Source organism: Amycolatopsis sp. WAC 01376 (genome assembly GCF_003947415.1).
Taxonomy (GTDB): domain Bacteria; phylum Actinomycetota; class Actinomycetes; order Mycobacteriales; family Pseudonocardiaceae; genus Amycolatopsis.
Map to the genome: position 1 here is coordinate 1 of NZ_QHKL01000001.1, position 56,746 is coordinate 56,746.

Consider the following 56,746-nt stretch of genomic DNA (forward strand, 5'->3'; position numbering starts at 1 on the left):
GGTCCCTCGATGCCACCAAACCCGGTGACACCACCCCCCGGATCATGGGTTCGACTGGGGGACTAAGTCATGCCGGGCCTGGCGACCGCAGCTCCTCGATCAAGAGCCACGAAGAAGGTAACGGGGGACGGACCCCGACAACCAGCCACGCCCAGATGCTCCCGAACGGGCTTCCGAAGAGTCCACTTGACCTGGGAGGATGACTCCCAGAAGCACCCAACGACTCCCCAGTGCTCCGAACCATGTTTCCGGAGGTCGCGATATCGGGGGAACATCAGGGACGTTCCCGGATGTGGCGAGGGCCCGCCGGAGCGCATTCTTTGTGGCATGAGTGGGAGTGAGACACAGGTTCCGAAGCGCGGCCCCGCGGCCGGCTTCGAGGAGACCGTCAAGGATTTCTGGCGGAGCAGGCCGGTCCGCCCGGTGGCGGGCCGCAAGTTCGCCGGTGTGGCCGCCGGCATCGGCTACCGGTACGGAATCGACCCGACAGTGGTCCGCGTCGCGCTGGTCGCGGCGACCGTGTTCGGCGGTTTCGGCGTCTTCGTCTATCTGCTGGGCTGGCTTTTCCTGCCGCAGGAGGGCGACCCCGTTTCCGCGTTCGAGGGGATGATCGGCAGGGGACGCGCGTCGAGCTCGCCGGCGTTCGCGGTGATGCTGCTGCTCCTGCTTTTCCCCGGTCTCACCTGGACACTGAGCGGTGGCTGGATGACCGACGGCACCGGCCTGATCGGCTTGGCGCTGATGGCCGTCGCGCTGTACCTGCTGCACCGCAACCGCGGTCAGTTCAACCGGCCGACGATGCCCGCCCCGGCTTATCCGACGGCCGCGTTCTCGATGGCGTCGGCGTCGGCGACCTCCACCTCGACGGCGACCGAGGGCGGCTGGGACCCGCTCGCGGCCGACCCGTCGGCTTGGGACCTGCCGAACGCTTCGCCGTCCAGCGGGCTGCCGCCGCAGACTCCGCCGCCGCCTCCCGCGCCGCCGGCGCCTCGCGGCCGGAAGTCGAAGATCGGCGCCGCGACCTTCGGGCTCGCCGTGCTGGTGGCCGGGGTCGGCACCGTCCTGGGTCTGGACGGCGAAGCCTGGTTCACCCCGCAGCACGTCGTCGGGCTCACCCTCGGTGTGGTCGGTATCGGGCTGGTGGCCGGTTCGTTCGTCCGGGGCGGTCGCGGGCTGATCGGGCTCGCGGTGCCGCTGGCGATCGTCGGGATGGCGCTCACCACGGTCCCGTTCGAGAACTTCTCCGTGAAGGGCGGCGTCGGCGATCTGAAGGACACGCCGAGCCAGGTGTCCGAGGTGCTGCCTGAGTACCGCCGTTCGGCGGGGAACATCGACATCGACCTGACCAAGCTGCCCGCTGGGGCTTCGGTGAGCACGAAGGTCTCGAACGGAGCCGGTAACTCGACGGTGCTCGTGCCGATGGGTGCCGAAGTGAAGGTCTCCTGTGAGACGGGAGCGGGCGAGGTCGACTGCCTCGGCCAGTCCCGCTCGGGGGTCGGCGAGGACGTCGTCGACTTCACCGCGCCGGGGAGCAACGGACAGAAGATCACTGTGAAGGTCGAGAACGGTGTCGGGAACGTGGAGGTGCGTCGTGGCTGAGTACGACTACGACAACTACGACAGCACACAGACTCAGTCGGCTCGGCCCGCGAAGCGCGGGGTGGACGTCTTCACCCTGATCATCGGGATCGCGACGCTGCTGGTGTCGGGTTACGTCCTCTCGGACGGCGCCTCGTGGCTCCCGCAGTTCGACTTCCGGTGGGTCATGGCCGGTGGGGCGATCTTCGTCGGCGTCCTGCTTCTCGCCGCTTCGGTGCGCAAGAGCCGCCGCTAGCGGCCCCGCTCACGATCCACCCCACTCCGAAGGCCCCGGCCCCTCGCCGGGGCCTTCGCCTTGCCCGCACCCCGGAGCGGAGCGACTTTAGCCCCCTAATCGCGATCCGGCGGCCGCCGCACTCCGACCGCACCGGATCGCGTTTAGAGGGCTAAAGTCGCTCCGGCCAGCGCGGGGTGCCCAAGGGGGCCCAGAGCGCAGTTAGCGGGCTAAACGCGATCCGGTCGCCTGGGTGCCCAGGGCCTGACAGATCGCGGTTAGCCCGCTAAACGCATGTCGGAGCGGGTGCGGTCACTCCCACTCGATGGTGCCCGGCGGCTTGGACGTGACGTCCAGTACCACCCGGTTCACCTCGGCGACCTCGTTGGTGATGCGGGTCGAGATCCGCTCCAGCACCTCGTAGGGCAGCCGCGTCCAGTCCGCGGTCATCGCGTCCTCGGACGACACCGGCCGCAGCACGATCGGGTGCCCGTAGGTCCGCCCGTCGCCCTGGACGCCGACGCTGCGAACGTCGGCCAGCAGCACCACCGGGCACTGCCAGATCTCGCCGTCGAGCCCGGCCGCGGTGAGTTCCTCACGCGCGATCGCGTCGGCCGCGCGCAGCGTCTCGAGCCGCTCGGCGTCGACGGCGCCGATGATCCGGATGCCGAGCCCCGGGCCGGGGAACGGCTGCCGCTGCACGATCGTCTCGGGCAGCCCGAGCTCCAGCCCGACGCGGCGCACCTCGTCCTTGAACAGCAGGCGCAGCGGCTCGACGAGCTCGAACTGCAGGTCGTCGGGCAGTCCGCCGACGTTGTGGTGGCTCTTGATGTTCGCCGCGCCCTCGCCGCCGCCGGATTCGACGACGTCCGGGTACAGCGTGCCCTGGACGAGGAACTTGTAGTCGCCCTTGGCCTTGAGGTCGCGCTCGGCCTGCTCGAACACGCGGATGAACTCGCGGCCGATGATCTTGCGCTTCTCCTCGGGGTCGGTGACCCCGGCCAGCGCGTCGAGGAACCGGTCGCGCGCGTCGACGGTCACCAGGTTGACCCCGGTCGCGGCGACGAAATCACGCTCGACCTGGGTGCGCTCGCCGGAGCGGAGCAGACCGTGGTCGACGAACACGCAGGTCAGCCGGTCACCGATGGCGCGCTGGACCAGCGCCGCGGCCACGGCGGAGTCGACGCCGCCGGAGAGACCGCAGATCGCCCGGCCGTCGCCGACCTGCTCGGCGATGCGCTTGACCTGGTCGTCGACGATGGACGACGTCGTCCACTGCGGCTTGATGCCCGCGATGTCGTGCAGGAAGCGGCGGAGCACCTCTTGGCCGTGCGGCGAGTGGTGCACCTCGGGGTGGTACTGGACGCCGGCGAAGCGGCGCTCGACGTCTTCGAACCCGGCGACGGCGGCGCCGTCACTCGACGCGGTCACGGTGGCGCCCTCGGGGGCCTTGGTGACGCTGTCGTTGTGGCTCATCCAGGCGGGCTGGTTGCTCGGGAGGCCGGCGTGCAGCACGCCGCCTTCACCGGCGACGCGGACTTCGGTACGGCCGAACTCGCGGATCCCGGTCGGTTCGACCGTGCCGCCGAGGGCCTGCGCGAGCACCTGGTGGCCGTAGCAGATCCCGAGGATCGGCACGCCCGCGTCGACGAGGCCGGGCGCAAGGGCGGGGGCGTTCTCCGCGTACACGCTGGAAGGACCACCGGAAAGGATGATCGCGGCGGGGTCCTTGGCGAGGATGTCCTCGGCGGTGGCGGTGTGCGGGACGACCTCGGAGTAGACCTGCGCCTCGCGCACGCGGCGCGCGATCAGTTGCGCGTACTGCGCCCCGAAGTCCACGACGAGTACCGGACCGGTGGGACTGGGCACCTGAAACCTCCAGATCAGAGCAGTACGCTTCCCCACCATCGTCCCAGGTGGGCCGGGTCACCTCGCCGCCAACCCCCTCACGATTCAGGACAGCGGATGACCGCGAGGCGTCCTACCGTCCGGGACATGGACATCGACTGGAGCAAGGAACTCTCCGAACAGCTCGACTGGCATTGGACGCGGCATCTGCGGCCCCGGCTGGACACCCTCACCGACGACGAATACCTCTGGGAGCCCGTCGAGGACTGCTGGACGATACGGCCGGACGAGAACGGCGCTTTCACGATCGACTGGGCGTATCCGGAGCCGTCGCCACCTCCGGTGACGACGATCGCCTGGCGGCTCGCCCACATCGTCATCGGCGTCTTCGCGATGCGGAACGCGTCGCATTTCGGCGGCCCGCCCGCCGACTACCAGACCTTCCCCTACGCAGGCTCCGCCAAAGAAGCGCTGGAGCAGCTCGACGACGCCTACGCGCGCTGGCGCGACGGCGTCGGCGGCCTCACCGCCGAAGACCTCGCGCGCCCCTGCGGCGAGGCCGAAGGCCCGTACGCGGAGTACCCGCTCGCGACGCTCGTCCTGCACATCAACCGCGAGGCCATCCACCACGGCGCCGAGGTCCTCCTCCTGCGCGACCTCTACCGGTCCCGCCCGAACGGATCGCGTTTAGCGGGCTAAACGCGACGCGCCCATACTGGGGCCAGCCGAGGAAAGGACCCCGTCTTGCGAGCGACTCTCATCTACGGCGCCGGTGACGTACGCGTCGAGACCGTCCCGGACCCGAAGCTGAGCGAACCGACCGACGCCCTCCTCCGGGTGGTCCGGTCCTGCATCTGCGGCAGCGACCTCTGGCCGTACGGCAGCATGCCCGCACGCGACCGCGGCGTCCGGATCGGCCACGAGTTCCTCGGCGTCGTCGAGGCCGTCGGCTCCGACGTCACCACGCTCAAGCCGGGTGACCTGGCCGTCGCGCCCTTCGTCTACTCCGACAACACGTGCCAGTTCTGCCGCGAAGGCCTCCACACCTCGTGCCTGCACGGCGGCAACTGGGGCGCGAAGGGCGTCGACGCCGGTCAGGGCGAGGCCGTCCGCGTCCCGCAGGCCGACGGCACGCTGGTGAAACTGCCGCACACCGAGGACGACGACCTGCTCGCCTCGTTCCTCACGCTCTCCGACGTGTTCGCGACCGGCCACCACGCCGCGGTCAAGGCCGGCGTGAACGAGCGCACCACCGTCACCGTCATCGGTGACGGCGCCGTCGGCCTCTCCGCGGTCCTCGCGGCGAAGCGCCTCGGCGCCGAGCGCGTCATCCTGATGGGCCGTCACCGGACCCGCACGGACCTCGGCCGCGAATTCGGCGCGACAGACGTCGTAGCCGAGCGCGGCGACGAAGGCATCGAAAAGGTGCGAGAGCTGACAAGCGGTGAAGGCACGCACACTGTGCTCGAATGCGTCGGCACGAAGCCCGCCTTCGAGATGGGCGTCGGCGCGGTCCGCCCCGGCGGCACGGTCAGCCGCGTCGGCGTGCCGCAGTACGCCGAGGGTCCGATCGGCCCGTCGCTCTTCCGCCGCAACATCACCATCACCGGCGGTGTGGCGCCCGCGCGCCACTACATCCCCGAACTGCTCGACGACGTCGTCGAGGGCCGGTATCAGCCGGGCAAGGTCTTCGACCGGACCATCGGGCTCGAAGAGGTCCCCGACGGCTACCGCGCCATGGCGGACCGCGAAGCGCTCAAGGTGCTCGTCAAGCCCTGACTGCAATACCTTCTTACCCATGGACATGATCACCCCGGAGCCGCGCCCCGCCTGGATCGCCGGACGCCCCGAGCAGGGCGCTTCGACGATCACCGTGCATCACCCCTTCGACGGCAGCGAAGTCGCCACCGTCGCGGTGCCTGGACCGGAGCAGGTCGAACGAGCGGTGAGCGCGGCGGCGAGTGTCGCGAAGGAGTTCCGCCGTTCCTCTGCGCACAGCCGCGCCGCGGCACTCGACCACGTTTCGCGCGTCATCGCCGGCCGGGCCGAGGAGATCGCCGAGGTCATCACCGCCGAGAACGGCAAGCCGCTCAAGTGGGCCGACGCCGAGGTGCGGCGCGCGGTTTCGGTGTTCCGGATCGCGGCCGAGGAGGCCCGCCGGTTCAGCGGCGACCTGCAGCGCCTGGACACCGACCCCGCGGGCGAGGGCAGGCTGGCACTGACCCGGCGCCTCCCGCGCGGCCCGGTGCTGGGCATCGCGCCGTTCAACTTCCCGCTGAACCTGGTGGCGCACAAGGTCGCGCCGTCGCTCGCGGTCGGCGCGCCGATCATCGTCAAACCCGCGCCGCGCACGCCGTTGTCCGCGCTGATCCTCGGCGAGATCCTGGCGGAGACGGACCTGCCGGAAGGCGCGTTTTCGGTGCTGCCGCTCGGAAACGAGGAGACGTCGGCGCTCGTCGCGGATCCCCGGCTGCCGGTCGTGTCGTTCACCGGTTCGGGTCCGGTCGGCTGGTCGATCGCGGATGCCGCGCCGCGCAAGCACGTCGTGCTCGAACTCGGCGGCAACGCGGCCGCCGTCGTGCTCCGCGACTGGCCGGATCCGGAAGGTGCCGCGGAGCGCATCGCGACCTTCGGCAACTACCAGGCCGGGCAGTCCTGCATCGCCGTGCAGCGGGTCATCGTCGAACGCGAAGTCGCCGAAGAATTCGTGCCCGCCTTGGTGGAAGCCGTGCGGGGACAGCGAACCGGTGACCCGTACGACAAGAACACCGACGTGGGCCCGGTCGTCGACGAGCCCGCCGCGGAACGGATCGTCGCCTGGATCGACGAGGCCGTCGCCGCGGGCGCGAAGATCCTCACCGGCGGCAAGCGAGAGGGCGCGACGGTGGAGCCGACCGTGCTCACCGACGTGCCACCGTCCACAAAGGTCTGGGCGGAGGAGATCTTCGGCCCGGTACTCGCCGTGTCTATTGTGGATGGTGTCGACGAGGCTTTCGCGTCGGTCAACGAATCCGCCTACGGATTACAGGCCGGCGTGTTCACCCGCGACGTGCATCTCGCCTTCTACGCGTCGACAGAACTCGAAGTCGGCGGCGTGATCATCGGCGACGTCCCGAGCTACCGCGCGGACCAGATGCCGTACGGCGGCGTCAAGGGATCGGGTGTCGGCAGGGAAGGCGTCCTGGCCGCGATGCACGACCTCACCGAGGAACGGGTCACCGTCTTCACCGGCATCGACCTCTAGTCCGGGGTCACGGCCTGCGCGAACCCGAACACCTTGTCCGGGTCGTAGGTCTTCGCCACCTGCTTCAAGCGGGTGGCGTTTCCGCCGTAGTAGGCGGTCATCCAGTCGGGCAGGGCGGGGTCGATGTAGTTGACGTAACCCCCGCCCAGCCCGAGCCCCGTCACCACTTCCGCGACGGAATCCGTTGCTACGGAACGGTTGCGCGCGTCCGCCTGGCCGTAGATCTGCACACTGCCGATCGCCTTCCGATGCCAGAACGCGGTGGCGTCCGGGGCGATGTCGGCGACCGCGGCGACGACGCCGTCGACCAGCAGGTCCATTCCACGCCTGCCTTTGAGGACGGACGTCAGCTTCGCGGGATCCACCGGTTCTTCGAGTATCCGCGATGAGGCCACAAAGGACTGCCGGCTTTCACCGCCGGAGAAGTACTTCATCGCGCCGAGATAGTCGAGCTGCTTGACGGATCGCGTCGCGCCGGCGAAGCGGTCCAGGATCTTGCCCAAGGAAGCGGAATCACCTACGTAGCAACCGGAAACGCGCGCACCGACCGGGGATCCGCCGGACAGTACGACGTTCGCCCACAACTCCGGCGGCGTTTCGGGAAGCCAGCGCTGCCACTCGGCGAGGACGTCGTCCGCGCTGCCCGCCGGGAAACGCAAGGAGAACACCGAAACCGCCGACGGCGCCGGATCCGTGCGGAAGGTGAACGAAGTGACGACACCGAAGTTGCCGCCTCCCCCGCCGCGCAACGCCCAGAACAGTTCCGGTTCGGAATCCGCCGACGCGGTCCGGAGTTTCCCGTCCGCCGTGACGACCTGAGCGGACACCAGATGATCGCAAGTGAGTCCGTATTTTCGGGCGAGTACCCCGATTCCGCCGCCGAGTGTCAGCCCGGCGATCCCGACGCTGGGGCACGAACCCGCCGGCAGGCACCGGCCCGCGCCGCCGAGCGTGGCGTAGACGTTCTTCAACTTCGCGCCCGCACCGATCAAGACCCGGTCCCCCTGAACGTCCACTGAGGACATTCCGCCGAGGTCGATCATCAAGCCACCGTCAGGAACCGAGTAACCGGCGTAGCTGTGCCCACCACTGCGCGCGGCGATGGGAACTCGCCTCGCGGCAGCGGAAACAGCCACCTGCACATCTTCAGGCTTGGCACATTTGGCGATCGCGGCCGGTTTGCGACCGTCGAAGGCCGGATTGAACACACGCTTGACGCTGTCGTAACCGGAGTCCCCGGGCAGGAGCAGGGAGACCTTGTTCCGCAACGCCGCCCAGTCCGGCGGGCCCGACGGCGACGTGACGCTGGTGCTCGGCGGCAAGGACGTGCCGGGAGCCGAACTGGGCGCCTGCGCGGGAGGCGAGGCGGAACACGCCGTCGCGGCCGCCCCGGCCACGGTCGCCCCGGCGAGCTTGAGGAACGCCCTTCTCTCCATGCCCGTTAGACGCCCAGCGGGCGGGCAGGTTGCGGCGCTACCCCCGAAGGTGTGCGCTCACCGGCACGACCAGTGGCGTACCGGACACCGGATCGGTCATGACCTTCGCCGACAGGCCGAAGATCTCGTCGAGCAGCGGCTCGGTGAGGACCTCCGCGGGCGGCCCTTGCGCGACGATCCGGCCGTCCCGCATCGCGACCAGCTTGTCCGCGTACCTGGCGGCGAGATTGAGGTCGTGCAGCACCATCACCACGGTGGTCCCGCGTTCGTCGTGCAGCCGGTACACCAAGTCCAGCACGTCGATCTGATGCGCGAGGTCGAGGTAGGTGATCGGTTCGTCGAGCAGCAGCAGCCCGGTCTCCTGTGCCAGCGTCATCGAGATCCACGCCCGCTGCCGCTGCCCGCCGGAAAGCTGGTCGACGACCCGGCCGGCGTGCTCGTCCATCCCGGTCAGCCGCAGCGCCCGCTCGATCGCCTCGTCGTCGGAGGACGACCACTGCCGGTACCAGCTCTGATGCGGATGCCGCCCGCGGCGGACCAGATCGGAGACGGTCAGCCCTTCGGGTGCGGACGGCGTCTGCGGCAAGAGGCCGATGATCTTGGCGACCTCGCGGGTCGGCAGCTTTTCGATCCGCTCGCCGTCGAGCAGCACCGCGCCCTGCCGTGGTTTGAGCAACCTCGCCAGCGCGCGCAGCAGCGTCGATTTGCCGCAGCCGTTGGGGCCGATGATCGCGGTGACGGTCCCGTCGAGGACGTCGAGGTCGAGGCCGGTCACGACGGGCGTTTCGCCGTAGCCGAGTTCCAATTCCCGGGCACGCAGTCTGGCATTCACGCGCGCTCCTCCTTACGGCTGCGGACGAACAGGAAGATCAGGTAGGGCGCGCCGAGGATCGCCGTCAGCACCCCGACCGGCAGCCCGGACAGGCCCGGCGTCACCCGGACGGCGAAATCCGCGCCGACGGTCAGCAGGGCGCCGAGGACCATCGATCCGAACAGCGGCGGCTGCGCCGAGCGGACCAGCCGCAGGGCGATCTGCGGGGTGGCCAGCGCGACGAAGGTGATCGGGCCCGCGGCCGCGGTGGCGACGGCGGCCAAGGCCGCGCCGAGCAACAGCAGGGTCGCGCGGGCGGCGTCGACCCGGATACCGAGGCCGCGCGCGGTGTCGTCGCCGAACTGCAGACCGCCGATGGTGTGCCCGGCGACCAGCGTGATCGGCGCGAGCACGGCCAGCGCGAGCAGGACCGGCGCGACCGATTCCCAGCCGACGTCGGCGAGGCTGCCGACGATCCACGTCGTCGCCCGCGCGGCGTTGTCGACGTCTCCGATGGTCAGCATCCAGTAGACGAGGTTGTAGCCGACGGCCGACAGCGCGATGCCGATCAGGACGAGCCGGTAGCCGTCGATCCCGCGCCGCCACGAAAGCGCGTACAGCAGGATCCCCGCGATCACGCCGCCCGCCAGCCCGGCGAGCGGGACGCCCAGCGTGCTCGCCAGCCCGCTGACCTGGCCACCGGTGCCACCGGCGACGATCACGCCGACCGCGCCGACGCCCGCGCCCCAGGTGATGCCGAGGATGTCCGGGCTGGCCAGCGGATTCCTGGCGATGGTCTGGAACAGCGCGCCGGACAGGCCGAGGGCCGCGCCGACGCCGATCGCGGTCAGCGTGCGGGGCATCCGCAGGTCGAAGATGATCCCGCGTTCCCGCGCGGTGCCACCACCGAACAGCGTCTTCAGGACGTCGCCGAGGCCGATGTGCGAGGTACCGATGCCGATGTTCAGCGCCGCGACCAGCACCAGCGCGACCGCCGCGAGGGTCACGACGGCGAGTGTCCACGGCCGGACGGTCCAGGCCGCCGGGCCGAGCGAGATCACCTTGGGAGCCGTCATATCCGTGCCAAGCCCTTCTTGCGGACCAGGTGGACGAACACCGGCACGCCGAGCACCGCCAGCATGATGCCGACCTCCAGGTTGTCCGAAGCGACGACGCGGCCGAGCAGGTCCGCCGCCAGCAGCAGGATGGCGCCGAGCACGGCGGAGAACGGCACCAGCCACCGGTAGTCGGGGCCGCTGATCGCCCGCGCGAAATGCGGCACCAGCAGGCCGAGGAACGCGATCGGCCCGCAGGCGGCGACGGCGGCACCGGTCAGCAGCGTGATCGCGGCGACCCCGAGCAACCGCGTGCGCCCGACCCGCCGTCCGAGCGCGACGGCGACGTCGTCACCGAGCGCCAGCGTGTTCATCCCCGGCGTGTTGACGACCGCGAGGAACAGGCCGGCTGCCACGAACGGGGCGATCTGGCCGATCATCGCGGGGTCCCGGCCGGCGATCGAACCGACGTGCCAGAACCGGTAGGTCTCCATCCCGCGGTCGTCGCCGAGCACGATCGCGGAGATGACGCCGTTCAGCAGGGCGCTCACCGCGGCTCCGGCCAGCGCGAGCGTCACCGGCGTGGCGCCGCGGCCGCCGACCGCGCCGAGCAGGAACACCACGGCGCTCGCGATCAGTGCGCCGGCGAAACCGAACCAGATGAACGCGTACAGGTCGTCGATGCCGAACACGACGACAGCGAGCACCACCGCGAACGCGGCGCCCTGCGTGACGCCGAGCAAGCCGGGATCGGCGAGCGGATTACGGGTGTGGCCCTGCATGAGCGCACCGGCCGCGCCGAGCGCGAGGCCCGCCAGTACGCCGAGCAGCGTGCGCGGGACGCGTAACGAACGGACGATCAGATGATCCGGCACACCGGCGGGATGGAAGATCGCGTCCCAAACCACACCCAAAGGAATCGAACGCGCACCGAGGGCGATGCTCGCGACGCAGATCACAGCCAGAAGTGTGACGAGCAGGGCTCCCGCTGTCGGCTTCCCAACACGAACTTCCACTGTGGACATCCGCCATCCTATGCTCCGGTTAGGAAAGCCTAACCGCACAGAAAGAGTGGCCCATGACCCCACCCCGGCGCGCAGTCCTCGCCCTCGCCGTGACAGCCTGCCTGGCACTCTCCGCCTGCGGTGGCGGTGAACAGGAATCCGCTTCCACCGGCACCGGCCAAAGTGGATTCCCGCGCACCGTCGAACACGTGATGGGATCCGCCCAGATCGAGAAGCAGCCCGCCACCGTCGCGGCGCTCGACTCGAGCTACGTCGACGCCACGCTGGCGCTCGAGACGAAACTGGTGGCGTACACCAAATACCGCAACTACGACAAGCTGCCTGACTACCTGGGCGACGACCGCAAGTACGCCGAGGGCGCCAAGGAGATCGGCGCGCTCGAGAGCCCGGACATCGAGAAGTTGTACGACATCAAGCCGGATCTGATCGTTTCCGCGAAGGTGCGGCACGAGAAGTTCTACGCGGAGTTCAGCAAGGTCGCACCCACGGTGTTCAGCCAGACCACCGGTGCCACCTGGAAGGACAACATCCGGCTGCTCGGCAAGGCGCTGGGCAAGGAAACCTTGGCAGAGCAGAAGATCAAGTCCTACGAGGAGCGGGCCCGCAAGGTCGGCGACGCGATCAAGGCGAAGCTCGGCAAGCCCGCGGCCGTCTCCGTGGTCCGCTTCATCGAGGGCGAGCCGACGGTGCGGCTCTACAGCAGCGCGTCGTTCCCCGGGACCGTGATGGCCGACGCCGGGCTCCAGCGCCCCGCGGGCCAGCCGGACAACAAGGCGAAGATCTCCAACGACCTCAGCCAGGAGGAGATCGGGAAGCTCGACGCCGAGGCGATCTTCATCGCCAGCTACACCGATGAGACCAAGCAGGCCGAAAACCCCATGACGAAGTTCCAGTCGAACCCGCTTTGGGGAACTCTCAAAGGAAAGAAGATCGACGTCAACGACACCACCTGGTTCACCTCGGTGAGCCTGCAGGGCGCGAACGCCATGCTCGACGACATCGCCAAGCAGTTCGGCGTTGACTCGTTCCGGAGCTGATCACGTCCTCTTTGGACGGTGGTGTCACAGCCAGCGCGGGAGCGTCGGCACGTCACCGTCCAAAGAGGATCCATCGCTGCGGCCGGTGACCCAGGCCAATACCTCGCCGCGGGTCCCGGCCAGCGTCGTCAGCTCCCCTTCGCTCATCCGCCACTCGTGGCGATACCCGTTGTCTTCGGCGGCGACCAGGAGCACGGCGGGCAGTTCACCGCCGTACATCCCGATGGCGTTGCCGACGACGGTGTCGAACTCGTCGCCGAGCAGATCGGCGACGCGGGCGAAGTCATAGCCGAAGTCGAGGTCGGCGAGATGGATAGACGTTTCGGAGAGCCGAAGCCAGAGCACGAACTCCGCCGAGATGTCACGCCCTTGCCTGGCTCGCACCCGGGCCTGCCACGCGCCGTCCGGCAGGTTTTCCGCGACCTCGACGAAGCGCGCGGCGGAGCCGACGACGTCCTCGGCGATCTCCTCGACGGACCGGTACGCACCCTTCTCGATGTCGTGGTCCCTGACCGTCTCACCGGCGTACATCGGCGTCTCGACGCCCGATTTCGCCCAGGTGAGCAGGTTGACCAGGCCGTCGGCGTTCCGCGCGAGGTGGGACAGCAGATGCGCTCGAGTCCAGCCGGGCAGCGCGCTGGGGCCGCGCACGGCCTCCTCGTCGATCCCGCGCACGACGCGCTCCCACTCGTCGTGGAGGGCGCGGACGCGGTTCAGCAGGACGTGTGCGCGTTCGGAAGCTGTCACATCTCCAAGTTACCGCCGAAGCGCCGCGGGCGCGTCCGCCGGAACCGAGGGGTTCTTCGGTGCGATCGGTTCGAGCCGCGCGTACGGCGAGTCCTGTGACGGCCTGCTGTCCCGCTCACCCTTGTTGGGCCAGAACGAGAAGGCCCGCTCGGCCTGCGCGGTGATCGTCAGCGAGGGGTTCACGCCGAGGTTCGCCGTGATCGCCGAACCATCCACAATGGACAGACCGGGGTAGTTGTAGACGCGGTGGTACGGGTCGATCACGCCGTCGTCGGACGACGTGCCGATGGGGGCGCCACCGATGAAATGCGCCGTCAGCGGGATGTCGAAGATCTCGCCCCAGGTGCCGCCCGCCATCCCGCCGATACGTTCGGCGGTGCGGAGGTTGGCCTCGTGCCCCGCTGGGATGAAGCTGGGGTTCGGCTCGCCGTGGCCCTGTTTGGAGGTGTACTTGCGGCGGCCGAAGAGCCCGCGTTTGGTGTACGTGGTGATGGAGTTGTCGAGGCTCTGCATCACCAGCAGGATCACCGTGCGCTCGCTCCAGCGGTAGCCGTTGAGCAGTTTCACGGTCTGGACCGGGTGCTTGACCATGAAGTTCACGGCCTGACGCCAGCGCGGCACCGTCGAATCGCCTTCGGTGGCGATGGTCTGGAGCAGGCTCATCGCGTTGCTGCCCTTGCCGTAGCGGACGGGCTCGATATGCGTGTTGTCGTCGGGGTGGATCGACGACGTGATCGCGACGCCGCGGCTGAAGTTCCGGTCCTCGTCGACCGAGGTGCGGGCCGCGCCGATGATGGCCTCGGAGTTGGTGCGGGTCAGTTCGCCGAGGCGCGGCGACAGCTTCGGCAACTTGGCGGTGTCGCGCATGCCGTGGAGCAGGTTCTGCGTGCCCCACGTGCCGGCGGCGAGCACCACCTGCGCGGCGGTGAGCTTGTGCCGGAACTTGCGCGAGGTGGTCCCGGTCTTCTTGATGCTCACCTCGTACCCACCTGCGTTTAGCGGGCTAATCGCGCTCACGGTGGTCAGCGGGATGACCTTCGCGCCGTCCTTCTCCGCGAGGTACAGGTAGTTCTTGACCAGCGTGTTCTTGGCGCCGACGCGGCAGCCGGTCATACAGCCGCCGCATTCGGTACAGCCGGTGCGCGCCGGGCCCGCGCCGCCGAAGTACGGATCCTCGGCGCGCTCCCCCGGCTTGCCGAAGTACACGCCGACCGGCGTCGGGTGATACGAGTCCGCCACGCCCATGTCCTCGGCGACGCCCTTCATCACGACGTCCGACGGCGTGACGCTGGGGTTGGTGACGACTCCCAGCATGCGGCTGGCCTGGTCGTAATGCGGGCCGAGTTCGGACTCCCAGTCGGTGATGTGGGACCACTGCGGGTCGACGTAGAACGGCTTCAGCGGTCGGTACAGCGTGTTCGCGTAGACCAGCGAGCCGCCGCCGACGCCCGCGCCGGCGAGCACCATGACGTCCTTGAGCATGTGGATGCGCTGGATGCCGAAGCAGCCGACCTGAGGCGCCCAGACGTAGCGGCGAAGGTCCCAGGACGTCTTCGCGAACTCGTCGTCGGCGAAGCGGCGGCCCGCCTCGATGACGGCGACGCGGTAGCCCTTCTCGGTCAGGCGAAGGGCGGCGACACTCCCGCCGAACCCGGAGCCGACGACGATCACGTCGTAGTCGAAGTCGTCTTCAGTGGTGGTGTTACTGGCAGTCACACCTTGGACTGTAACCTCGGCCACCACTTCTGACCAGAGGTAAGTTACCCGCCAGTTACCTTCCACCCGGATGCGCGAACGCGGCTGAGGCATCATCGATCGGTGGATACGGATGCCCCGGTGGCGATCGACTTGACGCGTGACGAGCGCACGGTACTGCGCTGTGGCCTGGCGGAATGGGGAGGACCGGCCGCCTGCACCGACGACCTCGCCGTCGCGATGGGTTTCAAGGACGTGCCCGACCTCTTCGAGCAAGCGCGAAGGTTGCGAGCGGCACTGGCCGACGAAGAACCGCTACGCGCCTCGGAATGGCGCAAGACGCTGATCGCCACCGAGATCGTGTTCGCCAGCGACGTCTTCGGCTCCGGCATGGACTGGTCGATCACCACCGGCTTCGCGGACGACGAAACCCTCCCGATCCTGCGCGACCTACAGCGAAAGATCGCCCGCGCCCTCGGCTCGGCCCACTACCGCCCCCGGCCGCCGGAGCGCCTTTAGCGGGCTAAACGTGACACAGGAGGGACGCCTGGGGCTGCTGTGACTCCTGGGGTACGTGAACGCAAAGCGGCCCAGATCGCGTTTAGCGGGCTAAACGCGATCTGGGCCGGGAGCGAGCGTCAGCGGCGAACGGTCAGGCCGACCCGCTGGAACTCCTTCAGGTCCGAGTAGCCCGTCTTCGCCATCGCGCGGCGAAGCGCGCCGAAGAGGTTCACGACGCCCTCGGCGTCCGAGGACGGCCCGAAGAGCAGCGTCTTCAGGTCGACGGCGTAGTCCGGCCCCAGCGCCACGCGCGAACGCGGCAGCGACGGGTGCGCGGCCGCCGACGTCCAGTACAGCCCCTGCCCCGGCGCCTCGGAGGCGGCGGCCAGCGGCGCGCCCAGCATGACCGCGTCGGCACCGCAGGCGATGGCCTTGGCGATGTCACCGGACACGCTCATCCCGCCGTCGGCGAGCACGTCGGCGTACCGGCCGCCGGTCTCGTCGAGGTAGTCGCGGCGCGCGGCCGCGGCGTCGACGATCGCGGTCGCCATCGGCGTCCCGATCCCGAGCACGCTGTCGGTGCTCGTCACGCCGCGGCTGGCGCCGTGGCCGACGATGACGCCTGCCGCGCCGGTGCGCATCAGGTGCATCGCGGTGCGGTAGTCGCTGACGCCGCCCGCGATCACCGGGACGTCGAGCCGTCCGATGAAGTCCTTCAGGTTCAGCGGCTCGACGTCACGCTGGACGTGCTCCGCAGAGATGATCGTGCCCTGCACGACCAGGATCTCGACACCCGCCGCGAGCAGGTCCGGCGTGAGCTCGGCGGCGTGCTGCGGGCTGACCCGCGCGGCCACCGTGACCCCGGACTCGCGGACGGTCTTGATCGCCTCGGACAGCAGGTCCAGCCGGATCGGGGCGGAGTGCAGCTCCTGCAGCTCACGCACGATCGCGGTCGGGTCCTCGGTGTCCTCGGCCGCCCGGACGAGGCGGAAGATCGCGTCCTCGACGTTCGGGTGCCGCGCCCACAGCCCTTCGGCGTTGAGGACGCCCAGCCCGCCGAGCTCGCCGACGGCCACCGCGGTTCCCGGCGACACGATCGCGTCGGTGGGGTGGGTGACCAGCGGCAGCTCGAACCGGTACGCGTCGATCTGCCAGGCGGTGGACACGACCGACGACGACCTGGTGCGCCGCGACGGCACGATCTCCACGTCATCGAGGTCATACGCCCGCCGCGCGGTGCGGCCCATGCCGATCTCGACCAGATCCCGCACGTCAAGTCCCTTCTCACCGACGACCGTTACACCCCATTGTCGCTAGGCCGCGTGGGTGACCTGCGCACGGGGCACCCGAACCGGGCCCGAAGTCACACCGGCCCCAGGTGCCCCACCCGTTTCACGTTTAGCCCGCTAAAGGCGCTCGGGTGGGGCACGTGGGACTCGAGGGTCAGAAGGAGACCTTCTCCACGGAGTCGGTCCGGAGGACGGATTCCTGCGAGAAGGCCTTCTTGTAGTCGGTCCGGATCTCTTCGATCTCGCGGTTCGCGTCGCGGTCGCTGAACGGGTACACGACGATGATCACCTTCGACTTCTCCCGCGAGATCACCCCGTCCGAGCCGCGCCACTGGCCGCGCCCGGTCAGCTCGGTGAACCCGTCCGGGAACCTCGGCGTGACGGCTTTGTCGGTGAACGCGGCGAACTCGGCGTCGGTCAGCTCCCCGCCGCCCGGCTTCGTCGTCCCGAAGTACAGCTCGGTGCGCTTCCACAGCTCACCCGGTGACGCCTGGAGAGCGGCGGCCTCGGGTGCGGAAGGCGCGGCGGAAGCGGTGGGGACGGCGGAAGCCGCCACCCCGCCGCCGAGCCCGAGGGCAGCGGCGGCGAAGACGGCCAGCGCGGTACGCCGCGAAGTAAAGGACATCGGTTCCTCCCAGGGAGACTTGATCAGCGGGCCAAGTCTCCCGAGAACGGAACCGAACGCGTAAGTGTCCTAAAGGGCGGACTACCGGGTGGTGTAGTTCGGCGCCTCGACGGTCATCGTGATGTCGTGCGGGTGGCTCTCCTTGAGCCCCGCCGCGGTGATCCGCACCAGCTGCGCCTCCTGCAGCTCGGGGATCGTCGACGCACCCGCGTAGCCCATCCCCGACCGCAGCCCGCCCACCAGCTGGTGGACGACGTTCGCGAGCGGCCCGCGGAACGGGATCCGCCCCTCGATGCCCTCGGGGACCAGCTTGTCCTCGCTCAGCACGTCATCCTGGGCGTAGCGGTCCTTCGAGTAGGACTTCGCCTGGCCGCGCGACTGCATGGCGCCCAGCGAGCCCATCCCGCGGTAGGTCTTGAACTGCTTGCCGTTGACCAGGATCAGGTCACCGGGCGATTCGGCGGTGCCCGCGAGCAGGCTGCCGAGCATCACGGTGGACGCGCCGGACGCGATCGCCTTCGCGATGTCGCCCGAGTACTGGATGCCGCCGTCGCCGATCACCGGGATCCCGGCCGGGCGCGCCGCCTGATCGGCCTCGTAGATCGCGGAGATCTGCGGCACGCCGACCCCGGCGACGATGCGGGTGGTGCAGATGGAACCGGGGCCGACGCCGACCTTGATCCCGTCCGCGCCCGCCTCCACCAGCGCCTGCGCGCCGGCCCGGGTCGCGACGTTGCCGCCGACGATGTCGACGGTGTCGCCCAGTTCCTTCTTCAGCAGCGCGACGGTCTCGACGACGGCGCGGGAGTGCCCGTGCGCGGTGTCCACCATCAGCACGTCGACCCCGGCGTCGGCCAGCGCCATCGCGCGTTTGTGCCCGTCCGGGCCGACGCCGACGGCGGCCCCGACGATCAGGCGGCCGTTGGTGTCCTTGGAGGCGTTGGGGTACTGCTCGGTCTTGACGAAGTCCTTGACCGTGATCAGCCCGCGCAGCTTGCCCGCCCCGTCGACGATCGGCAGCTTCTCGATCTTGTGGCGGCGCAGCAAGCCGAGCGCGGCCTCCGCGGTGACCCCGACCTGCGCGGTCACCAGCGGCGGCTTCGTCATCACCTCGTGCACCGGGCGGGTGTGGTCGACCTCGAACCGCATGTCGCGGTTGGTGATGATGCCCACCAGGTTCCCGGCGGCGTCCGTCACCGGCACACCGGAGATCCGGAACCGCGCGACCAGCTCGGCGACCTCGGCGAGGGTGTCCTCGGGCGAGCACGTGACCGGGTCGGTCACCATGCCGGCTTCGGAACGCTTCACGACCTCGACGGCGGCGGCCTGGTCGTCGATCGGCAGGTTGCGCTGCAGCACGCCCATTCCGCCCTGGCGCGCCATCGCGATCGCCATCCGGCCTTCGGTGACCGTGTCCATGGCGGCGGAGACCAGCGGGATGTTCAGGGTGACGTTGCGGGAGAGCCGGGTGCGGGTGCTGACCGCACTGGGCACCACGTCGGACTCGGCCGGCAGCAGCAGCACGTCGTCGAAGGTCAGCCCGAGCATGGCGAACTTGCTCGGGACGGGGGCGGTGACGCTGTCGCTGGTCATAGCAGGCGAACGGCCTTCCTAGCGGTGACTAATGGGGGCCGCCGTGGCTGTTTGCATCACGGCGAGGGCCTGCCCCTCATGATATCCGGGCCGGGCGGCCGCCCGGCCCGGGTGGGCGCCCGGTAGCGTGCAGGCGTGCCGCAAGATGCGTTGCCCCCAGACCCGTTCGCGGATGACCCGGACGACCCGGCCCGCGCGTTCATCGACGACGCTGACCGGCTCGACGAGCCGATCAGCGACGACGAGCGCACCGAGTTGCTGGCCGACCTCTCCGATCTCGCCGTGTACCAGGCGCTTCTCGAACCGCGCGGAGTACGCGGGATCGTGGTCGACTGCGGTGAATGCGACGAACCCCACTACCACGACTGGCATCTGCTGCGCGCCAGTCTCGAGCAGCTGCTCGCCGACGGCCGGATGCGGCCGCACGAGCCCGCGTTCGATCCGAACCCCGGTGACTACGTGAGCTGGGACTACTGCCGCGGGTTCGCGGACGGTGTGACCGCCAACGAGAGCGCCTACTGATCGCGTTTAGCCCGCTAAAGTCGAGCGACTTTAGCGGGCTAAACGCGATTTGAGACGCATAACGAAAGGGCCTGGTGAGAGCGATCTCACCAGGCCCTTCGGCGTTTTCGGGGTGCTACGTCGTCGCGCCCGCGGCGGGCTCCTGTGCTCCGGCACCCGGCGTCGGCTCGTTTCGCGAGCCACCGGGATCGTTCCCCGAGGCCGGCGGTGTCGTCGACGTCGTGGGCGGCGGCGGTTCGCTGGACGAGGTCGGCGGAGTCGGCGAAGGAGTCGTGGTGCCCGGCAGACTCGTGCCGGGGTTGCCGCCTCCTGGCAGCGACGTCGGCGGAGCGGTCGGCTGCGGGCTGGGCGGCGGCGTGGTCGCGACCGGAGTCTGCGACGGCGACTGCTGATCCGGCGGCAGCGGCTGCTGTCCGGGGTTCTGCAGCTGAGCACTCAACTGGCGGTGCTGTTCGAGCAGCTGGTCGCGGTTCTCTTCGTCGGTCACCTGGCTCAGCGCGGCCTGTGCCTCGTCGAGCGCCTTGCGCGCGTCGTCGAGACGTCCACCGGCGAGCGCGAGGTTCGCCTTTTCGAGATCGAGTTTGGCCGCCGCGGCGGCCTCGACCGACCGGGCGTGGTCGGCGTAAAGCACCTTGGTCAGTCCCCAGAGCGTGTCACCAGGCTGCGCGTCCTTCGCGGCGAGACCGGTACCGGCGAAGGCGATGGCCAGGACGGCCGCAGCGGCGGCCACCGGGACCAGCAGCCGGCGTCTTCCCCCGTGTTTGCGGGCGAGCGCGGCGGTCTTCACGGTGACGACGGCGGTGTCGACGTCGACGAGTTCCGCGAGCGGTTCGCTGTCGATGTCACGCCGCCAGGCCAGCAGCAGCGCGTTCAGTTCCTGATCGCCGAGGTCGTCGGCCATCTTCGGATCCGGGCCACCGAGTGCGTCGAGCAGCGCGTCATCGGCCTGAACGGCCGAGAGATCAGCTGCGAACTCTGCTTCCGAGGGCGTCAGCCCTCTTTCGAAAGCCGTCAGTTCACGATCGGTCCCGGGGGAGAACCGATGGTCGCGATCGGTCACTCAGATCACCTCCTCAGCGGCCAGAACCTTACGTAGGCGCGCGAGGGCGCGATGCTGGGCCACCCGGACAGCACCAGGAGTGGACCCCACGGCCTCGGCCGTCTCTTCGGCGGACAGACCCACGACCACCCGCAGGACGACGATCTCACGCTGTTTGTCGGGAAGTACGCGCAGCAGCTGCGACATGCGCTCGTTCAGCTCGCCCTGGAGGGCGCGCTGCTCGGGGCCGACGCCGCCCTCGATCTCGTCGGGGACTTCGGCGACCGGCTCGGCACGGTTACGGGCCGCGGCACGATGCGCGTCGGCCACCTTGTGCTGGGCGATCCCGTAGACGAAGGCCAGGAATGGGCGGCCCTGATCACGGTACGAAGGCAATGCCGTGAGCACCGCGAGACACACCTCCTGAGCAACGTCGTCTGCGGAAGCGAACGAACGCTCCTGCCTGCCAACCCGAGCGCGGCAGTACCGCACTACCAAAGGACGGATGGCCGCCAGCAACCGCTCGACCGCTTGAGGATCACCCTCAACAGCAGCGGCGACCGGCTCATCCAGTCCGTCCCCCACATTGGCCATCGCAGACAACAGTCCCAGTGTTACGTATAGGCGTGCAAAGAGTCCGGCGTGTGACTTCAGAGACCACTACCGGTGATAGCTACCGTACCGCCCAGGCCCGCCGCCTTTGCTGACGGCCGTCATCGGCGCGCCGCCGTTCCGGCGAGCGCGCTGAACCCGGGTCTTCCTGGTCCCCTCCGCTCGTAGTCGAACTTTCAACGAGCCGGAACACAGTGGGGTACGACGGTCCACCCTGCGGCGGACACGCTCGGGCCAGAGTGCCCGAGCGGTAAGGATAAATGCGCGAAGCGTGACGGGGAACACAGGTACGGGCCAGGGGTACACCCCCGGCCCGTTCGTCACCCGTTGTGCAATCTCAGCAATGAAATCAAGAAAGCGTTGTCAGGAAACAAGTCCACGGCGGAATCCGTGGGCGACCGCCTGTGCGCGGTCCCGAACGCCGAGCTTGCGGAACAAGCGGCGCGCGTGGGTCTTCACGGTGTCTTCGGACAGGTACAGCTCGCGGCCGATCTGTCCGTTGCTCTTGCCCTGGCTCATCCCACGAAGCACCTGAAGCTCTCGCTCGGTGAGCTGAACACCGGGGTCGGACGGTTGACGCGGCGCCGGCACCGAGGTGCTGGCGAGCGTGTGGGCCAGTGCGGCGACCAGCTCGGGACGCGAGGCGTCCCAGCGCAGGTAGCCGCGGGCACCGCCGGCGATGGCCGCGGCGATACTGCCCGCGTCGTCCGGGGCGCCGAACACGATCACGTTCGCTTGAGGGTTCGCCGAGACGAGCCGCCGGGTGGCTTCGACGCCAGTCGGGACAGCGCGCTGGGTTCCGACCAGCACGACGTCGACCGGCTGACGGGAGTACCGGGCCAGCAGCTCGTCACCGTGCGCTACGCAGTCGATGCGACTGACCCCTGGGACCGCGGACATCACTCGAGTGAGCCCTTCGCGGACACTGCGTCGGTCGTCGCAGATCAAGACCGTCGTCACGGGGTTTCCTTCCTGCAGCCGGGTGACATTCCACTTCCCCTATCGGACGCTTTAGCCCGAACCTTGACACGATCCGGTGGCTTTTTTTGAAAGTTCTTAGCCCGGTTGCCGGAATGGGCCCTCCAACAGGCTAGACGCCCTCAGCGGGGGACCCACGGAGATTCCCGTGCGAGCCGCCTCCCGCAAGGATCTGCGTGCCGTAACACTGCGTGCAACAGTTCGGCCCCTCTGAATCGATACTCATCGGCGTGTCCTGCCGAGAAGTCGGCCGACACCAGGCACGCCACCCACAGAAGTGAATTGAATTCGTATTTCTCGGCGGTTTCGCGAGCGCTCTCGACCAGCGCTTTCGCGCGGTCCCGCTCAGCGGAACCGGCATTCACGATCGTCACGCCGAGTACGAGCTGTGATTTGACGACGTGCCGGGACGCACCCCTCGCCCGTGCCGTTTCCAGCGCCATTTCCGCAGGTGCGATCCCCGCTTGGGAAATGTTACTCGCCAGTTCGATTTCCGCGCCCACCCAACCGGCCCTGGTCCGGGTCCGCCAGTTGCCGGTGTGCGCGCCCGCGCGGGCCAGCAGCCGCCGGGCGGCGGTCAGCCTGCCGCGCCCGAGATTGTCCGCCGCGAGGCCCAGGAACGCGTCCGCCCGCGCGCCCTCGGCGTCCAGACCGTCGGGGTCTGGTTCACCTCGTGGCTCCGAGATCACCAGCGCGAGCGCTTCACCGTCGAGGACGAGCGCCGCCGCGTGCCCGCCCAACTGCCGTCGATGCGACGCCAGCGTGCTCGCGGCCAGCGACGCGATCACCGGATCCTTGCCCGCGCGCAAACCGTTCAGCAGCGTGGCCGCCGCCGCGTACCGGCCGCGCGCACCGAGCCCGATCGCGGCCAGCAGCCGCCCGCGAGGCGACGCGGGCGCCGCGAAGGAGTTCGGCGGCACGCCGTCGCCGAACGCGGCGGACCGCAAGGACGCTTCCATGCGTCCTTTCTATCGCCTCGCACCGACAAGAACGTGCTCGATCCGGTCGGCGGCGGTCGTCAGTTCGCCGAGCAGTTCGATCTTGTCCGGGAGCGCGGCGGGATCCCAGCCCGGACCGCAGGCGAACATCCTGCTGCGCTGACGGCCGCGAGAGACCCTGGCGAACAGGCGTGGATCCGCGGTCGCACGCCGTCCCGACCACAGCACGACCGCCGCCGGGACACTGCGGCGGACTGTCACCGCGAGCACCTCCGCGGGCAGGGAGGCGCCGAACAGCTGGGCACCGATCCGACGTCCCGCGAGCGCCGCGGCGAGCGCGTACATCGGCAGGTTGTCGCGCTCGTCCGGCACGCAGGTCAGCAGGACCGGCCGTTGGTTACGTGGCTCGCGGAGCACCGGCGTCGCGCGGACGAGGGCGGCGTACACGCACTCGGCGAGCAGGTACTCGACCTCCGCGCCGGCGCTGACACCGCGCCAGCGCGCACCGAGCGCCGACAGGACCGGCGACACGACGCCGGTCCAGGCGGGCAGCACACCGAGCTCACGGATCGTGTCGGCGAGCATGCGCTGTACCGCGCCGAAGTCCATCGCGAGCGCGGCCGTGCTCAACCGCCTGGCGAGCCGGGACGGGACGTCGTGATCCTCGGCGGGCGGCGCGGCCGCCTGCTCCTCCACTTGGACCACGGCGGTCTCCGGAGGCTCCGTCGCCGTCCGGGGCATCTGCTCGAGCGCGTACTTCGCCGCTTCGGCCGTCGAGGCGCCGCGCAGCAACGCGCGCTGCATCAGTTCGAGACGGCCGATGTCGGAGCTGCCGTAGCGACGGTGACGGCCGTTGGTGTGGCGACTCGGTCCTACGCCGTATCTGCGGTCCCAGGTGCGCAGGGTGGACGGTGCGACCCCGAGCCGGCGAGCGACCGAGGCCACCGGCAGGGTGGGTTCTTCACTGCTGATCCGAGATCCCACTCGACCCAATATCCAGGCAGGCAGGGACCGGGGCAACCGGAACGGAAAGTACCGCTCACACATCCGGGGGATGCCTAACGGCTGAATCGTCTTGAATCTCTTGAACAAGTATTGGCGCGCTTCTAACGTTACCGCCGTTGCACCGAATGGAGTATCCGCAGCGCAGCAGAGCAGGTAAACGCTTCGACCGGATGACGGAGGCGGTCAGGATGGCGGACACACGCAGGCTCCCGGGGCCCAACGCGGATGTATGGGACTGGCAGCTCGAAGGGTCGTGCCGAGGCATGGACAGCGCGTCCTTCTTTCACCCTGACGGCGAGCGCGGGCCGGCCAGAGCCCGCCGCGAGGCGAGGGCCAAAGCCGTGTGCCTGGCCTGTCCGGTACTGGCCATGTGCCGGAACCACGCGCTCGCCGTGCACGAGCCGTATGGGATCTGGGGCGGACTGTCGGAATCGGAACGCGAGCACATCATCAAGGCGGACAAGCGCACATTGAGCATGTCGAACGGCTGATCCGGCCGAGTCGGCGACGCGGAAGGGCGGCATCCGGGTGGGGTGCCGCCCTTCCGCGTCTCCGGCCGGCGGAGCGCGTTTAGCCCGCTAAAGGCGCTCCGGCCGGGCCTGGGTGCCCATGTCGCCGGATCGCGTTTAGGGGGCTAAACGCGCTCCGGCCGGCCGCCGCGTTTCCGGCCGGCGGATCGCGTTTAGCCCGCTAAAGTCGCTCCGCCCGCGGTCACGCTCCCCTGCCGGCGGATCGCGATTAGCCCCCTAAAGTCGCTCCGGCGAGGGGGCCGGGACAGCAAAGCGGGGCGGCACTCCGGATGGAGTACCGCCCCGCTTCGAGGGGTGGAACTAGTGCGCGTGGCCGTGACCGGCCGCGGCGGGCTCCTCATCGACCGGCTTCTCGACGATGGAGCTCTCCGTCGTGAGCACGAGCCGGGCGATGGAATCGGCGTTCGCCACCGCGGACCGGGTCACCTTGACCGGGTCGACGATGCCGGCGGCCAGCAGGTCGGTGAGCTCACCGGTGGCGGCGTTGAAGCCGTGTCCCCAGCTCTGCTCCTGGACCTTGTTCACGATGACCGCACCCTCGTGGCCCGCGTTGGTCGCGATCCAGAACAGCGGGGCGGACAGCGCGTCGCGGACGATGCGCACACCGGTCGCTTCGTCGCCCTCGAGGCCGAGGCCGCCGTCGAGCTCCTTGACCGCGTGCACGAGCGCCGAGCCACCGCCGGGCAGGATGCCCTCTTCGACGGCCGCCTTGGTCGAAGCCACGGCGTCCTCGATGCGGTGCTTCCGCTCGTTCAGCTCGGTCTCGGTGGCCGCGCCGACCTTGATCACCGCGACACCGCCGCCGAGCTTCGCCAGCCGCTCCTGCAGCTTTTCGCGGTCCCAGTCGGAGTCGGTGTTCTCGATCTCCTTGCGGATCTGCGAAACGCGTCCGGCGATGTCGTCCTTGGTGCCGGCACCGTCGACGAGCGTGGTGTCGTCCTTGGTGACGACGATCCGGCGGGCGTTGCCCAGCTGGGCGAGCGTGGTCTCGGACAGCTTGTGCCCGATTTCGGCCGAGATGACCTCGCCGCCGGTGACGACCGCGAGGTCGTCAAGGAACGCCTTGCGGCGGTCACCGAAGAACGGCGCCTTGACCGCGACGGCGGTGATCGTCTTGCGCAGCGAGTTCACCACGAGGGTCGACAGCGCTTCGCCGTCGACGTCCTCGGCGATGATCAGCAGCGGCTTCTTGGCCTCGACGACCTTCTCCAGCACCGGGAGCAGGTCGGCCAGCGCCGAGATCTTCTCGCGGACGATCAGGATGTAGGCGTCCTCGAGGATCGCCTTCTGCTCCTCCGGGTTGGTCGCGAAGTGCGCCGACAGGAAACCCTTGTCGAACTGCACACCCTCGGTGATCACGAGCTCGGTCGCCAGCGTGGACGACTCCTCGATCGTGATGACACCGTCTTCGCCGACCCGCTCGACGGCCTCGCCGATCCGGGCGCCGATGGCCGCGTCACGCGAGGTGACGGTGCCGACCTGGGCGATGTTGTCGCGGCCCTTGACCGGGGTCGCCTTCTCCTTGAGCACCGCGATGACCTTCTCCGCGGCGGCCTCGATGCCGCGGCCGACCGCGGTCGGGTTGGCACCGGCGGCGACGTTGCGCAGGCCGACCTTCACCAGCGACTGCGCGAGCACGGTCGCGGTCGTGGTGCCGTCACCGGCGACGTCGTTGGTCTTGGTGGCGACGCTCTTGGCGAGCTGGGCGCCAAGGTTCTCGAACGGGTCGTCGAGCTCGATCTCGCGAGCGACGGTGACGCCGTCGAGGGTGATGGTCGGGCCACCGAACTTCTTGTCGAGTACGACGTGGCGACCGCGCGGGCCGAGGGTGACCTTGACCGCGTCGGCGAGCTTGTTCACCCCGCGCTCGAGCGCGCGACGAGCGTCCTCGTCGAAACTGATCTGCTTGGGCATGGCGTGTTCCGCTTACCTTCCAGTTCTAAAGCTCGGAAAACACGAACGCCCCGTTCCCCGGCAATGCGGGGCCCGGGGCGTCATGCGCTGAGAGCGGACGTCAGTTGATGACGGCCAGCACGTCGCGGGCGGAGAGGATCAAGTAGTCCTCACCGTTGTACTTCACTTCGGTGCCGCCGTACTTGGAGTAGATGACGACGTCGCCGACGGAAACGTCGAGCGGGACACGGTTGCCCTTGTCGTCGATGCGGCCCGGGCCAACGGCCAGAACCTTGCCCTCCTGGGGCTTCTCCTTGGCGGTGTCGGGGATGACGAGGCCGGAAGCGGTCGTCTCCTCGGCCTCACTCGTCTGGACAACGATCTTGTCCTCGAGCGGCTTGATGTTCACGCTCACCGGGTTGACCTCCACGGTCGTCGAAAGCGTTGGCAGGATGAGTTACGGCTCCTACCACCCCCGCCGTCGCGGGTGCCGGGGCGTGTTCGGGCCGTGCAATTAGCACTCTAGCCATGTGAGTGCCAGCTTCGCAAGGAGGGTCCGCTCACCTTGCTTCCGAGCTCCTGACCGGCCCTTTTGTTCCGCAAGGCCACGACGGATCGCGTTTAGCCCGCTAAACGCAAGTCGGCCAGGTCTGTCACCAGGGCGTCCGGGCCGAGAGCCGTGAGGGCCCTGCGCTTCGCCGGCGTCTTCGCGAGAGCGATCGAAGCGACGCCGGCGGCGCGAGCGGCCAGGATGTCCGCGGCCGAGTCGCCGACCATGACGCACTGCCGAGGTGAAGTGCCGAGAGCCTTCACCGCGGCGTCGAGCAGCATCGGCCGCGGCTTCAACTGCGCAGGGTCGCTCGTCATCCGCGCGCTGATCCGGCGAACCTGCTCGGCGAGTTCGTGCAGCGAGAGGAACGACCGGATCGCGTCGACGGAGTTGTTGCTGACGATCGTCACCGTGAACCCCTGCGCGACCCACTCGCGAAGGACTTCCGCGACGCCGGGCGCCGGCGAGACCAGCGCGACGGCCTCCCCCTCCAAGCGGTTGAGCTGCCGCTCGACGACGTGCGCGGTGTTCGGACCGCACGAGGCCGCGTAGCGAAGCACGTCGAACGGATCGGCGGAGGCGTTCACGTCCGCGGGCAGATCGGGTCCGACGAGACGCTTGAGCCTGTCCGCCACCTCGCTCGCCGGCAACCTGGCGAACACATCGCACACCGGACCGTCGAAATCGAGGAAGACGTGGTCCTTCTCCTGCAGAAGCTCCTTCACCCCAGCCATGCCCCCACCTTGCCACCGGAGCGCCTTTAGCCCCCTAATCGCGATCTGAAGGGACCTTACGGAGCAGGCCGCTTTCTGGTTAGGTTCCGACCATTGGGGTCGGTCCTGTTCAGCAGACCTAGTCACTGGGGGTTTACGCCCATGCCGCGTCCCTTCCGTCCTGTCGCCCTCGAACCGCTCCGGCGCCGGTCCAAACGGACCGCCGGACTCGCGGTCCTCGCCCTCGCCGCCGGCCTTCTCGCCGCCGTACCCGCCGAAGCCACCCCTGCCGATCAGCAGCGTCAGCGGGACTTCGCGGCCGCCGCGCAGGAGTTCGGCGTTCCCGAGAACGTCCTTCTCGGCGTCTCGTTCCTGGAGTCGCGCTGGGACTTCAACGCCGGCACTCCGAGCACGTCCGCCGGCTATGGCCCGATGCACCTGACCGACCTGCGCGAAGCGGGCACGGGCACGCATCACGACGAAGGCGAGGAGGATCCGCGCGGAGACGACGCCCGCCGCGCGAAACTCCCGGTGACACCGGCGCCGAAGCCTCCCCCGCCCGGCCTCCAGACCATCGACGAAGCGGCCGCGTTGATCCGGCAAGACGTCGCGACGCTGCGCACGAACACCACCCAGAACATCCGCGGCGGTGCCGCTCTGCTGGCGAAGTACCAGCGCGAAACCGGTGACTGGAAGGCCGCCGTCGCGCGCTACAGCGGCGCGAAGGACGCGGCGGGAGCGCAGTCCTTCGCCGACGAAGTCTTCGACACCATCTCCAAGGGCGTCAGCCGGACGACCGACGACGGTCAGAACGTCACCCTCGCCGCGACACCGACGAGCCACGCGCGCGCCCAGGCCAGGAACCCGAAGACGGAGTGCCCGAAGACGGTCTCGTGCCTTTCGGTGCCGGCGCCGTACCAGGAGTTGCCGGACAACGACTACGGCAACCACGACAAGGCGGACCGGCCGAAGAGCCAGAAGGTCGAATACATCATCATCCACGACACCGAGGGCTATTGGGACACGGCGATGGACCTTGTCACCGACCCGACGTACGTGAGCTGGCACTACACGATCCGGTCGTCCGACGGCCAGATCGCGCAGCACGTGCCGACCAAGGACGTCGGCTGGCACGCGGGCAACTGGTACGTGAACGCGAAGTCCGTCGGCATCGAGCACGAGGGCTTCGCCGCGAAGGGCACTTGGTACACGGAGGCGATGTACCGCACCTCCGCGAAGCTCGTCGGCTACCTCGCGCGGAAGTACGACATCCCGCTCGACCGCGCGCACATCCTCGGCCACGACAACGTCCCGGGCACGATCCCCTCGACCATCAGGGGCATGCACTGGGATCCGGGCCCGTACTGGGACTGGGCGCACTACTTCGACCTGATGGGCGCGCCGCTGTCCGGTTTCGGCCGTCCCGGTTCGCCGCTGGTGACCATCACGCCGGACTTCGCCACGAACAGGCCCGCCTTCACCGGCTGCGAGACCGCCGGGAAGCCTTGCCCGGCAAGGGGTTCCGGTTCGGTCGTGCTGCGCAGCGAGCCGACCGACTCGGCGCCGCTGCTCAAGGACATCGGCCTGCGCCCGGACGGTTCAGCGAGCACGATGGCTGTCTCCGACATCGGCAGCCGGGCGGAGACCGGCCAGCGGTACGTGGTCGCGGAGCGGCGTGACGGCTGGACGGCGATCTGGTACCTCGGCCAGAAGGGCTGGTTCCGCGACCAGCGCACGACGAGCCCGGCGTTCGGTCTGGTCGTCACGCCGAAGCCCGGACTGGCGACCGTGCCGGTCTTCGGCCGCGCGTATCCGGAGGCTGAGGCGTACCCGGCGAACGTGCCGGTGCAGCAGGTCGTCCCGCTGCCGTACACGTTCTCGGCCGGGCAGCGGTACTCGCTCGGGAACATGCTCGGCTCCGAGTACTACTCGGCGACGACCTTCGACCCGGCGAACCACGTGGTCGTCAAGGGCAAGACCAGGTACGTGCAGATTCAGTTCGGGCACCGGATCGCCTTCGTGAAGGCGGACGACGTCCGGATCCTCCCCGCCGCCTGACCTCCGCGCGGATCGCGTTTAGCCCGCTAAACGCGATCCGCGCCGAGCGGGTCAGGAGTCCAGCGCGACCTTCACCCCGGGGGCGTGCTCGGTGTTCCGCCGCGTCTTGGACCAGCCGTTGCGGCCGCGCACCAGCCGGAACAGCGCCCGCCACGACGTGATGTAGAACGTGTAGATGTACAGCGCGTAGGCGAAGCCCATCCCGAGCCCGCGCAGGAGGTTGCGACTCTTCAGGCATTTGAACTCGTAGATCGGGCCCCACACGATGAACGGCAGCAGCCCGAACGAGCCATAGATGGCGAACAGGATCCACGCGCCGTCGTCGGCGAACCAGGTCCACATCTGCGCCGGATCCCCCGCCGTGGTGAACAGCAGCAGGATGAACGGGATCGGGTACAGCAGCGAGCCGAGCAGCTGCATCCACGGCTGCGCGAGGTAGTACATCATCTCCGCCGCGCCCAGCGTGCTCACATGCGGCGAATCCCAGATCCGCCGGAGATACCGCGAGCACTGCATCGTGCCCTGGCCCCAGCGGGTGCGCTGCACCAGGAATCGCCGCAGGCTGTACAGGCCTTCCTGCTTCACATGGGAGTCCGGCGTGTACCCGGTCCGCCAGCCCGCGGTCAGCAGGTGCACGCCGAGTTCGAAGTCCTCCAGCAGCGAACCGCGCCACGGCTGCTCGTCCTCGCCCGCGATCGAGTCCAATGCGGACAGACGCGTGAACTGGCCGTTGCCGCCCATGGAGATCGTGCCGGTGAACCCGCGCGAGGTCTGGATCGCCGCGATGGCCGTACGGAACTCGAGATCCTGCATCTGGGCGAGCTTCAGCCCGAAGGCGCGCGAGAACCAGTTCTTTCCCGGCGGCCGGGTGTCGGCGTTGCCCATCCAGACGTCGAGTTGCACCGCGCCGATGGTCTCGTCGCCGAAGAGATGGTCGGCGGCGCACACTTCGAGGCAGTTCTCCGCCGGACGGCCGTCGGCGTCGACGACTACGACGACGACGTCGTCACGGCTCGCGTCAGGGCCCATCCAGTCGTTGAGCGCCTGGTAGGCGGCGTTGAGCGCGTCTCCCTTGCCCGTCCTCGCCTCCGGACGGCGCCGGGGAACGAGGTGCAGGTACGGGTCGTAGCCGCCGTTGCGCCGCCAGATCGACTTGACCACGCGGGCCGTGCGGTCCTCGGAGTCGTCGTCGACGACCCAGACGTGCGCGTGCCGGAACGTCGAACGCAGGTACCGCACCGTTTCGCGGATGACGGTCTGTTCGTCCCGGCAGGGGACGAAGAAGTGCCAGGTGAAGTCGGCGGCGTCGCCGACGGGCGCGGGTTTGCGCCGCAGGTACGGCACGACGATCACGACCACGTACACGATGAACGCGACGCTCATGGTGAGCGCGAAAGCCTGTGTGATCGCGAGCAGGATCTTGATCGAGCCGCCGCCCATCAGGCGGTCCCGCGCTCGGCCCGCGGCTTGCGGGTGCTCAGCCAGACGAACAGCACGAGGGCGACCGCGCCGCCGATGACGCTGACCATCGAGCCGAGCAGAGTGTGACCCCAGTAATAGCCTTCGTCGATTCCCATCATGTGCACGAGCCCGACGATGGCCAAAACCCTCATCTGATTGACAAGAATGACGATGATCGCGGAAATCGCCAACGAAGAGAACAGCCTCTTCGCATTTTTGGGACGGAAATACAACATGACGGCGGTCACCAGCAACAGGGGCAGCAACATGAATGCCGAAGAGCATTCCGGCGTCATTCTCAACCCGAGTGGAGTATCGCCGGACAACCCAAAGTAGACAGTCTCGCGTTCACCGGCGACGAAGACACCCGATGTGGTGATAACCCTCAGTATCAGCCCGGAAAGCTGCACTTCGAACACCCGGTACAGGCGTTCGGCCAGCACCAGCCCGACCGCGACGGCGATCACCGCCAGCACCGCCATACGCAGCGGAAACCGGCTGGAACTCGGCAAAGGAGCGCTCGCAACGGCCACGGTGACCCTCTCAGGAAAGGCGCAGCAGACGACGGGATTCGGCGAAGCGGACAGGGACCTCGCCGACGAGAGTAAGTCAGCGAGAACCGGCCCTTCCGACCGGGGTTCCCGTTTCGAACGTGATCATGAGCCCTTTCGGCACGATCGTGGAGAAACTGACTAGGCCGAAAGAGTGACACCTTCGACGACCTGCGGAAAATTGTTCGCAAGACCACCCGATCCGGTGATCCTCGCAGTTTTTCGTTCAATTTGGGAAACACTCGGCGATAGACGATCCGCGAGCCGAGTCAGGCCAGTTGAGGATTCGTCCGCGACGGTTGTGCCCGAGTGCCGACCGCAGTTGAGAGAAACCCCCACGAATCAATTCGGAGGACCAGTTGAAGAACACGCACCTCTTGCGACGAGGCGGATTGCTCGCCGCTGTGGTGGCGAGCGTGGCTCTCGCCGGTGCGGCGCCCGCCTCGGCGGCCCCCGGTGACGGCTCCGCGTATGGCGTCAAGGTCGATGTGAAGCTCCTCGGCCTCGACGCGGTGAAGGCCGGGCCGCTCGCCGAGGCGAAGACCTCCGGGCCGACCGCCAACAGCCTCGCGAAGGCCAACCTCACCGGTGTGCTCACCGCGGGGGCCATCAACACCGAAGCCAAACGCGACGACAACTCCGGTGCGGTGACGGCCAAGGCCAGCACCGCCGATGTCGGCCTGCCGCTGCTCAAGGGCGCTCTCGGCGACGTCGGCATCAAGGTCGTCGAAGCGACCTGCACCGCGACCCAGAAGGGTGTGCAGGGCGCGACGAACCTCGTCGGCGCGAACCTCGGCAGCGCGGGGGCGGTCGACTCGACGCCCGCGCCGAACACGCAGATCAAGGTCGGCCTCGGCACCGTCAACGTCGCGACGATCATCCTGAACGAGCAGATCAAGAACAGCGACGGCAGCCTCACGGTCAACGCCGTCCACGTGAAGCTGCTCGGCGATGCCCTCACCCCGCTCGGTTCCGGCGACGTGATCGTCTCGTCGGCCACCTGCGGTCCGGCAGGCCTGCCCGTGCCGCTCGCTTCGGGCGCGGGGCTGTGGATCGGTCTCGGCCTGCTCGGTGCCGTCGCCGTCCCGGTCGGTATCCGCGTCGTTCGCAACCGGCGTCCGGCGACCACCGCCTGACCAGGGTGAAGTGAGGTCGAAATGTACAAGTTGCCTGGCGCCGGAGTCGGCGTCGCCGGTGGCGGGGTGGGTGCCCTCGCCGCCACCGGGGCCGATGTCGGCTGGTGGCTGGCCGTCGGGGTGATCCTGCTGGTTCTCGGAACCATCGCGGTCATCGCCGGCTACCGCCGCACGAAACGGCTCGGTGAAATGGGGAGCTGACGCTTCCCGGACGGACCGGCCGCCGGCGTGTGCCCCTCGTGCGCCGGCGGCCGCCACCCGCGTTTTGCGGGACAATCGAAATCGTGGATGAGGAGCGCGAACGCGTGGATGTGATGTTGCTGGCCGGGACGCGCCCGGAGGCGGTCAAGCTCGCGCCGCTGGCACTGGCTCTGGCGGAGCACTCGCGGCTACGGCCCTTCGTCGTCCACAGTGGACAGCATCAGGGCATGGTCGAACAGGCGCTGATCCCGTTCGGCCTGCCGGTCGACGCCTGGCTCGACATCCCGCCGCGCACCACCGGAACCCAGGCGGAACTCGTTTCCGGGGTGCTTCCCGCGCTCGACGAGCTGCTGCGTCGGGTCGCGCCCGCGGCGGTCGTCGTCCAGGGTGACACGACGACGGGGCTGGCGGGCGCGCTCGCCGCTTTCTGGCTGGGCATCCCGGTCGTGCACCTGGAAGCGGGGCTGCGCACGCACGACCTCGCCGCGCCGTTCCCCGAAGAGGGGACGCGGCAGATGATCTCGCGCATCGCCGCCCTGCACCTCGCGCCGACGCCGGGCGCCGCGGCCGCGCTGCGCACGGAAGGTGTTCCGCGCCAACGGATCGCCGTCACCGGCAACACCGTCGTCGACGCCGTGATCGCGATCGCCGAACGCGATCTCCCGGCGAGGGACACCGCATTCGCGTTGCTGGAGATGGAGATCGCCGAGGCGGGCGAACGCCTCGTCCTGGTGACGTCACACCGGCGCGAGTCCTGGGGCGAGCCGCTGAGCCGCACGCTCGCGGCCATCGAACTGATCGTCGCGGAGCACAGCGACGTCCAGGTGTTGTTCCCGGTGCACCCCAATCCTGACGTGCGGGAGCAGGTCGTGACCGCGCTCGGCGGGACACCGCGGGTGACGATCACCGAGCCGCTCGAATACCCCGATCTCGTGCGTGCGCTGCGGCTCGCCGCGCTCGTGCTGACCGATTCCGGTGGTATCCAAGAGGAAGCACCGACCTTCGGCACGCCCGTCTTAGTGCTCCGAGACGTCACCGAAAGGCGCGAAGCCATCGAGGCGGGTTGCGCTTGGCTGGTCGGGACGGACACCGCCCTCATCGCCGACACCGCGGCGAAGATCCTGCGCGGCGATCTTCACCCGACTCACGCCGGAAACCCATACGGGGACGGCAATGCCGCCGCGTTGTCGGTGGCAGCGCTGGAGGAGTTGCTCAACCTCGCCCCGGCGCCGCGCACCGCCGCCGAATCGCGCTAGATCGAGACGATCTGGACCGGCAGTGCCGGATTGGCGGAGAAATCGAGCGACGCCCGCGGCCGTCCGGCGGCGACCACGTGCGCACCGAGCGCGGCGATCATCGCGCCGTTGTCCGTGCACAGCCGCGGCCGCGGGACGCGCAGGGTGATCCCGGCCTCGGCGCAGCGCTCGGCGGCGAGTTCGGACAGCCGTGAATTCGCCGCCACACCACCGGAAATCACCAGCGTGTCCACTCCGTGTTCCTTGGCAGCGCGGATCGCCTTCATGGTCAGAACGTCGGCGACGGCTTCCTGGAACGACGCGGCGACGTCGTCGACGGGGATCTCCTCGCCGCGGCGCTCGGCACCTTCGACCCAGCGCGCGACCGCGGTTTTCAAGCCGGAGAAGGAGAAATCGAACTTCGCGTCACGCGGACCGGTCATCCCGCGGGGGAACGCGATGGCCGCGCCGTCGCCGTTCTTGGCGGCCTTGTCGATGGGCGGGCCGCCGGGGTAGGGCAGGCCGAGGACGCGGGCGACCTTGTCATAGGCCTCGCCCGCCGCGTCGTCCACAGTGGACCCGAGTTCGGTGATCTCGGACGCGATGTCGTCCACCAGGAGCAATTGCGTATGCCCGCCCGAAACGAGCAGGGCGAGACAGCGGTCGGGCAGCGGCCCGTGCTGGAGCGTGTCGACGGCGATGTGCCCGGCCAGATGGTTGACGCCGTAGAGCGGGATGTCGAGCGCGGCGGCGTATGCCTTGGCCGCGGCGACACCGACCAGGAGCGCGCCGGCGAGACCGGGTCCGGCGGTGACCGCGATGGCGTCCACATCGGACAGTTTCAGCCCGGCCTTGTCGAACGCGCGCTCGACCGTCGGGACCATCGCCTCCAGGTGCGCGCGGCTGGCGACCTCGGGCACGACGCCGCCGAAACGGGCGTGCTGGTCGACACTGGAGGCGACCTCGTCGGCGAGGAGTTCGACCGTGTCGTCGTCGTGCAGGCGGACGAGGCCGACGCCGGTCTCATCGCACGAACTCTCGATGCCCATGATGATGCGCGGCATCAGCCCGCCACCTCGTCTCGGACCTGGGCCCGCGGGCGGGCCATCGTGTAGGCGTCGGCGCCGGAAGGCTGGTAGTAGCGCTTCCGGAGGCCGATACGTTCGAAACCGTGCCGCTCGTAGAGCGTGATCGCCGCTTCGTTGTCGGTGCGGACCTCGAGGAACACCGGCGCGGCGAGCTCGTCCGCGCGGTCGAGGAGCGCCTTCAGCAGCGTGGTGCCGATACCTTTGCGCTGGTGATCGGGGTCGACGCCGATCGTGTGAATGCTCGTCTCGTAGTCGCCGCGGCGGCCGACGACGGCGAGCCCGGCGTAACCGATGACCTCGTCGCTTTCATCCGGACGGGCGACGAGATAGTGGCCCCCGGCGTCCAGCTCGGCATGGAAGGCGTAGGCGGTCCACGGCGAATCGCCGGGGAAGAGGATCTTCTCTATCTCGACACAGCGGGAGATATCCTTGCGGCGTAAGGGTTCCAGCCTCACGGCGTGGTCACCTTCTTGCGCGCGGCCGGTTCGACGGCGTCCGGGCGACGGAGGTAGAGCGGGGTCAGCGGGGCGGGCTCGTGGTCGAAGTCGGCCGCCTTGACCAGTCCGATGGGTGACGGGAAGCGCGGCTCGATCGGCTGGACGCCGAGGGCGTCCGCGTAAAGAAGGGCGCCGTCGCCCGCCGCGACCTTGATGGTGGTCTCGAGTTCGGCCGGGCGCTGAACGTGTGGCCCGTCGGTGCGGGAGCCGTCAGCCGCGTACGCGGCCCAGTAGACCTCGCGGCGCCTCGCGTCGGTCAGGACGAGGAAGGGCGCTTCGCCGGGGGCGACGTCGGCGGCGATCGCGTCGAGACTGCAAACCGGGTGGGCGGGGATGCCGAGGGCGTGGGCGAGCGACGCGGCGGTGGCCATTCCGGCGCGAAGGCCGGTGAAGGGGCCGGGGCCGACGCCGCAGACGATGGCGTCGAGGTCGCGAAGCGTGACGCCCGCGGCCTTGACGGCTTCGAGGACGTGGGGCGTGATCAGCTCGCCGTGCGCGCGCGGGTCGACCGTGACGCGGTCGCCGCGCGACTCGAGGGCGTCGCCGTCCAGGGCGACGAGGCCCGCGGTGACCGCCGGGGTCGAGGTGTCGATGGCCAGTACCAGCACGGTTACCCAGCCTACGACCAGCGCCCCGGATCGCGTTTAGCGGGCTAAAGGCGATCCGGCGCCGGGGCCGCTCCCCTGCCGCCGGATCGCGATTAGGGGGCTAAAGTCGCTCCCGCCGTCTGGCCCCCGGAGCGCGTTTAGCCCGCGAAAGTCGCTCCCGCCCTCCGGGCCGCCGGACCGCGTTTAGCCCGCTAAACGCGACCCGCACGGCCGCCACCCGCCGATCCCGAGGGCCGCCCTCGGATCGCGGTTAGCCCGCGAAAGTCGCTCCGGCGGCAGGGTGTGAAGCAGGTCGCAGGGGTGCGGGTGGGCAGCGCGGTACGGTCCTGCGAGGGCCACGTGCCCCGGCCGGCGAAGTCGAGCAGGAGGTCACACGGTGCCCGATCGGTTGTTCCCCACGCTGGCGAGCGGCTCCGGCAAGGAGGCGCTCCGCTTCGGCGACACCTCCCTGACGTACACCGATCTCGCGGCCGTCGCCGGCACGCTCGCGCGCGACCTGCCGAGCGGCCGCGTCGCCGTCTGGGCGACACCGACGCTGCACACCAGCATCGCCGTGGTCGCCGCACTGCTCGCCGGCGTCCCCGCCATCCCGCTCAACCCGAAGATCGGCGAGCGCGAACTCGCCCACATCCTCGCCGACAGCGAGCCCGTCCTCGTACTCGCCGAACCGGGCGCCGACCTGCCCACCGGCCTCGACGGTCTGCCGCGCCGCGACATCCCCCTCGAAGGCGCACCTGCTGATCTCCCCGCGGAACCGGCCGAAGAGGCCCCGGCGCTCATCGTCTACACCTCGGGCACCACCGGCCCGCCCAAGGGCGTCGTCCTCCCCCGCCGCGCGATCTCGACCACCCTCGACGCGCTCGAGGACGCCTGGGAATGGACCGCCGAAGACGTCCTGGTCCACGGCCTTCCGTTGTTCCACGTGCACGGCCTGATCCTCGGCATCCTCGGACCGCTCCGGCGCGGCGGCTCGGTCCGGCATCTCGGCCGGTTCTCCACCGAAGGTGTCGCACGCGAACTCGCCGCCGGGGCGACGATGATGTTCGGCGTCCCGACCATGTACCACCGCATCGCGGGCGAAGTCGGCGAAGACCCATCGCTCGCCGAGTCGCTGAGCGGCGCCCGGCTGCTCGTCTCCGGATCGGCCGCGCTGCCCGTCCACGACCACCAGCGCATCACCGCGGCGACCGGACAGCGTGTGATCGAGCGCTACGGGATGACCGAGACCCTCATGAACACCAGCATCCGTGCCGACGGCGAGCACGTCCCCGGCACCGTCGGCGTCCCGCTGCGCGGCGTCGAGCTGCGGCTCGTCGACGAAGCGGGAAAGCCCGTCGAGGAGATCGAGACCGTCGGCGAGATCCAGGTCCGCGGGCCGAATCTCTTCACCGAGTACCTCAACCGCCCCGATGCGACCGAAGCCGCCTTCGACGACGGCTGGTTCCGCACCGGCGACGTGGCGACCCGCGACGCGGCCGGCTACGTGAAGATCGTCGGCAGGAAGGCGACGGATCTGATCAAGAGCGGCGGCTACAAGATCGGCGCGGGCGAGATCGAGAACGCGCTCATGGAGCATCCCGGTGTCGCGGAGGTCGCGGTGACCGGTGAGCCCGACGACGACCTCGGCGAGCGCATCGTGGCCTGGGTGGTGCCGGACGGCGAGCGCCCGACCGAGTCGGAACTCGCCGACCATGTCTCGCGCCTGTTGTCGCCGCATAAACGACCTCGGGTCGTCCGCTATCTGGAAGCGTTGCCGCGCAACGACATGGGCAAGGTCATGAAGCGGGCGCTCGGATGAGCAGGCCGTCGGCGCGGTCCGTGGTCAAGGAGATCGCGACCGGTTTCGAGGATCTGGACGTTCCTCGTTCCGATGAGCCGGACGACGGGCCGATCGGCTGGCCGGGGTACCGCTCGGCACGCGAGGCCGCCGAGGAGCGGACCGGCGAGGACGAGTCCGTGCTCTGCGGGACCGCCGAGATCGGTGACGTCGAGGCGGTTGTGATCGCCTTCGAGTTCGGCTTCCTGGGTGGGTCGATCGGTCAGCGGACCGGCGATCGCGTCGAGGCGGCGTTCGCGCGGGCCGTGGCGTCGCGGTTGCCGGTGGTGTCGCTGATCGCGACCGGCGGAAGCCGCATGCAGCAAGGCATGCGTGCGCTCACACAGTTGCAGCGCATCGCGCGGGCGGCGGCAGGCGCCCGGTCGGTGCCACAGATTTCGGTGCTGCGTGATCCGACCACCGGCGGCGGCTGGGCGACACTCGGCGCGAGCGCCGACGTCGTTCTCGCGCTGCCCGAGGCCCAGGTCGGTTTCGCGGGCTCTCGAGTGCGGCCTACCGGCGCGCCCGCTGAGGCGTACACAGCCGAAGCGAAGCTCGCGTGGGGCCAGGTCGACCGGATCGTGGCCCCGGCCGACCTCCCCGCAGCGCTTGAACGGTGGCTGCGCTTGCTGACATCGCCGACGCCGGAAGCCGCCGAGCCTCCCGGCGCACTCGGAGTGACGGACTTGCCCGACAGCGGCTGGGCCGCGGTCCAGGCGGCGCGCTCCGCTGACCGACCGAGGGCCGCGGAGTACCTCGACGCGTACTTCGACTGGCGTGAGGACGTCTCGGGCGACAGGTGCGGCGGAGTCGACTCCGGAGTCCTGTGCGGCTTCGGCTGGCGAGACGGCCGCGCGATCGCGTACGCGGCACAGTGCGGAACGCCGACGCTGCCCGCGGGCTTCCGGACGGCGGCGCGTCTGGTGCGGCTCGCGTCGCGACTCGGGATCCCGGTCCTCACCCTCGTCGACACCCCGGGCGCGGCGAACGACGAGGCTGCCGAGCAGGCCGGGGCAGGCGCGGCGATCGCGGAGTTGTTCGAGGCGGTCGCGAGCGCGGCCGTGCCGATCACGACGCTGGTGATCGGGGAAGGCGGCTCCGGTGGCGCGCTCGCGTTCGCGGCGCCGGGGTCGACCTGGGTGACGCCCGACGCGTACTTCTCGGTCACCTCGCCGGAAGCGGCCGCGGCGATCCTCAAGCTGCCCGCCGACGAAGTCCCCGCTCTCGCGGACCGCCTGCGGTTACGCCCCCAGGACCTGGTCGACCTGGGAATCGCTCGCTCCGTGGTCGGCCCGGAAGATCGCGATTAGGGGGCTAAAGTCGCTCCGGCGGTCCCGGGGCTCAGATCGCGTTTAGCCCGCTAAACGCAAGTCGGGCGTGCGGGAAGTCCAGGTGCCGTGCGGCTCCAGGGTGACCATGCGGACGTCGTCCTCACGACGCTCCAGCCGCACGACGAGGTAGTCGTCCGAGAGGCGCTCGGCGGCCCCCTCGCCCCATTCGACGACGAGGGCGGACCGCTCCAGTTCGGTATCGAGGTCCAGGTCGTCCAGCTGCGAGAGATCCCCGCCGAGCCGGTACGCGTCGACGTGCACCAGAGCGACCCCAGAAGCCCCGGCCGGATGCACCCTGGCGAGCACGAACGTCGGCGAGCTGACCCGCCCGCCGACGCCGAGGCCGTCCGCGATCCCGCGGGTCAGCGTCGTCTTGCCGGCCCCGAGCGGCCCGGCGAGCAGCACCAGATCGCCCGCGCGCAGCGAACGTCCGAGCTCACGCCCGAAGTCCATCGTCGACTCGGGAGTCGGGAAAGCGAAATTCATCAGCGTTGCCACCACCAGGTCCGCCGTTCGGAAGTCTCACCATCGGTGCCCGTGCACCGTTGCATCAGGTCGATCAGGTGGCTGTTCACCAGTTCGGGTTGTTCCAGCTGCACCATGTGCCCCGCGCCGCGGACGCGCACCAGCTCCGCGTCCGGCAGCTCCGCCGCGATCCGCTCGGCATGCGCGATGGGCGTGAACCGGTCGGAATCCCCGCCGACGACCAGCACGTGCGCGTGCTTCAACCCGGCGAGCGCGGCGTACCGGTTGTGGCTGCCGAGCGTGTCGACGAAGTTCACCAGCCCGCGCACCGGCGTCACTTCGAGCATTTCCAGCATGAAGTCGACAAGTCGCGGAGACACGTCACGGCTGCCGAAAGCCAGCCTCCGCACGGCTTGCCGGGTCAGCTGCCCGCCTGCCGCACGCACGAACTCGACGAGTCCCGGCTGCCAGCCGGCCAGTCCACCGACACCGCGCGTGAGCGGGTTGTACTTCGAGAGCAGTGATCTCGGCAGGCCCCGAGCGCCGACTTCGCCCGCCGCGGTCGCGATGAACGCGACACCGCAGACGCGGTCGTCGAACAACTCGGGATGCTCCGCGGCGAGCTCCATGATCACCATGCCGCCCATCGAGTGCCCCATGAGCACGATGGGTCCCTCCGGCACCACCGAGCGCAGGACCATGTCGAGGTCGCGCGCCAACTGTTCGATGGTGCTGGTTTCGGCGGTCGCGGCGCCGGATTGCCCGTGCCCGCGATGGTCGAAGTAGACCTGACGCACCCGCGGCAGCTTCAGCGACGCGAGGTCTCGCCGCTGGAAGTGCCAGCAGCGCTTCGACAACGCGAAACCGTGCACGCCGACGACGGTCAGCTCCGGTTCTCCCCCATCGGCCGGATCGATCTCCTCGACCGAGAGCGGCGTGCCGTCCTCCGCCGCCACTGTCGAGGTCCGATCCGGTTCAAGATCCCCCAACGGCTCGTCCACGAACGGATCCTCACTCTGCCGCCGCTGCTGTGCGGCGACGGCGATCGCGGCGGCGGTGCCGGTGGCCACCGCACCGACGCCGCCGACGATGGCCAGCAGTCTTCGTGAAGGTGTCACGAGCCTGCCTCCAGATACGTCCGGTGGATCCGCGGGCGGTACATCGAAGTGACGATCTCGTAGTCGATCGTTCCCAGCTTGTCGGCCCATTCCCTGGCCGTGGGCTCGCCGGATGTGCCCTTGCCGAAGAGGACCACTTCGCTGCCGATGGGCGGCTCGTCGTCTCCGCAGTCGACGATCAGCTGGTCCATGCAGACGCGGCCGACGACCGGCCGTCGCTTCCCTGCGAGCAGGACGTCCATCCGTCCGGACAGCGACCGCGGCACGCCGTCGGCGTATCCGACCGGAACCAGCGCGAGGGTGGTGTCGCGTTCGGCCGTCCAGCTGTGGCCGTACGAGACCGATTCACCGGCCGGGATCCGCTTCGTGAGCACGACGGACGATTTGAAGGTCATCGCCGGGCGCAGATCGTCGGCGGTGGGCACCGGGTTCAGCCCGTAGATCGCGATCCCGGGACGCACGAGGTCGAAATGGAGGTCGGCCCTGGTCAGCACGGCGGCGGAGTTCGCGATATGCCGCATCGGGTCGAGGCCGGCCGCGCGGGCGATGTCGTAGGCCTCGTCGAACCGCTTCGCCTGCACGTCGATGGAGGGGTGGCCGAGCTCGTCGGCGCAGGCGAGGTGCGACCAGATGGCAACGACCTCGATGAGCGGCTTCGCGGCCGAGGTGGCCGGGACCAACGCGGGCCATTCCGCAGGTGGGCAGCCATTTCGGGACAGCCCGGTGTCGATCTTGAGGTGCACCCGCGCGATCACGTTTAGCCCGCTAAAGTCGCTCGCCCGGCGCGCGCCGTCGGCCACGCGGGCAAGCTCGTCGAGGGAGCTCACGGCGACGTCGATGTCTTCGGCGACCGCGGGTGCGAAGTCGGCTTCGGGAGTGTCGAGCCAGCTGAAGAGCCGGGCTCCGATCCCCGCCCGGCGCAGCGCGAGCGCCTCGCCGAGGGAGCAGGTGCCCAGCCAGGTGGCCCCGCCCTCGATGGCGGCACGGGCGACCTCGAGGGCTCCGTGCCCGTAGCCGTCGGCCTTGACGACGGCCATCGTCTGGGCGCCGGGGGCACGGGAAGCGAGCAGGGCGACGTTGTGCCGGATGGCGGACAGGTCGATGACGACCTCGGCACGCGGGAAACTGGCGGTCATAACGACCACCAGTTTCCCACGAACCGGCTCAGGACAGGCGCGCCCCGTCGGTGGCGGAGAACACGTGCAGCTCGTCCGGACGGATCCGCAGGTGCAGGGTGTCGCCCATGACCGGCGGCTTGCGCGGGTCGACGCGGGTGACGACGTTCGACTTCGAGCCCTCGGCGTCGGTCTCGGCGAGCTTGCCGTAGACGTACGCGTCCGAGCCGAGCTCCTCGACGAGGTCGACCTTGATCGGCAGCGTGCCGTCTTCGCTGGTGGTCACCTCGAGCGATTCCGGGCGGAAGCCGAGCGTGACCGTGTCGCCGTCGGCCTTGGCGAGGATCTCGCGGGTCAGCGGCACCCGCGCGCCACCCAGCTCGGCACCGTCTTCGGTGAGCTTCGCGGTGACGAGGTTCATCGCGGGCGAGCCGATGAAGCCGGCGACGAAAGCGTTTGCGGGCCGGTCGTACAGGGCGCGCGGGGTGTCACACTGCTGCAGGAGACCGTCCGAGAGGACCGCGACCCGGTCGCCCATCGTCATGGCTTCGACCTGGTCGTGCGTGACGTACACGGTGGTGACGCCGAGGCGGCGCTGCAGCGCGGCGATCTGCGTACGGGTGGAGACACGCAGCTTCGCGTCGAGGTTCGACAGCGGCTCGTCCATCAGGAAGACCTGCGGCTCACGCACGATGGCGCGGCCCATCGCGACACGCTGGCGCTGACCGCCGGAGAGCGCCTTCGGCTTACGGTCGAGGTAGTCCTCGATGTCGAGCAGCTTGGCCGCGTCGAGCACCTTCTGCTTGATCTCCGAAGCCGGGCGGCCCGCGATCTTAAGCGCGAAGCCCATGTTCTGGCCCACGGTCATATGCGGGTACAGCGCGTAGTTCTGGAACACCATCGCGATGTCGCGGGCACGCGGCGGCAGCTGCGTGACGTCGCGGTCGCCGATCCACACGGCGCCTTCGTCGATGTCCTCGAGGCCGGCGAGCATCCGCAGGCTGGTGGACTTGCCACAGCCGGAAGGTCCGACCAGCACGAGGAACTCGCCGTCGGCGATCTCGAGGTCGAGTGCGTCCACGGCGGGCCGCTCGGAGCCCGCGTAGCGCCGGGTCGCCTTGTCGTAGGTGATCGTGGCCATCGGTTCAGTCCTCTTTCGGTTTCGCGGAAATGCCGTGCCCGAGTTCGCGGGCTTCGAGATGCCGTTGCCGGATCCGGCGCCCCTCGGCGCTGTCCGCCTCGGTCGGCTCGAGTGGGGTGTAGCCGTGCTGTTCCTGCCAGCGGGGAGGTTCCGTGCTGGAAGCGAGGGCCCAGGCCGCCTGCCGCGCGGCACCGACCGCGACGTACTCGGCGACTTCGGGGATGACGACGGGCACGCCGAACACGAGCGGCGCGACCGCGCGGGCGGCGGCCGACTGCGCGCCGCCACCGATCAGGAGGACGCGGCGGACTTCGAGTCCCTGCTCGCGCAGGGCGTCGAGACCGGCGGCGAGGCCGCACAGCATGCCTTCGACGGCGGCGCGGGCGAGGTTCTCGGGCGTCATGTTCGCGCGGGTCAGGCCGAAGAGCGTGCCGTTGGCGTCCGGGAGATTCGGCGTCCGCTCGCCGTCGAGGTACGGCAGGAAGGTGAGCCCGCTGGAACCGGGCGCGGCCGCGAGCGCCAGCTTGTCGAACTCCGCGAGTTCGACGCCGAGCATCGCGGACGTGGCGGTCAGTACGCGGGCCGCGTTGAGGGTGCAGGCCAGCGGAAGGAAGCGGCCGGTAGCGTCGGCGAATCCGGCGACGATGCCGGAGGGGTCGGCGCTCGCGGTTTCGGAGACGCCGAAGACGGTGCCGCTGGTGCCCAGCGAGACCACGACGTCGCCGGGGGCGAGTTCGAGACCGAGCGCGGCGGCCATGTTGTCGCCGGTGCCTGCCGAGACCAGAATCCCGTCCGGGGTGTGGCCCGCGGCTTCCGCGGGACCGATGACCTTGGGCAGTTCGGGCGTGCGGCCACCGAAGGCGTGCGCGAGGAGATCCTTGCGGTATTCGCCGGTGGCGGGCGAGAAATAACCGGTGCCGGAGGCGTCACCGCGGTCGGTGACCGGCTCGGCGCCGTCGCCCAGCAGCCGCCAGGTCAGCCAGTCGTGCGGGAGCAGCACGCGGGCGACGCGATCGGCCAGTTCGGGCTCGTTCTCCGCCATCCAACGCAGCTTCGTGACGGTGAAACTGGCGACCGGCAGCGAGCCGACGGACTTCGCCCAATTTTCAGGTCCGAGTTCGACACCGAGATCTTCGGCCGCCTTCGCCGACCTGGTGTCGTTCCACAACAACGCGGGCCGCACGACCTCGCCGGCCTCGTCGAGAGTGACCATGCCGTGCTGCTGACCGCCGATACCGATGGCACCCACGCCGTCGAGCAGGCCGTCCGTGGCCTCGCGGAACGCGTCCCACCACACGGCGGGGGCGACCTCGGTGCCGTCGGGATGCGAGGCGCGGCCGGTGCGGACGATCTCGCCGGTGTTCGCGTCGCAGACGACGACCTTCGTCGACTGGGTCGACGAGTCGATTCCGGCGACCAGCTCAGAACTCATATTCCGGGCCCTCCGGTGCGCATTCGACCTGCTCGATGGCGGTTCCCGCGGTCAGCGCCGCCTCGATCTCCTCGGTCGGTGCCTCTTCGTCGGTGATCAGGAGGTCGTAGTCGCCGATGTCGCCGTACGCGTAGGTGGCGGTGCGGCCGAACTTGGAGTTGTCGACGACCAGGACACTGCGGTCGGCCGTGCGCAACGCGGCCTTTTTGAGCTCGGCGTAGTCCTGGACCGGGTGGAACAGGCGGCCGACCGCGACCGCTGCGGCCGAAACGAACGCGATGTCGGCGTGCGTGCGGTCGAGGAACGCGATGACGTCCGGGCCGGCGCACGAGTCGAACTCGTGGTGGTAGCGGCCGCCGGCCAGCACGACCTCGACGCTCTTGGCCGGGCCGAGGATGCGGGCGGCTTCGAGCGAGTTGGTGATGACGGTGAGGTCTTCGATCCGGCCGAGGCGGCGGACCAGCGGGAAAAGCGTGGTCGAGTCGTCGACGAAGACGGTCTGACCGGAGTGGACGTGCGCCGCGGCGGCCTCGCCCAGCGCGTCCTTCGTGGCCTGGTTGAAAGTGTCGCGGAACCGGGCTGCCGACTCCATGGTCGTCGCGGGGTATGCCTCGACCTTGCCGCGCAGTTTGCGGAGGAGGCGGCGCTCGGCGAGTTCGTCGAGGTCGCGGTGCATCGTCATGAGGCTGACGCCGAACCGGGTGGTGAGGTCGTCGATGCGGACCTCGCCGGTGGCGATGACGTGGTCGAGGATCTCCTGGCGTCGCTGCTCGACGGCGGCGTCCGAAGGCCTGGTCTTAGACATGGGCGACACCGTTCACGACCCGGACCATCGCGGTCTCGGCGGGGTGGGTGTCGGCGCTCACACCTGCTTCTTACCAGATTATTCGCCCAGAGTTAACACGTAACTCGATAACTCCCGCATTTTTCTCACCTCGACCTCCGGCCCCGTCGTCTCGACTTTAGCCCCCTAAGTGCGCTCTGAGGGCACCCGCCCGCAGAGCACACTTAGGGGGCTAAAGTCGCGTCGGCGCCCTGGTCAGGAGGCCAGGGACCGGACGGACCGGATGGCATCCGAGACCGCGGCAAGGATGCCGGACGCCGAGGTGGGGGCACCGTCGGCGGCCAGCGAACCGGCGAGCGAGTGGACGTGCGCGGCGGCCCCGGCCGCGAGCCACGGGTCGAGCCCGGCGGCGAGCAGCGCGCCGACCAGACCGGACAGCACGTCCCCCGAACCGGCCGTCGCGAGCCACGATCCCCGCGGCGTGTTCACCAGCGCGCGCCCGTCCGGCGCCGCGACCACCGTGCAGTGTCCCTTCAAGAGCACGACCGCGTCGTACTTCCGCGCGGCCGAACGCGCCGCCGCGACCCGGTCCGCCCCCGGCGGCGAACCCATCAGCCGCTCGAACTCGCCGGCGTGCGGGGTCAGCACGAGCGGCGTGTCGGGATCGCGCGCGTCGAGCACGTCGGGCGAACGCGCGATGATCGTCGTCGCGTCGGCGTCCGCGCACACCGGCACGCCGCGGCCGAGCACGAACCGCAGCACGTCCCGGCCCTCGTGCCCGGTGCCGATCCCCGGGCCGACCACCCACGCCTGCACCCGGCCCGCGTCGGTCACCGAACCCGTCGCGATGACCTCGGGCCAATGGCCGCGCACCACGTCGGCGGCATGACCGGCGTACCGCACCAGCCCGGACGTCGCCCGCACCGCCGCACCAGCCGCGAGCACGGCCGCTCCCGGGTACGTCGCAGATCCGGCGGCCACCCCGACCACACCCTGGCTGTACTTGTCGTCACTCGGACCGGGCATCGGCCACGCCGCGGCGACATCCGCCGTATCGAGACGCTGCAGATCGGGCTCGCTGAGCCGCAGTCCGATGTCCACCAGGGACACCTCGCCGCAGGACGCGGGTGCGAGGGCGTGCACCGGTTTGAGCGCGCCGAAGGTGACCGTCCGGTCGGCCACGACCGCCGGACCGTCGACGGCGCCGGTGTCCGGATCCACCCCACTCGGCAGATCCACGGCCAGCACCGGCGAACTCACGTGCTCCAGCAGCGCGGCGGCGTCCGGCCGCAAAGGCCCGCGCGCCGAAATGCCGACGATCCCATCGATGACGAGGTCCGCCCGATTGATCCACTGTGGACCGTCCTCAAGGGACACGATCTTGCCACCGGATCGCTTCAGGGCCGCCAAACCCGGGCCATGCGCGCGTTCAGGCTTCAGCAGGATCGCCGAGACGGCCACATTGCGGCGGCGCAGGAACGCGCCCGCCCACAAGGCATCACCGCCGTTGTTGCCCGATCCGACGAGCAACGTCACCCGCCGCCCGGACACCGAACCCGTGTGCTCGGCCAGCATTTCGGCGGCGTGCACGGCGAGACCGAAAGCCGCTCGCCGCATGAGCTCGCCGTCGGGCGTGACGGCGAGCAACCGGTCCTCCGCCGCGCGAATCCGTTCCGTGGTCCAGATTCCCTGCACGACGCCTCCGGTCTCTATTCGACGGTGACCGACTTCGCCAGGTTACGCGGCTTGTCCACGTCGTACCCGCGCGTGCGGGCGATCTCGGCGGCCAGCACCTGCAGTGGCACCGTGGAAACCAGCGGCTGCAGCAAGGTCGGGACGGCCGGGATCTCGATCAGTTCGTCGGCGAACGGGCGGACGGTCTCGTCGCCCTCCTCCGCGATCACGATCGTGCGGGCGCCGCGCGCCTGGATCTCGCTGATGTTCGACACCAGCTTCGAGTGCAGCACCGCGCGTCCCTTCGGCGACGGCATCACCACGACGACGGGCAGGCCTTCTTCGATCAGCGCGATCGGGCCGTGCTTGAGCTCGCCAGCGGCGAAACCCTCGGCGTGCATGTACGCCAGTTCCTTGAGCTTCAGCGCGCCTTCGAGGGCGACCGGGAAACCGACGTGACGGCCGAGGAACAGCACGGCCTTCGAGTCGGCGATCCGGCGGCCGAGGTCACGGACCTGGTCCACAGTGGACAGGACCTTCTGCACCGCGGCGGGCATGGCCTCGAGTTCGGCGAACTCGCGGGCGACCTCGTCCGGGTACTTGGTGCCGCGGGCCTGCGCGAGCGCCAGGCCGACCAGGTAGTTGGCCGCGATCTGCGCCAGGAACGCCTTGGTCGAGGCGACGCCGATCTCCGGACCGGCGTGCGTGTAGAGGACGGCGTCGGACTCACGCGGGATCTGCGCGCCGTTGGTGTTGCAGACGGCCAGGACGCGGGCTTTCTGCTCGCGCGCGTGGCGGACGGCTTCGAGGGTGTCCGCGGTCTCGCCCGACTGGGAGACGGCGACGACCAGCGTCGCGCGGTCCAGCACCGGGTCGCGGTAGCGGAACTCGCTGGCCAGTTCGACCTCGACCGGGAGGCGGCACCAGTGCTCGATGGCGTACTTGGCGACGAGGCCCGAGTGATACGCGGAACCGCAGGCGACGACGAAGACCTTGTCGACGTCACGCAGGTCCTGGTCGGAGATGCGCTGCTCGTCGAGGATGATCCGGCCGCCGTCGAAGTGACCGCGCAGCGTGTTCGCCAGCGCTTCCGGCTGCTCCTCGATCTCCTTGAGCATGAAGTACTCGTGGCCGCCCTTTTCCGCGGCCGACAGGTCCCAGTCGACGGTGAACGGCTTGGCCTGGGCTGCGTCACCGTGGAAGTCGGTGACCTCGTAACCCTCGCGGGTGATCACGACGAGCTGGTCCTGGCCGAGCTCGACCGCCTCGCGGGTGTGCTCGATGAACGCGGCGACGTCGGAAGCGACGAAGTGCTCCCCCTCGCCGACGCCGACGACCAGCGGCGACGAACGGCGGGCGGCGACGACGGTGTCCGGCTGGTCGGCGATGGTCACGACCAGGGTGAACGCGCCCTCGAGACGACGGCAGACCGCGGCGACGCTGGCCGGGAAGTCGCCCTTCGTGTCGCCCTCGGTGTAGGCGCGGGCGATCAGGTGCGCGGCTGTCTCGGAATCGGTGTCGCTCGCCATCTCGACGCCGTCGGCCTCGAGCTCGGCGCGCAGGGCGGCGAAGTTCTCGATGATGCCGTTGTGCACGACGGCGACGCGCTGGGAGGCGTCGCGGTGCGGGTGCGAGTTGCGGTCGACCGGGGCGCCGTGCGTGGCCCAGCGGGTGTGACCCATCCCGGCGGTGCCGGTGAAGGTGTCCCTGCCGACCGTGTCGAGCTGGGTCTCCAGGTTGGCCAGGCGTCCCGCCTTGCGCTCGACGTTCAGCGCTCCCGCGCCGTCGAGGACGGCGACGCCTGCCGAGTCATAGCCGCGGTACTCCATCCGGCGAAGCCCGCCGATGACGACGTCCAGAGCCGGGCGGTGTCCGACGTATCCCACGATTCCACACACGGCCACCAGCCTAACGACGGAAATTCGGCCCCTTCGCCCGGGCGCCCACGCATCGCCTTTAGCGGGCTAAACGCGATGCGCGGGGCGGCGCGCGGGCCGGACGGGGGTGCGGGCAGTAAGGTCACGAGCATGGCCAGCAAGCCCAAGCAGCTGCTCGCGGAGCTGTCCCACCCAGGTCCGCACGAGGTTCTGCGCGGCAACCTCGCCCTGGTCGGGCTCCCCGGTGTCGTGTTCACGCCCCGTTCCGGGCTCGGTCTGCCCGCGATCGCGTTCGGGCACGGCTGGTTGCAGCCGACCGGGAGCTACCGGCACCTGCTCCGGCACCTCGCGAGCTGGGGCATCGTCGCGGCGGCCCCGGCCACCCAGCGCGGGCCGCTGCCTTCGCACCGGCTGCTGGCCGGCGACCTCCTCACCACGCTCGACTTGATCACGACGGTCCGCCTCGGACCGGACGGCATCAGCGTCGACCCGGCGAAGCTCGGCTTGGCGGGGCACTCGACGGGCGGCGGTTCCGCGGTGCTGGCCGCCGCGCAGGCCGCCGGGAACGACGAGCGACCCGAGATCCGCGCCGTCGCGACCATCACCCCCGCGCAGACACTGCCGCCCGCGACCGTGTCGGCCCGGTCGGTGACCGCGCCCGGCCTGCATCTCGCGGCGGGCAAGGACCTGGTCGCGCCGCCGGTCGGGCACGCCGAGGCCATCGCGGACGCGTGGGGCGGACCGGTGCAGCTGCGGACGCTCGGGAAGTCGTCACACCTCGGTGTCACCGAGGGCAGGCACTGGAGCCAGCTGCTGCTGCACGGGAAGCCGCATCGCGGGACCCAGCAGCTGACCAAGGCGCTGTTCACCGCGTTCTTCCTGACTCACCTGACGGGGACGACGAAGTACCAGCCCCTGCTGGACGCCGACGTCAAACGCGCCCCGATCGAAGCCCAGGACGAACCCGCCGCCTGACCCGCTCCGGAGCGCGTTTAGCCCCCTAAACGCGATCTGGCCCTGGACGCGCTCCCGGTTACTTAGCCTGCCTACGCGTCGCGTTTAGCCCGCTAAAGGCGACGCGTCCCCCGAGCGAGGGCACTGCGGCGCCGGATCGCGTTTAGCCCGCTAAAGGCGACGCGGAGCCGCGGGGCGAGGTGGGCAAAAGAAAGGGCCCGGCTCTGGCGAGCCGGGCCCTGAAGTGCGGCGAAGCCGATCAGTCGACCATCCACGAGTTGTTCGAGAAGTCGTCGTCGTCGAATCCCTTGTCGTCGCGCGCGTGCCGGCCTCGACGACGCGCGGGCGTCTCAGGTGCTTCCGGCGGCGCGGCACTCGGTGAGGGCGCCGGCGTCGGCGCCGCGGGCGGGACGTCCACCGTCGCCGGGATCCCAGGCACGCCGGGAACCCCTGGCGCGACCGGAGGAGGCGGCGGAGGCAGCGGCGCCGGACGCGGAGCGTCGGGCCGCGCGCCGAACTCGGCGAACCGGGCGTCCGGCTTGTCGTCGTCCTCGATGTCGAAGCCGATCGTGTGGCTGCGGTCGGCGGTCGTCTTGCCGGTCAGCCAGCCACCCGCCTCCTTGCTCCGCTTCCCGAGCTCCTGCATGTGGGCGGCGTACTTGTCATGGATGGCGGCATCCTTCTGCATGGTCTCCGCCGCCTGGGCCTTGGCATCGGCGAGATGCCTCTCCCGCAGCCCGCGCTGCTCCAACTGCTCCGTGATGGCGGCGTCCTGCCTGGACATGGCGGCCGCCAGCCGGTCAACAGCGCTCATCGGTCCTCCCTCGTTCCCCGGCTACCGATCATCGCTCGTAACTGATCGAACGGTCGCCACCATCGTCGTCGAGCGAGCCGCTGATCCGGCCGCCCGCGCCACTGGTCTCGAAGATGCCACCCTCGACGCGGTACTGGCTCGACCCGCGTTGCGTGTCACCCCCGCCACCACCGGCCGCGCCGCCCATGGCACCCATTCCACCCATCATGCCGCCCATTCCGGCGGGCGAGCTTCCGGCACCCGCACCGGCGGCCGCGGGCGCCGGCTCCATCCCGCCGGGAGCCACGCCGAGACCGGCGTCGGCCCCGGCAGGCTGCGCGCCGCCCCCGGTCTGAATGCCCGCTTCGAGCGAACCGGCTTCGTTCAGCGAAGCCGCCGCTCCGCCGTCGAGGGCGCCGCCGAGCGCGCCTTCGGAGCTGCCGCCGCCTCCGCCGCCACTAGCGGCAGGCACGGTGCCGTCGCCACCAGCACCCGAAGCGGCACCACCGGTCTCCGCGGACCCCGCGGCGGTCCCTTCCGCACCGACACCGGCGCCGACCTCGACGCCGCCCGGAGCGCTGAAGCCACCACCGGGAGGCGCGATGCCGTCGGCCGGGGCGGGCATCGCCTGGACGTCTTCGACCTTGCCGGGCTGCGGATTGCCGGGATTCCGGTCGTCGAGACCGTTCTTGAGGTCGTCGGTCTCGACGACGTCGCCGGGCTTGAGTTCCTTCTTCTCACCCTTTTCGTCGAGGGTGTAGGTGGTCGGCTCGCCCTTGCCGTCGTCGACGGTCACCACGGTCGGACCATTCGGGCCGTCAGGCTGTTCGGCGGTGATCTTGAGGTTGCCGTCCTGAATGTGGATCTTGCCGTCCGGGCCGGGCCGGTAGACGCCGTCGGCGCCGGGCTCGCCTTCCTTGACCGCGCCCTTCGGTCCGAATTCGCCGTCCTTGCCCTCTTCGCCGGGCTTGGCGTCCTTGCCCTCTTCGCCCTTCGGGTCGTCGAAGTCGAGCTTGTAGTCCTTCTCGTTGCCCTTGCCGTCGTCGACCTTGATGTCCATTTTGCCGTCTTTATCCGGCTCGGTCATCTCGATCTTGTTGTCGCCCTTTTGGACGGTCATGGTGTCCTGACCGTCGATGCCGTCCTTGATCGCCTCACCCGTCGCCGGGTCGATCGGGTACGGCTTGCCGGTCTCGGGGTCCAGCTCGAGCGGCTTGCCGGTCACCGGGTTCGTGCCCTCCGCGGGCTTGTCCTCCGGCTTCGGCGTCTCGGGGACCGTCGCGGCGGGCGGCGTGCTGGCACCGCCCCCGCTACCGCTTCCACCACCGCTCCCGCTCCCGCTTCCACTTCCGCCGCCGTTGCCTCCGCCGTTTCCGCCACCATTGCCGCCGTTGTCGTTGCCCTTGCCGTCGTCGGCGGGCGGCTTCTCGGCCCCAGGCGCGGGGAACGGGTTCGTGTAGTCCTCCATGAACCGCGAAAGCTCGTGATACTGCGTGTTGATCGTTTCCGTCGCGTTCTTGCAGAGCTTCTTGAAGTTCTCGAATCGCTCACCGAATTCGGTGGCGAACGAACCCTTCAGCCACTGCTTCGCGGCCCCGATCGCATAGTCCTTGTTTTCGTCGTTCAGCTTGCAGTCGTCGTCGCGCAGCCGTTCGGCGAGGTTGTTGCCAGGACACGCGGAGTCGAGCCAATACGCGACGTCCATGAGCTTTTCTTTGGAATCGACCTTGCCGTTCGCGATCTCGACGACCTGCTTCGCCGTGAACAGCGGCGCCGTGGCGACTTTGTCGACACGCAGCTTCAGCGTTTCGTCGACCTTCAGCTTGAGCGCGCTGTAGATCTTGTCGATGGTCGAAGGCACCAGTTTGATGGCACCGTCCATCTGCGCGATGAGTTCTTTCGCGTCGGGCTGGATCCGCTGCTCGTATTTGACCTTCGCGGCCGTCGCGCCCTGCCCCTTCCAATCGTGGAAGAGCGTGGTCAGCGCCGAAGTCGCGTCCGTCCTGGTCTGCTCGACGGCCTTTTTGGCGTCGCCGAGATCCTCGACCTCGTCGAACATCTTCTGGAAATTGATCTCACGGTTCTCGTGGAACCGGTCCCAGACGTCGGTCTTGTAATTGATCTCGTACGGCCGGTCCGGCATCTTGTTCCAGACCTGCTCGGTCCAGTCGGAAAAGAAATCCAGCGCCGGATTACCGAGGTCGAGCACCTGGTCGGACTTGGTCGTCGAACCGCCGGCGGCCGGCCTGGACATGGCGTCGAGATCCTTGTCCGCCTTTTCCACGGCGGTCTTCTGCTTCTTGTCCGCGGCCGCGTTCGAATCACGCTCGGCGATCGCCTTCTCATAGGCCGCGTCGCCACCGAAGATCAGCTTGTCCTTCGTGCCCTGTGTGATGTAAGGGTCGTCGAGGAGGGCTTTCTTCTGCTCCCACGTGTACTTGCTCATTGCGTCCCCGCCTTGTTGGCAGCCGCGGCGTTCGCCTGGTCGGATGAGGTGTAGCGGGTCGACGCGGTACTGACCCCTCCGGCGAGCTGGGTGAGCTGGCCCGCGTAGCCCTTCATCGCATCGGAAATGGCGAGGATCCCGGTGGCGTAGCCCTTTTGGTAGTCCTTGTGCACCCGGCCGAAGTCCGCAGGCTGAACCTGGGTCGGCCCCACCTTCCCTGCCTCGGACGTCGTGTTCTCAGCTGCGCGCTCCAACGACGTCGACGCCGTGAGCATCGCCTCTGAATCGGCTTTGTAGCCCCCGTCCGGCATGACCGGTGCCCCCTTCGTCCCGCTGTATCCGCCTCGTTGTCCTACCTACGACGCACGCCGGTGGCCTCAGGTGCCGTCGCATATGCACACAGAATGTACCCACCGGTCATCGAGACCGCAGGAACATTCACACCTTTGCTAACTCAAACGATTTCGGCGCAAGAAGCCTGGTAGGCCGCGTTTTCGCGGTTTCGCGCCCGCTTCGATGGCCTCGGCGAGAACGGTCGCCGCGCCCCGGATGTCGACAAGGCGATCCAGCTCGTCGAGGTCGATGTCGATGCCGAACTCCACCTCGACCGTCGCGAGGAGCCGGACGCGGCGCCGCGAGTCGACGCCCATCTCGGCGAAGGGCGTGTTCTCGTCGATGGTGTCCGGATCGACGTCGAAGGTCTCGCAGACGAGGGCCTTGATCTCGTCGACGTACTCGCTCGCGTCAGCTGCCATGGGGGGATTCTGTCCCATCCGGCGTCCAGTACCGCGTTCTGGCCGCGGAACGCGCGACCTTGCCGCTGGAGGTCCGCGGCAGGCCACCGGGTTTCACCAGTAAGAAGGCCCGGAGACGCACGTCGTGGCGCTCGGCGACGGCGCGGGTGGCGGCCCGTGCGATCTCGGATTCGTCGAAGTCGAGGGCCTTCCGCGCGCGCTCGGCGACCACGACGACGCCCTCGCCTTCGTCGCCGTCGACCGAGAACGCGGCGACCCGCTCCGGCCCGAGTACGGGGTGGGCGGCGGCGACGGTCTCTTCGATGTCGTGCGGGCTGTGGTTGCGGCCGTCGATGATGATCAGATCCTTCAGGCGGCCGGTCACGGAGAGCCTGCCGTTGCGGATCGTGCCGAGGTCGCCGGTGCGGAGCCAGCCGCCTTCCCCGTCGAGTTCGGCGTCGAACACCTCGGCGGTCAGCTCCGGACGCCGCCAGTACCCGGCCGCCACGTTGGGCCCCTTGACCCAGATCTCCCCCGTCCCGCCCAGGTCGACTTTAGCGGGCAAAACGCGATCCGACGGGGCGACGACGCGGACCCGCTGGCCCCGTGGCCAGCCGATCTCGACGATCTCGCGGCCGTCCACTTCGGTCACCACCGGCCCGCTGGAATCGCCGCTGGCGACGTAGACCGTCGCCTCCGCCAACCCGTAGGACGGCCTAAACGCGCCCCGCGGGAAGCCGTGGGGCTCGTACGCCGCGAGGAAATCCCGGACGGTCGCCGCGCGGACCGGTTCACTGCCGCTGAGCGCGATCGACACGGTCGAGAGGTCGTACTCGGCGCGCTTCGCCTCGGGCACGGCCTCGGTCACCAGGTCGTACGCGAAGTTCGGGGCCGCCGTGAGCGTGTTCGGGTACGCCGACATCAGCAGCAGCCAGCGCTCCGGGCGCCGGATGAACTCCAGCGGCGCGATGAACACCGTCCGGCCGCCGGAGTGCATCGTCCCCGCGAGCAGTTGCGCCAGCCCCATGTCGTGGAAGAAGGGGATCCAGCCGACGCACGTGGTGCGCTCGTCGACGTCGTAGGCGTCGCAGATCTGCCAGCAAGCGGCCGACAAGGCCCGATGCGTGATGATCACGCCGGCGGGTGATCGCGTCGTGCCGGACGTGTACTGCAGGTAGGCGGGGTCTTCGGGGGTGACCGGCGACGGCAGGGATCGATCCGCCGGATCCAGCGGCAAGGTGTCGACGGCGACGATCTCGCGTGGCGCCGGAACCGGCTCGGCCTCGGCGAACTCCGTCAGGCGTTCGACCAGTGCTTCCGACGTGAGCCAGATGTCGGCGTCGCAGTCGTTGAGGACCCCGACGAGCCGCTCGCGGTGAGCGCGGACGTCCGGAGCGGACAGCGGCACCGCCACGGCGCCGGCGTACAGCGCGCCGAAGAACGCGACGACGTAAGAGAGGTCCTGCCGCGCCGTGATCGCGACGCGGTCTCCCGGCTGGATCAGCTCACGCAGCTTCGCCGCGACAGCGCGGACGTGGACGAGGAGTTCGGCCCAGGTCAGCGTGTCCTCGACGGGTTCGTGCCGGTTCGAGCAATCGAGGTGCGTGTACGCCGGACGCTCGACCTCGGCGCGCTCGAGCAGACGGTGCACGAGCGGGGTCCGCAACACTTCGTCGGGCACTTCTGATGACGGATTCGAGGGCACTGGCACATCCTCCGGCCGCGGCATGGGCATCATACGAGCGTGGACGACTTCTTCGTGCTGGACGATCCGGCGGATCGCGTCAAGGCGCTGCGCGACCGCGAGCTCAGCTCGAACCCGGGTGGCGCCGCCGCCGAGACCCCGAACCTCCTGCTGATGGACGGCGCGGACCACCGGCGGCTGCGCGCCGTCGTCAAGGAGGTCATCGCCCTGGTGGAGCCCCTGCCGGACGCCGTGCTCGCCGACCTCCGGATCGCGATTAGGGGGCTAAAGTCGCTCCCGCGGTTCGATCTGGTGGCCGATTTCGCCAGGCCGGTGGCGGCCAGGGTGACGGAGGCGATGCTCGGCACGGTCGAGCCACTCGGCGAGAAGCTGTTGACGAACCTTTCGGAGACCGCCGCGAACCTGGACGTCTGGTCGGGCGGGCCGGCCGGGGCCGACACCGCCGCGCTCAGGGTCGCGATGTTCTTCCTCAAAGCGACGGCCGTCGAAGGCGGCGGGCTGGCGCTGCTCCGCGAAGCGCACGAAGCGGGCCGGATCACCGAAGACGAGCTGATGATCACGCCCGTAATGCTCGCCCACGCGGCGTACGAGAACTCCATGAACTTCCTCGCCCTCGCCGGCCTCGAACTCCTACGCCGCCCAGACGTCCTCGACGACGTACGCGGCCTGATCCACGAAATCGCCCCGACCCGCTTCGCCGCCCGCCGCGTGATCGCGCCGTTCTCCTTGGCGGGCAAGGACTTCGCCGCCGGGGACAAACTGGCCATCCCTCTGGGCCCTGACGCCGAACTCGCGTTCGGCCTCGGACGGCACACCTGTCCCGGCTCGCGAGTCGCGGTCACCGAGGGCGAAGTGGCGCTTCGCGCTCTTGCCGAGATCCTGACTCCCGACCATGTCGCCGAAGACGTGCGATACAAGACGCACGCCGTCTTCCACGGCGTCGAGCGGGCCATCGTGGCGCTGCGGACCTGACCGTTCAGGTCGCCAGCCAGTCGGTGTCGGCGAAATCGTCGTCGTCACCGCGCGC

At 69.4% G+C, this 56,746-nt stretch carries 54 protein-coding genes (1 of these 54 cut by a window edge); 17 read left to right on the plus strand and 37 right to left on the minus strand.

The window, feature by feature from the left end; genetic code table 11:
• Positions 1-327: 327 nt before the first annotated feature.
• Both DMH03_RS00005 and DMH03_RS00010 read left to right on the plus strand, forming a co-directional pair.
• A complete protein-coding gene (locus DMH03_RS00005; RefSeq protein WP_125790014.1) occupies positions 328-1,599 on the plus strand; it encodes a PspC domain-containing protein in 1,272 nt (423 codons plus the stop codon).
• The gene (locus tag DMH03_RS00010) at positions 1,592-1,834 is read left to right on the plus strand and encodes a hypothetical protein (protein WP_125790015.1); all 243 of its coding nucleotides are present in this window, start codon (positions 1,592-1,594) and stop codon (positions 1,832-1,834) included. Before DMH03_RS00005 ends, DMH03_RS00010 begins: the two co-directional genes overlap by 8 nt.
• A gap of 291 nt (positions 1,835-2,125) precedes the next feature.
• Here the strand turns inward: DMH03_RS00010 and guaA are convergent, their stop codons facing one another.
• The gene (guaA, locus tag DMH03_RS00015; RefSeq protein WP_125788883.1) at positions 2,126-3,682 is read right to left on the minus strand and encodes a glutamine-hydrolyzing GMP synthase; all 1,557 of its coding nucleotides are present in this window, start codon (positions 3,680-3,682) and stop codon (positions 2,126-2,128) included.
• Between the two features lie 126 nt (positions 3,683-3,808).
• On the opposite strand from guaA, the gene DMH03_RS00020 reads away from it, so the two are divergent.
• From DMH03_RS00020 to DMH03_RS00030, 3 genes are read left to right on the plus strand one after another with little or no spacing between them, the layout of a single operon-like run.
• Complete coding sequence (locus DMH03_RS00020; RefSeq protein WP_125790016.1) at positions 3,809-4,360, plus strand: DinB family protein; 552 nt, start codon at positions 3,809-3,811, stop codon at positions 4,358-4,360.
• A gap of 45 nt (positions 4,361-4,405) precedes the next feature.
• The gene (locus DMH03_RS00025) at positions 4,406-5,440 is read left to right on the plus strand and encodes a zinc-dependent alcohol dehydrogenase family protein (RefSeq protein WP_125790017.1); all 1,035 of its coding nucleotides are present in this window, start codon (positions 4,406-4,408) and stop codon (positions 5,438-5,440) included.
• Positions 5,441-5,459: 19 nt separating this feature from the next.
• A complete protein-coding gene (locus DMH03_RS00030; protein WP_125790018.1) occupies positions 5,460-6,905 on the plus strand; it encodes an aldehyde dehydrogenase family protein in 1,446 nt (481 codons plus the stop codon).
• Here DMH03_RS00030 and DMH03_RS00035 read toward each other — a convergent pair.
• From DMH03_RS00035 to DMH03_RS00050, 4 genes are read right to left on the minus strand one after another with little or no spacing between them, the layout of a single operon-like run.
• Positions 6,902-8,341 carry an FAD-binding oxidoreductase gene (locus DMH03_RS00035; RefSeq protein WP_125790019.1) on the minus strand — a complete coding sequence of 480 codons (1,440 nt, stop codon included), beginning with the start codon at positions 8,339-8,341 and terminating at the stop codon, positions 6,902-6,904. The two genes, DMH03_RS00030 and DMH03_RS00035, sit on opposite strands and share 4 nt — an antisense overlap.
• Before the next feature lie 37 nt (positions 8,342-8,378).
• Entirely contained in the window at positions 8,379-9,173 is a 795-nt protein-coding gene (locus DMH03_RS00040; protein WP_125790020.1) for an ABC transporter ATP-binding protein, read from the minus strand.
• Positions 9,170-10,228, minus strand: a complete 1,059-nt coding sequence (locus DMH03_RS00045) for an iron chelate uptake ABC transporter family permease subunit (RefSeq protein WP_125790021.1) — start codon at positions 10,226-10,228, stop codon at positions 9,170-9,172. Before DMH03_RS00045 ends, DMH03_RS00040 begins: the two co-directional genes overlap by 4 nt.
• Positions 10,225-11,166: an iron ABC transporter permease gene (locus tag DMH03_RS00050; protein WP_125790022.1), complete on the minus strand. Its 942-nt coding sequence runs from the start codon at positions 11,164-11,166 to the stop codon at positions 10,225-10,227. Before DMH03_RS00050 ends, DMH03_RS00045 begins: the two co-directional genes overlap by 4 nt.
• A gap of 119 nt (positions 11,167-11,285) precedes the next feature.
• Between DMH03_RS00050 and DMH03_RS00055 the strand changes: the two genes are divergently transcribed.
• Complete coding sequence (locus tag DMH03_RS00055) at positions 11,286-12,269, plus strand: ABC transporter substrate-binding protein (protein ID WP_199748613.1); 984 nt, start codon at positions 11,286-11,288, stop codon at positions 12,267-12,269.
• Between the two features lie 24 nt (positions 12,270-12,293).
• Here DMH03_RS00055 and DMH03_RS00060 read toward each other — a convergent pair whose 3' ends face one another.
• A complete protein-coding gene (locus DMH03_RS00060) occupies positions 12,294-13,016 on the minus strand; it encodes a maleylpyruvate isomerase N-terminal domain-containing protein (RefSeq protein ID WP_125790023.1) in 723 nt (240 codons plus the stop codon).
• A gap of 9 nt (positions 13,017-13,025) precedes the next feature.
• Positions 13,026-14,732, minus strand: a complete 1,707-nt coding sequence (locus tag DMH03_RS00065; RefSeq protein WP_125790024.1) for a GMC oxidoreductase — start codon at positions 14,730-14,732, stop codon at positions 13,026-13,028.
• Between the two features lie 120 nt (positions 14,733-14,852).
• Between DMH03_RS00065 and DMH03_RS00070 the strand changes: the two genes are divergently transcribed.
• Positions 14,853-15,230 (plus strand): hypothetical protein, encoded by a 378-nt coding sequence (locus DMH03_RS00070; RefSeq protein ID WP_125790025.1) that lies wholly within the window; start codon positions 14,853-14,855, stop codon positions 15,228-15,230.
• A 119-nt stretch (positions 15,231-15,349) separates the two neighbouring features.
• On the opposite strand, the gene DMH03_RS00075 is transcribed toward DMH03_RS00070, so the two are convergent.
• The 3 genes from DMH03_RS00075 to guaB form a co-directional block, all read right to left on the minus strand.
• Positions 15,350-16,483, minus strand: a complete 1,134-nt coding sequence (locus tag DMH03_RS00075) for a GuaB3 family IMP dehydrogenase-related protein (RefSeq protein WP_125790026.1) — start codon at positions 16,481-16,483, stop codon at positions 15,350-15,352.
• A 172-nt stretch (positions 16,484-16,655) separates the two neighbouring features.
• Positions 16,656-17,126, minus strand: a complete 471-nt coding sequence (locus DMH03_RS00080; RefSeq protein ID WP_125790027.1) for a DUF3574 domain-containing protein — start codon at positions 17,124-17,126, stop codon at positions 16,656-16,658.
• An 81-nt stretch (positions 17,127-17,207) separates the two neighbouring features.
• Positions 17,208-18,719, minus strand: a complete 1,512-nt coding sequence (guaB, locus tag DMH03_RS00085) for an IMP dehydrogenase (RefSeq protein ID WP_125790028.1) — start codon at positions 18,717-18,719, stop codon at positions 17,208-17,210.
• A 135-nt stretch (positions 18,720-18,854) separates the two neighbouring features.
• Here guaB and DMH03_RS00090 point away from each other — a divergent pair, with 135 nt between their 5' ends.
• Positions 18,855-19,241, plus strand: coding sequence for a DUF5319 domain-containing protein (locus DMH03_RS00090; protein ID WP_125788872.1), 387 nt, complete (start codon positions 18,855-18,857; stop codon positions 19,239-19,241).
• A gap of 115 nt (positions 19,242-19,356) precedes the next feature.
• Here the strand turns inward: DMH03_RS00090 and DMH03_RS00095 are convergent, their stop codons facing one another.
• The 5 genes from DMH03_RS00095 to DMH03_RS00115 form a co-directional block, all read right to left on the minus strand.
• Positions 19,357-20,301, minus strand: coding sequence for an anti-sigma-D factor RsdA (locus DMH03_RS00095; RefSeq protein WP_199748614.1), 945 nt, complete (start codon positions 20,299-20,301; stop codon positions 19,357-19,359).
• On the minus strand, positions 20,302-20,874 hold the full coding sequence (locus DMH03_RS00100) for a sigma-70 family RNA polymerase sigma factor (protein ID WP_037314832.1): 573 nt from the start codon (positions 20,872-20,874) through the stop codon (positions 20,302-20,304).
• A 381-nt stretch (positions 20,875-21,255) separates the two neighbouring features.
• Complete coding sequence (locus tag DMH03_RS00105; protein ID WP_003073605.1) at positions 21,256-21,852, minus strand: response regulator transcription factor; 597 nt, start codon at positions 21,850-21,852, stop codon at positions 21,256-21,258.
• A 140-nt stretch (positions 21,853-21,992) separates the two neighbouring features.
• Entirely contained in the window at positions 21,993-22,829 is an 837-nt protein-coding gene (locus DMH03_RS00110) for a hypothetical protein (protein ID WP_125790029.1), read from the minus strand.
• A gap of 9 nt (positions 22,830-22,838) precedes the next feature.
• Positions 22,839-23,753: a MerR family transcriptional regulator gene (locus DMH03_RS00115; RefSeq protein ID WP_370310749.1), complete on the minus strand. Its 915-nt coding sequence runs from the start codon at positions 23,751-23,753 to the stop codon at positions 22,839-22,841.
• A gap of 230 nt (positions 23,754-23,983) precedes the next feature.
• On the opposite strand from DMH03_RS00115, the gene DMH03_RS00120 reads away from it, so the two are divergent.
• The gene (locus tag DMH03_RS00120) at positions 23,984-24,304 is read left to right on the plus strand and encodes a WhiB family transcriptional regulator (protein WP_007031108.1); all 321 of its coding nucleotides are present in this window, start codon (positions 23,984-23,986) and stop codon (positions 24,302-24,304) included.
• A gap of 339 nt (positions 24,305-24,643) precedes the next feature.
• Here the strand turns inward: DMH03_RS00120 and groL are convergent, their stop codons facing one another.
• From groL to DMH03_RS00135, 3 genes are all read right to left on the minus strand, one after another.
• On the minus strand, positions 24,644-26,257 hold the full coding sequence (groL, locus tag DMH03_RS00125) for a chaperonin GroEL (RefSeq protein ID WP_125790031.1): 1,614 nt from the start codon (positions 26,255-26,257) through the stop codon (positions 24,644-24,646).
• 100 nt (positions 26,258-26,357) lie between these two features.
• Positions 26,358-26,651: a co-chaperone GroES gene (groES, locus tag DMH03_RS00130; protein ID WP_007031106.1), complete on the minus strand. Its 294-nt coding sequence runs from the start codon at positions 26,649-26,651 to the stop codon at positions 26,358-26,360.
• 206 nt (positions 26,652-26,857) lie between these two features.
• Positions 26,858-27,520 carry an HAD family hydrolase gene (locus tag DMH03_RS00135; RefSeq protein WP_125790032.1) on the minus strand — a complete coding sequence of 221 codons (663 nt, stop codon included), beginning with the start codon at positions 27,518-27,520 and terminating at the stop codon, positions 26,858-26,860.
• Positions 27,521-27,661: 141 nt separating this feature from the next.
• On the opposite strand from DMH03_RS00135, the gene DMH03_RS00140 reads away from it, so the two are divergent.
• Entirely contained in the window at positions 27,662-29,557 is a 1,896-nt protein-coding gene (locus tag DMH03_RS00140; RefSeq protein ID WP_125790033.1) for an N-acetylmuramoyl-L-alanine amidase, read from the plus strand.
• 51 nt (positions 29,558-29,608) lie between these two features.
• Here the strand turns inward: DMH03_RS00140 and DMH03_RS00145 are convergent, their stop codons facing one another.
• Both DMH03_RS00145 and xrtP read right to left on the minus strand, forming a co-directional pair.
• Positions 29,609-30,997 carry a glycosyltransferase gene (locus DMH03_RS00145; RefSeq protein WP_125790034.1) on the minus strand — a complete coding sequence of 463 codons (1,389 nt, stop codon included), beginning with the start codon at positions 30,995-30,997 and terminating at the stop codon, positions 29,609-29,611.
• On the minus strand, positions 30,997-31,500 hold the full coding sequence (gene xrtP / locus DMH03_RS00150) for an exosortase P (RefSeq protein WP_233611340.1): 504 nt from the start codon (positions 31,498-31,500) through the stop codon (positions 30,997-30,999). The genes DMH03_RS00145 and xrtP overlap by 1 nt, the downstream gene beginning before the upstream one ends.
• A 428-nt stretch (positions 31,501-31,928) precedes the next feature.
• Between xrtP and DMH03_RS00155 the strand changes: the two genes are divergently transcribed.
• The 3 genes from DMH03_RS00155 to wecB all read left to right on the plus strand — a co-directional run bounded on the left by DMH03_RS00155 (position 31,929) and on the right by wecB (position 34,162).
• On the plus strand, positions 31,929-32,705 hold the full coding sequence (locus DMH03_RS00155; protein ID WP_125790035.1) for a choice-of-anchor P family protein: 777 nt from the start codon (positions 31,929-31,931) through the stop codon (positions 32,703-32,705).
• A gap of 21 nt (positions 32,706-32,726) precedes the next feature.
• Entirely contained in the window at positions 32,727-32,906 is a 180-nt protein-coding gene (locus DMH03_RS00160; RefSeq protein ID WP_007031099.1) for an LPXTG cell wall anchor domain-containing protein, read from the plus strand.
• A gap of 104 nt (positions 32,907-33,010) precedes the next feature.
• Positions 33,011-34,162, plus strand: a complete 1,152-nt coding sequence (gene wecB, locus DMH03_RS00165; RefSeq protein ID WP_125791462.1) for a non-hydrolyzing UDP-N-acetylglucosamine 2-epimerase — start codon at positions 33,011-33,013, stop codon at positions 34,160-34,162.
• On the opposite strand, the gene tsaD is transcribed toward wecB, so the two are convergent.
• Genes tsaD through tsaB form a run of 3 tightly spaced genes read right to left on the minus strand, consistent with a single transcriptional unit; the run spans position 34,159 to position 36,334 of the window.
• The gene (tsaD, locus tag DMH03_RS00170; protein ID WP_125788863.1) at positions 34,159-35,205 is read right to left on the minus strand and encodes a tRNA (adenosine(37)-N6)-threonylcarbamoyltransferase complex transferase subunit TsaD; all 1,047 of its coding nucleotides are present in this window, start codon (positions 35,203-35,205) and stop codon (positions 34,159-34,161) included. The genes wecB and tsaD overlap by 4 nt on opposite strands.
• Entirely contained in the window at positions 35,205-35,684 is a 480-nt protein-coding gene (gene rimI, locus DMH03_RS00175; protein ID WP_125788862.1) for a ribosomal protein S18-alanine N-acetyltransferase, read from the minus strand. Before rimI ends, tsaD begins: the two co-directional genes overlap by 1 nt.
• Entirely contained in the window at positions 35,681-36,334 is a 654-nt protein-coding gene (gene tsaB / locus DMH03_RS00180) for a tRNA (adenosine(37)-N6)-threonylcarbamoyltransferase complex dimerization subunit type 1 TsaB (RefSeq protein ID WP_125790036.1), read from the minus strand. Before tsaB ends, rimI begins: the two co-directional genes overlap by 4 nt.
• A 376-nt stretch (positions 36,335-36,710) precedes the next feature.
• On the opposite strand from tsaB, the gene DMH03_RS00185 reads away from it, so the two are divergent.
• Positions 36,711-38,132 carry an acyl-CoA synthetase gene (locus DMH03_RS00185; RefSeq protein ID WP_125790037.1) on the plus strand — a complete coding sequence of 474 codons (1,422 nt, stop codon included), beginning with the start codon at positions 36,711-36,713 and terminating at the stop codon, positions 38,130-38,132.
• Positions 38,129-39,460: a carboxyl transferase domain-containing protein gene (locus DMH03_RS00190; protein ID WP_125790038.1), complete on the plus strand. Its 1,332-nt coding sequence runs from the start codon at positions 38,129-38,131 to the stop codon at positions 39,458-39,460. The genes DMH03_RS00185 and DMH03_RS00190 overlap by 4 nt, the downstream gene beginning before the upstream one ends.
• Before the next feature lie 42 nt (positions 39,461-39,502).
• Here the strand turns inward: DMH03_RS00190 and tsaE are convergent, their stop codons facing one another.
• The 8 genes from tsaE to glmS all read right to left on the minus strand — a co-directional run bounded on the left by tsaE (position 39,503) and on the right by glmS (position 49,108).
• Positions 39,503-39,967 (minus strand): tRNA (adenosine(37)-N6)-threonylcarbamoyltransferase complex ATPase subunit type 1 TsaE, encoded by a 465-nt coding sequence (tsaE, locus tag DMH03_RS00195; RefSeq protein WP_199748615.1) that lies wholly within the window; start codon positions 39,965-39,967, stop codon positions 39,503-39,505.
• The gene (locus tag DMH03_RS00200; RefSeq protein WP_199748616.1) at positions 39,967-41,064 is read right to left on the minus strand and encodes an alpha/beta fold hydrolase; all 1,098 of its coding nucleotides are present in this window, start codon (positions 41,062-41,064) and stop codon (positions 39,967-39,969) included. Before DMH03_RS00200 ends, tsaE begins: the two co-directional genes overlap by 1 nt.
• Positions 41,061-42,200, minus strand: coding sequence for an alanine racemase (gene alr, locus DMH03_RS00205; RefSeq protein WP_125790040.1), 1,140 nt, complete (start codon positions 42,198-42,200; stop codon positions 41,061-41,063). The genes DMH03_RS00200 and alr overlap by 4 nt, the downstream gene beginning before the upstream one ends.
• Before the next feature lie 28 nt (positions 42,201-42,228).
• Complete coding sequence (locus DMH03_RS00210) at positions 42,229-43,320, minus strand: ABC transporter ATP-binding protein (protein WP_125790041.1); 1,092 nt, start codon at positions 43,318-43,320, stop codon at positions 42,229-42,231.
• A gap of 4 nt (positions 43,321-43,324) precedes the next feature.
• The gene (gene xylB, locus DMH03_RS00215) at positions 43,325-44,752 is read right to left on the minus strand and encodes a xylulokinase (RefSeq protein ID WP_125790042.1); all 1,428 of its coding nucleotides are present in this window, start codon (positions 44,750-44,752) and stop codon (positions 43,325-43,327) included.
• Complete coding sequence (locus tag DMH03_RS00220; protein ID WP_125790043.1) at positions 44,742-45,557, minus strand: DeoR/GlpR family DNA-binding transcription regulator; 816 nt, start codon at positions 45,555-45,557, stop codon at positions 44,742-44,744. The genes xylB and DMH03_RS00220 overlap by 11 nt, the downstream gene beginning before the upstream one ends.
• A gap of 234 nt (positions 45,558-45,791) precedes the next feature.
• Complete coding sequence (locus DMH03_RS00225) at positions 45,792-47,231, minus strand: NAD(P)H-hydrate dehydratase (protein ID WP_125790044.1); 1,440 nt, start codon at positions 47,229-47,231, stop codon at positions 45,792-45,794.
• 14 nt (positions 47,232-47,245) lie between these two features.
• Positions 47,246-49,108 carry a glutamine--fructose-6-phosphate transaminase (isomerizing) gene (gene glmS, locus DMH03_RS00230; protein WP_125790045.1) on the minus strand — a complete coding sequence of 621 codons (1,863 nt, stop codon included), beginning with the start codon at positions 49,106-49,108 and terminating at the stop codon, positions 47,246-47,248.
• A 129-nt stretch (positions 49,109-49,237) separates the two neighbouring features.
• On the opposite strand from glmS, the gene DMH03_RS00235 reads away from it, so the two are divergent.
• Positions 49,238-50,062, plus strand: a complete 825-nt coding sequence (locus DMH03_RS00235) for a dienelactone hydrolase family protein (RefSeq protein WP_125790046.1) — start codon at positions 49,238-49,240, stop codon at positions 50,060-50,062.
• A 238-nt stretch (positions 50,063-50,300) separates the two neighbouring features.
• Here DMH03_RS00235 and DMH03_RS00240 read toward each other — a convergent pair whose 3' ends face one another.
• The 5 genes from DMH03_RS00240 to DMH03_RS00260 form a co-directional block, all read right to left on the minus strand.
• Positions 50,301-50,855, minus strand: coding sequence for a hypothetical protein (locus DMH03_RS00240; RefSeq protein WP_125790047.1), 555 nt, complete (start codon positions 50,853-50,855; stop codon positions 50,301-50,303).
• Positions 50,856-50,883: 28 nt separating this feature from the next.
• A complete protein-coding gene (locus DMH03_RS00245; RefSeq protein ID WP_125790048.1) occupies positions 50,884-53,280 on the minus strand; it encodes a hypothetical protein in 2,397 nt (798 codons plus the stop codon).
• Positions 53,277-53,591: a hypothetical protein gene (locus DMH03_RS00250; RefSeq protein ID WP_007031081.1), complete on the minus strand. Its 315-nt coding sequence runs from the start codon at positions 53,589-53,591 to the stop codon at positions 53,277-53,279. The genes DMH03_RS00245 and DMH03_RS00250 overlap by 4 nt, the downstream gene beginning before the upstream one ends.
• A 138-nt stretch (positions 53,592-53,729) precedes the next feature.
• Positions 53,730-54,035, minus strand: a complete 306-nt coding sequence (locus tag DMH03_RS00255; protein ID WP_233611199.1) for an acyl carrier protein — start codon at positions 54,033-54,035, stop codon at positions 53,730-53,732.
• Positions 54,025-55,743, minus strand: coding sequence for a fatty acyl-AMP ligase (locus DMH03_RS00260; protein WP_125790050.1), 1,719 nt, complete (start codon positions 55,741-55,743; stop codon positions 54,025-54,027). The genes DMH03_RS00255 and DMH03_RS00260 overlap by 11 nt, the downstream gene beginning before the upstream one ends.
• A gap of 15 nt (positions 55,744-55,758) precedes the next feature.
• Between DMH03_RS00260 and DMH03_RS00265 the strand changes: the two genes are divergently transcribed.
• Positions 55,759-56,691: a cytochrome P450 gene (locus DMH03_RS00265; RefSeq protein WP_125790051.1), complete on the plus strand. Its 933-nt coding sequence runs from the start codon at positions 55,759-55,761 to the stop codon at positions 56,689-56,691.
• A gap of 4 nt (positions 56,692-56,695) precedes the next feature.
• Here DMH03_RS00265 and DMH03_RS00270 read toward each other — a convergent pair whose 3' ends face one another.
• Positions 56,696-56,746 carry the 3' portion of a hypothetical protein gene (locus DMH03_RS00270; RefSeq protein ID WP_125790052.1) on the minus strand. Its footprint extends 432 nt past the window's final position, so only the last 51 of its 483 coding nucleotides appear in the window; the start codon falls outside the window, past its right edge; the stop codon is at positions 56,696-56,698.

What these genes read in the sequence shown, in the direction of transcription:
- guaB (WP_125790028.1), bottom strand. Translation starts at nt 18,719, where the DNA reads ATGACCAGCGACAGCGTCACCGCCCCCGTCCCGAGCAAGTTCGCCATG.
- DMH03_RS00005 (WP_125790014.1), top strand. Translation starts at nt 328, where the DNA reads ATGAGTGGGAGTGAGACACAGGTTCCGAAGCGCGGCCCCGCGGCCGGC.
- DMH03_RS00260 (WP_125790050.1), bottom strand. Translation starts at nt 55,743, where the DNA reads ATGCCGCGGCCGGAGGATGTGCCAGTGCCCTCGAATCCGTCATCAGAA.
- tsaD (WP_125788863.1), bottom strand. Translation starts at nt 35,205, where the DNA reads ATGCCGCGCATCATCATGGGCATCGAGAGTTCGTGCGATGAGACCGGC.
- DMH03_RS00255 (WP_233611199.1), bottom strand. Translation starts at nt 54,035, where the DNA reads ATGGCAGCTGACGCGAGCGAGTACGTCGACGAGATCAAGGCCCTCGTC.
- DMH03_RS00100 (WP_037314832.1), bottom strand. Translation starts at nt 20,874, where the DNA reads ATGGCCAATGTGGGGGACGGACTGGATGAGCCGGTCGCCGCTGCTGTT.
- groL (WP_125790031.1), bottom strand. Translation starts at nt 26,257, where the DNA reads ATGCCCAAGCAGATCAGTTTCGACGAGGACGCTCGTCGCGCGCTCGAG.
- tsaE (WP_199748615.1), bottom strand. Translation starts at nt 39,967, where the DNA reads ATGAATTTCGCTTTCCCGACTCCCGAGTCGACGATGGACTTCGGGCGT.
- DMH03_RS00030 (WP_125790018.1), top strand. Translation starts at nt 5,460, where the DNA reads ATGGACATGATCACCCCGGAGCCGCGCCCCGCCTGGATCGCCGGACGC.
- DMH03_RS00190 (WP_125790038.1), top strand. Translation starts at nt 38,129, where the DNA reads ATGAGCAGGCCGTCGGCGCGGTCCGTGGTCAAGGAGATCGCGACCGGT.
- DMH03_RS00080 (WP_125790027.1), bottom strand. Translation starts at nt 17,126, where the DNA reads ATGTCCTTTACTTCGCGGCGTACCGCGCTGGCCGTCTTCGCCGCCGCT.
- DMH03_RS00020 (WP_125790016.1), top strand. Translation starts at nt 3,809, where the DNA reads ATGGACATCGACTGGAGCAAGGAACTCTCCGAACAGCTCGACTGGCAT.
- DMH03_RS00245 (WP_125790048.1), bottom strand. Translation starts at nt 53,280, where the DNA reads ATGAGCAAGTACACGTGGGAGCAGAAGAAAGCCCTCCTCGACGACCCT.
- DMH03_RS00140 (WP_125790033.1), top strand. Translation starts at nt 27,662, where the DNA reads ATGCCGCGTCCCTTCCGTCCTGTCGCCCTCGAACCGCTCCGGCGCCGG.
- xylB (WP_125790042.1), bottom strand. Translation starts at nt 44,752, where the DNA reads ATGAGTTCTGAGCTGGTCGCCGGAATCGACTCGTCGACCCAGTCGACG.
- DMH03_RS00220 (WP_125790043.1), bottom strand. Translation starts at nt 45,557, where the DNA reads ATGTCTAAGACCAGGCCTTCGGACGCCGCCGTCGAGCAGCGACGCCAG.
- DMH03_RS00240 (WP_125790047.1), bottom strand. Translation starts at nt 50,855, where the DNA reads ATGAGCGCTGTTGACCGGCTGGCGGCCGCCATGTCCAGGCAGGACGCC.
- DMH03_RS00135 (WP_125790032.1), bottom strand. Translation starts at nt 27,520, where the DNA reads ATGGCTGGGGTGAAGGAGCTTCTGCAGGAGAAGGACCACGTCTTCCTC.
- DMH03_RS00035 (WP_125790019.1), bottom strand. Translation starts at nt 8,341, where the DNA reads ATGGAGAGAAGGGCGTTCCTCAAGCTCGCCGGGGCGACCGTGGCCGGG.
- DMH03_RS00250 (WP_007031081.1), bottom strand. Translation starts at nt 53,591, where the DNA reads ATGCCGGACGGGGGCTACAAAGCCGATTCAGAGGCGATGCTCACGGCG.
- DMH03_RS00160 (WP_007031099.1), top strand. Translation starts at nt 32,727, where the DNA reads ATGTACAAGTTGCCTGGCGCCGGAGTCGGCGTCGCCGGTGGCGGGGTG.
- xrtP (WP_233611340.1), bottom strand. Translation starts at nt 31,500, where the DNA reads ATGGCGGTGCTGGCGGTGATCGCCGTCGCGGTCGGGCTGGTGCTGGCC.
- alr (WP_125790040.1), bottom strand. Translation starts at nt 42,200, where the DNA reads ATGACCGCCAGTTTCCCGCGTGCCGAGGTCGTCATCGACCTGTCCGCC.
- DMH03_RS00045 (WP_125790021.1), bottom strand. Translation starts at nt 10,228, where the DNA reads ATGACGGCTCCCAAGGTGATCTCGCTCGGCCCGGCGGCCTGGACCGTC.
- DMH03_RS00055 (WP_199748613.1), top strand. Translation starts at nt 11,286, where the DNA reads ATGACCCCACCCCGGCGCGCAGTCCTCGCCCTCGCCGTGACAGCCTGC.
- DMH03_RS00145 (WP_125790034.1), bottom strand. Translation starts at nt 30,997, where the DNA reads ATGGGCGGCGGCTCGATCAAGATCCTGCTCGCGATCACACAGGCTTTC.
- DMH03_RS00210 (WP_125790041.1), bottom strand. Translation starts at nt 43,320, where the DNA reads ATGGCCACGATCACCTACGACAAGGCGACCCGGCGCTACGCGGGCTCC.
- DMH03_RS00120 (WP_007031108.1), top strand. Translation starts at nt 23,984, where the DNA reads ATGACGGAGGCGGTCAGGATGGCGGACACACGCAGGCTCCCGGGGCCC.
- DMH03_RS00235 (WP_125790046.1), top strand. Translation starts at nt 49,238, where the DNA reads ATGGCCAGCAAGCCCAAGCAGCTGCTCGCGGAGCTGTCCCACCCAGGT.
- DMH03_RS00110 (WP_125790029.1), bottom strand. Translation starts at nt 22,829, where the DNA reads ATGGAAGCGTCCTTGCGGTCCGCCGCGTTCGGCGACGGCGTGCCGCCG.